Here is a 41,219-nt window from a genome sequence, read left to right on the forward strand (position 1 = left end):
TTAAGCTGATTTTCAGCTATTCGCCAATTAAATTACCCCCATGATGTTTCAGGCTACTTTTTAATTGGAAACTTATCCACACAACATGAAAAATTATTTTATTTTAGCACCTGAGTAGTTACAAATTAGTAAATGAAAATATTGATTCTGAATTAGTTTTAGAATTGATAAGAAGAGGTGATTTTATATTCTTTCTGGATGGATACGATGAGATTTCGGCAGATGACAAAAAATCGGTAACACAAGATGTACAAAGATTTATAAACAATTCAGGTGAGAACACTTTTATTTTGACTTCACGACCAGATGATTCTTTAGCCTCTTTTGGTAATTTTCAATCATTTTCAATTAATGCCCTAAGGGAAGATCAAGTTTATGAATTATTGAGTAAGTATGATGAAAATGGAGAACTATCAAAGTCTTTGATCACAAAACTGCAGGATCATTATTACGATAATCTTAGTGAATTTTTAGCTAATCCTCTTTTAGTATCTCTGCTATATACTGCATATGAATATAAGCATGTGATTCCAGTTAAAAAACATGTGTTTTATAGACAAGTTTACGATGCACTGTTTGAAGCGCATGACCTTAGCAAAGGTGATTATTATCAGAGAGATAAGTTCTCTAAACTTGGTATTGATGACTTTCATACTATATTAAGATACATTTCATTTTTTTGTCTTAAAAAAGATCAAATTGAATTTACAAAAGATGAAATAATTCGGATAATTGAAGACGCCAAAGAAAAATGTGAAACAATTAATTTCAAAAAATCAGAATTTCTTAAAGATTTAATTACAACTGTTCCTTTGTTCGTGAAAGAAGGCCTTTATTACAAATGGGCACACAAATCTTTATATGAATATTTTGTTGCACAATTTATTTATCAAGACACCGGTAATAAGAGAGCTCAGCTCCTCAAAACTTTAACAAAAACTAAGTATATCAATATTATTGATATTTATTCCAACATAGATTATAAATCCTTTAGAAATGAAATAATTGAAGCATGGATTATAGATTTTATAGATTTCTGCAATAAAGAACTCGAAATTTCTAGGGTTAATTCGGATTCTGTTATTCAAAGAAAGGAATTGACATATCAGCAGGATTATTTAATAATCCAATTTGATCCAGTAGAGGTAGAAAATGGTGTAGCTTTATCTCAATATCATACTTTATCTCAAAAATGCTTCGAAATAGTAGAAAAGAAATTCCCCTCTATAAAGAATGATGATGATGATATCCCTATTGAGGGTTATGGTATAGTTATTTCAAACAAAGTTATCAAAGATATTTCCTCTGTAAATTTCACTATATCTATGGATAATATAGGATTTGAACGTTCTATAAATGATTATATTCTTTCCGTTGCACATTCAAAAGGTGAAAAATTTGTACGTAAAACTAAATGGAAGAAAACATTGAATTTCAAGAAGTTTAATATTCCAAAAGAAACCCCATTTAAGGTAACTGATGAATCTGAATCTATACTAAATCAACCTGAAAATTATGATTTTGTAAATGAGATATTATCAGCGTATTATGATGACGATCTAGTATTTGATTACGTTGAATCAAAGCTTTTTATAGAAAGACAAAAAATGTTGAATTTAAATAATGCTGAATCTGACTTTTTATCTATAAAATAATTTAACAAGAATTAAAAATTCATTTAAAACCAACTTTATTGATAAATTTGCTGAAGAAAAAATCATCTTCTTTGGTAGCTAGTAGCAAAAACTATAATGATAGCTAATTAATACAAAAATTAATATTTTAATATGCGAATTCTTATCTTCCTAATTTTAATTTCAACTTTTTCATGTTCTAAAAAGCAGATGGTAACGGAATCATTTGAACACCAATTATTAAGTTTGGAATACCCTAAGAATTGGAAGAAATCTGACGAAGATATGATTTTGGCTATCTCTAAATTTACAAAAATGACAGCTGTGGCAGAAGAAGAAAACCCTAGCTTAGTAATTGTAGCTGATGATTCTACAAGTCTACTAGCATATGGTGTAACTAGCTTTGAGGATTTTTTAATTGGCTTTAAGCAAACACAATTGAGTAAGAGTCATATTGAATTAGTAGAAGATTTTACCACAATTAACATCAATGGATCAGAAATAAATTTAATTAAGTATAAAGTTAAAAATCAAGGTCATTCCCTACTTCAATCACAATACTCCTTCAGAAGTTTAAATCATTATGTATGTTTAATAACGACTCAGAACTTTGGTAAACATAACGATGAATTGCAAACAATTCTGAGCACATTGAAAATACCCAAACAAGAATCTATACAAAAATTATTTGAACAGGAATAAAATGTATTTATTACTTTAAGAATTTAATTGACCTTTAATTATAGTTAAAGAAGTTAAACTATAATTAACAGAGAAATTCAAAGTATATGGATAAAACCTAATGAATGAAATTACTTTAAATAGGTTTCCTTGGAGGCTTTATCCTTCACTTTTCTAAAGTGTTGAAGAAAGATGGCAAATAAATGATAAATCGCAATGAAGCAGAAAACTTTGATGGTGAAGGTTATTCATTGATAGGTCTTGAATCTGAAGAAGTTAAAAAAATTGAGAAAAATAATGACCGTTTCAAAACGACTTCTATAGTCTGCATTTACAACTCATCGAAAAAAACACAGCACCCTCTCAAGTATTGCGGGTTTTCAAAAATAAAACATTTCTATTTAATCAACCAGTTCAAAGGTATTACTCAAATCAGCTACTGATAATTCAATTCTCCGGCTTCAGTGATGGTTTTTCTAGTCCCAAAATATTATTCAGATAAACTTCATACACAGCTCCTTATAAGCATGGTATTTTTCTAATATATGGCATAATAATTGCACACTATTCTAATTTAAACCTTATTTCGGAACCAATGAATAAGCCTTTACAATTATCCCTAATTCTACTCCTTGTTTCTTTCCAAACATTTGCTCAGGTAAAAGTGGAAGGTATTGTCAGTAAAAATATCTCAGGTTATAATAAAGGTGATACAATAGAATTATTAGGGATGAGAACTAATAATCTTGAAACTCAATTGTTGATTGCTACACCCACTGGTACTACGAGGTTTGTAAATTCAAGCAAAATTGAAATACTGGATAATGATTTGGGTTATTGGCAACTTGCATGGTTTAAATATAGAGCTGCAGACATTAATAAAACAGGTTGGAATAATTCAGAAAGGGCGATTTTAAGTGAAGAAGCTGATGAATATTTTCAAAATGCATATCAAAACAATATCATACTCGAGAATGAATTATTGTATGATTACATCTATCAAATCATTTTAGAAATTCATCCTCAAGCTTTAAATAAAGGGTTTGAATCCTATATTAAGCTTGTAATTATAAAATCTATAGAAAAAGAAAGTTTCGTTTTTGACAATGGCATGATCGTGCTCACCACCGGGCTTTTGGCTCAACTGGATTCAAAAGCTGAACTAGTAAAAATCCTGACAAACAAAGTAGCTCATATTGTAATGGAGCATAATCTTGTAAACCTGAAACAAGAAATTAAGGCTGAGAGGAGCGCCAGGGCATGGAGCACTATTGCAGCTGGTGTTACAGCAGTGGCAGGTACATACAACAGCATAGAAAATGACACTTATTTTGATCCCAGCCTTGTGGAAAGTGCAGGTATAGCTGCTTATTTTATTTCTAAATCCATTATGGAATCGGCCGGAGCCAGGTACAATATGCAACAGAATATGGAAGCCATAAAAATTACTGATGAGTTTGTAAGAGAGCACCAGGATATAAGCACAAGAAATGAAGAGCAATTTTTTTCCTATATAGCACCAGTAATCAGTTTAACTTCCTGGCAGGCCTACCACATGAAAAATTATAGACTTAGCCTTGAATTGGCGAAAAAGCTGCAACAAAATCAATTGGCGAGGGAGGACGACTACTTACTGCTTTCTAAACTTTCCAGAGCTACTTCAAATTCGGAAGAAGCCAATATAAATGCATTAAACTACCTTGCAATCGCACAAGAAATGTGTGATGGTCAGTTAATTGATCTTGATAAAGAAGCAGCAATTCTTTACTTAAGGTTAAATGATAAGGAAAACGCGAGGAGAGCCTTAAATAACTATAAAAATGGATTATTGAGGTTAAGTGAAGACGGGGCTAGCATAAGCCAGGAACTTAATGCTATTGACCAAATGCTTAACTATCATAATATGGCTCTTGAAAACGAAGGCGAATAGTATCACATTTCACTTTACAATTTTAAAGATGGTTTGTAGATGAAAATGCTATGTTGGGAATGATTGGTGTATTTTAGATAATATCTTTTATTCTTTTGACTATTATACAACAAGATTTGATTACCTAAGCCGAAGCCATTACTATATTTCGTCAATAACACCCCTGCAGTCCCCTCAAGGGGACATCCACACGGATTGAAGTCATCAGAATGCATTGAGCTACATCAACGTTTTCCAATGTATTTCAATCTACTTATCTGACTTGAGGTTCGGTTGCGAAATTTCGATGATTTCCTTAAAATATCCACTCCTACAAACATTTATAAAAATAAAATCCGCAGCACTCTCTCAAGTACTGCGGTTTAATTATTATACAATATCTATAAAAATAAGTTTACTCTAAATTCTATTAATTTGTTAATGAGATACCGGATAAATTAAGACTTCTTGAAAAGCTAAGTCTTAATTTTCCGGCATGACGACATTACTTATTAATCAAAAATTTCCTATTTAATCAACCAGTTCAAACCTCACAACCAAATCAGCTACAGATAACTCAAATTCTCCGGCTTCTGTGATGGCTTTTCCGGTGGCATCAAAGTATTTTAAGTCGTCAGTTGTTAAATCAAAAGTCACTGTTTTACTTTCTCCCGGTGCAAGGTTGATTTTTTCAAATCTTCTTAGGCGTTTTACGTCCGGAGTAATGCCAGTGGCATATAAATCGCTGCTAAATAAGTGAACTACCTCTTTTCCTGCTCTATCTCCGGTGTTTTGCACGTCCACGCTTACTTTAATCGTCTCCCCTTTTGTGAAAGCCTTTTTAGCCAACTTTAAGTTTTTGTAGTCAAAAGTAGTGTAGCTTAAACCTTCACCAAATATAAATTGTGGGTTGTAATCTGCTTCATAATTGTACACGCCTTCTGCTTTTTTCTGTTCTTCAGAAGGTTTGTGGATATAAGAAATAGTCGCATTAGGGTAGCGAGGGTATGTATAAGGTAATTTACCGCTCGGGTTTACATCTCCAAAAAGGATGTCGGCCAATGCATCGCCTCCAAAGTTACCCGGCAGGTAAGTCTGCACTATGGCATCCATCTCCTGCTCAAATTTGCTGATGATACGCGGTCGGCCTTCATTTAAAATCAACACAACAGGTTTTCCGGTTGCGGCTAATCTCTTGGCTAATTCAGTCTGATTATCAGATAAATACAAATCATTTAAATCGCCCGGCTTTTCAGTATAGGTGTTCTCCCCTACGCACAATAAAATTACATCCGCATTAGCAGCCATCTTTACCGCTTCTTCCAAACCATCCAATTGGTCTTCATAATAATGACCATCCATTTTGTAGCTCACGCCCGGCTGATAGAATACATTCTTCTCTCCTATTTCCTTTTGCACTGCTTCCAAAATGGTATTGTACTGACCTGCAAATTCTTCCGTCTTCTCTCCTTGCCATGAATAAGTCCAGGCACCGTTTAAAGTCCTCATAGAATTAGCATTTGGGCCGGTTACCAATACTTTAGTGTTTTTCGCCAAAGGCAGAATATTCTCTGTATTTTTCAATAGCGTGATAGATTCCGCTGCCATGTCATAAGCAGCTTTTTCAAACTCTTTGCTGCCAAATTTAGGATAGTCTTTATAGTGTGTATTAGGCTTTTCGAAAAGATTCAAAGCCATCTTTACTTTTAAAACTCTTCTCACCGCATCATCAATACGCTCCATCTTCACTTTTCCTTCCTTCACCAATTCCACTAAACCTTCGCAAAATGGCTCATACTGGTAAGGAATCATTGACATATCGATTCCGGCATTGATTGCTAACCGGATTGCTTCTTTATTGCTTGACGCTACTCTATCCCGTCTGTGTAGATTTTCAATATCAGCCCAGTCAGTTACTACTAAACCTTCAAAGCCTAATTCTTCTTTTAAGAGCTTAGTCAGTAATTCATAATTAGCATGCACCGGAATGCCGTTAATGATTCCTGAGTTGATCATAATAGTATGCGCTCCGGCTTCAATAGCTGCCTTAAAAGCAGGCAAATGATATTCTCTCAATGCATCCGGAGAGATATAAGCTGGTGTTCTGTCTTTACCGGAAACTGTGGCATGGTAACCTAAAAAGTGCTTTAAGCTGGAAGCCACATGCGTGGGGTCTCCAATGTTATTGTCTACTCCTTCATAGCCATCAATCATCTCTACCCCTAATTGTGTACTCAGGTAAGGATCTTCCCCAAAAGACTCCCACATCCTTGAAAAGCGTGGGTCAAGGCCTAAATCCAATACAGGAGAGAAATTCCAGGGGATATTGCTGGCACGGGTTTCATAAGCGGTAATTTCAGCACCTTTCCTTACTAAATCGCGGTTGCGGCTGGCAGCCTGACCAATTTGCTGCGGAAACATGGTAGCACCTACTGTATAAGTAGCTCCATGGATTTCATCCACACCATAGATAATAGGTATGCCCAGACGAGTTTCTTTCATTGCCATCGTTTGAATCTGGCTGATGATTTCATACCATTTTTCACGAGACAGTGCCCGGTTGTTCGCGGTGTTCAACACAGAACCGATATTGTATTTCACTAAAGCGCGTCTTAGTGAGTCGGCATCCAGTGCTAAAGGTTCATCACTGGCAAAGCGTGTTTGTCCCTTTCCTACTACATCCAGGGTAATTTGTGCCATTTGGCCCACTTTTTCTTCAAGCGTCATTTGCTTGAGGAGTTTTTCTATTTTCTTGTCCTGCGACTGGCCTTTTACCATGCAAATACTTGCTATAAAAAGGCTTATTATGAGTCCTATTCTAAAGTTCATTTGTTTTAATTGTGTTGTTTGTTTTGTTTGTTGTTAATTGAAATTTGTATTAATATTTTACTACCATGGTCTGTGGCTCACAGATCATGTTTTTAATCTACTTTATTTCAAAATCCCCCTACCCCCTTTTTCTAAGGGGGAGGAATCTCGTACCTCTTAACATTTTTCCTTTACTTTCAAATCTTCTTATAAATAATAAAGGATCGTCTACGCTATTCCCTTCTATTCAATAAAAATCCTGTACCGATTAATCAGTAAGAAAGATGGTCTCTCAGCTGAAGGGGGATCAGGATGAGTTGAGAGTTCAGCTTTGTCTTTTTAGTCGCTACCATGGTCTGTGGCTCACAGACCACGTTTTCATTATTTTAATCTCCTTTAATTTCAAAAATCCCCCTACCCCCTTTTTCTAAGAGGGAGAAACCTCGTACCTCTTACCATTTATCCTTTACTTTCAAATCTTCTTATAAATAATAAATGATCGTCTACACTATTCCCTTCTCTTCAGTAAAAATCCTGTTCTGACTAATCAGTAAGAAAGATGGTCTCTCAGCTGTTGGGTGATCAGGATGAGTTGAGAGTCCAGCTTTGTCTTTTTAGTCACTACCATGGTCTGTGAGTCACAGACCACGTTTTTAATCTACTTTATTTCAAAAATCCCCCTGCCCCCTTTTTCTAAGGGGGAGGAATCTCGTACCTCTTAACATTTTTCCTTTACTTTCAAATCTTCTTATAAATAATAAATGATCGTCTACACTATTCCCTTCTCTTCAAAAAAAAGAGAAAGATGGTCCACCAGCTGGCGGATCGGGCTGTGTGTGCTAAAATACTTTTTATTTTAAGTGTTTCACTTTAATTATTAAAATCCCCCATACCCCCTTTACAAAGGGGGAGAGATTCTGCCCTAATTATCACCTTTCTTTAAATTTCAAGTTTTGAAAGAATGAATAAGTTTCTTCCAAGGTCTGTGAGCCACAGACCTTGGAACCAAATGAAATTCACATCACAAAAGTGGCCACCTCACCTGCTTGCAAGCTACTCTGAATCATTTCTTTAGCTAAAGAGATATTAAATTGTTTACTTTCTTTTCCATCATTTAAGACAATTACTACTATGCTGCCATCGATATTTTGAAAGGCTACGTTAGGCAACTGCTCCGGTAGATTCGAAGCTATTCGCCTGGCTCCCGGTCTCACATATTTAGAAGCCTGTGCAATAATGTAGTAAGCAGGGTTTCTGGTCACCTTGTTGCCTTCAATGGTTATAGCACCCAGGCAACGATCGCAACCGCCTCTGTCAGTATGTGGTTTCTCATTTTCATCTGCTGCCAAATTCCACTCCAACACTGTTTTGCACCAGTTTCTGGTGGCACCAATGATAAGCTCACGCGTGTGCCATTGAAGGTTTTCAGGAAAATCTCCAGGTGCCCCTATCCATTGCTCCGTGAAATACAGGTTTTTATCAGGATGTGCTGCATGCACCTCTGAAAGTGCTTCAATTTCACCACCGTACAAATGAAAGGCTGAGCCATCAATGTATTTGTTGGCTTCAGGGTCATCCAAAATGCTGATTGGATAATCCGGCCTGTCCGCATTATGATCATAAATAATAATTTTGGTGGCTAATCCCTCCTTTTCAAAAGCCGGCCCCAGGTGATTTTTGATGAATTCTGCCTGCGCCTCAGCAGGCATTAACAAACTTGGGTTGTTTCCAGGATGCAAAGGCTCATTTTGTACCGTAAGTGCATCAATGGTAATACCTTCATTATCCATCTCCTGAATATATTTCACTAAATAATTAGCATAAACAGGGTAATTCTCTTCCAATAAACTTCCACCACGTGTATCGTTATTGTCCTTCATCCAAACGGGTGGCGACCAGGGAGATGCCATCAATTTCAGATCAGGATAAATACCCAATATTTCCTTTAATACTGGAATCAGGTATTTTTTATCATAGCCCAGATCGAATTGGTCTAGATTAGGATCTGATTCCCCCTCTTTCAGATCGTGATAAGAAAAAACATGCTCATCCAAATCAGAAGCTCCTAAGCTTAATCGCAAATAACTTACACCAATTCCTTTTTCAGCACTGAATAATTCTTCCAGTATTTGCTTTCTGGACTCCGTATCCATTTGGGCCAGGTGCATAGCACTTCCTCCGGTTAAGGTAAAGCCAAAGCCATCCATTTCCTGAAAAGTGCTATCTGGCTTAATTGTTATTATTGGTAAACTTTCAGAAATTTTATCGCTGAATGGAACTTGCTCTTCATTAATTTTCTTCGTTTCATTAGCTGTTGTGCGCATCACCAATACGTCTCTCTTTTGTTCTTCCTCTTTCTCTGCTTTACCGGGTTGGCAGGCAGAAAAAAAGGAAGCCGCTACTGAAAGACACAGGCAAGCTTTTGATGCTAAATTTCTCATTTATAATATATATGTTACGCTGGGGATTTATTTAACAAGTATTTTCTGAACAGTTCGGTATTGAGAAGTAGTGATAGTTACCAGGTATAAACCAGGATTTAACTGATGGTTTACCACTAATTTATCCTCTCCTTCCTTAGGGTTTAATTTAATCAAACTCTTACCATCCATGGTTTGTATATTGATGCTTTGCGCCCTTTCACTCCCTTTAAATTTAATAGTAAAGGCAGATTTTGATGGATTTGGATAGATAGTCACTAAATCATCAGAAAAAGGTTTTTGATTGGCTGTTGGCTCTGGCTCTGGCTCTTCTGTTTCTTTGGTTAACGAGAACCAGTTAACATTGAAAAGCTGATCTTTTGCCTGCAGTCGGAATTTATGTAACCCTTTTTCCAATACCGCATTGGAACCCAGTTCACTTTTCCAGTTTTGCCAGCCCCCTGTAGCAGAAAACTCTACGGTACTAAGAGATTTTTCATTGCCTGAATCCTCAATTAGTTTCAGCTCCAATGCTCCTCCATTATCCTGGGAAGCCACTCTATACCTAACCGAATAAATGCCGGATTCTTCAACATCGACCATAAAATCCACATAATCTCCATTATCAGTATAAGATAAATTCATACCACCTCCATTATCCTCTGATTCTTCGATTTCAAACCCATTGTTTAAAATAAAACTTTCCGCTTGAATTCTTCCCGGAATAATGTGTGGTACAACTCCGTTTTCCAATTCAACCTTTACTAACTCATCAGAGAAACTTTCCAACACCACACCCGATTGAGTAGTAATTTCTGATCCAGAATAACTAACCATCACTGTGTCATGATAAAATATTTGTTCATCCAAAGTTAGTAGCACCACCCTGGGGTTTTCAGTGGTGTGAGCCACCGAATTTACCGTTGCTTCCACCCCATTGATGGTAACTGAAAAATCAGGATTTTCGGGGAAAGCATTAAAGGCCTGATTAAAGATTAGTTTAACCTCTTTTTTTTTATGAGTCGCTTTCTTTTCTATAGGTTTAGGTTGTTCGGTAGAAGCTTCCGGTCCTTCCAATTGAAAATAATTCAAGTTAAACCCTCCTTTTTCAAAAAACAGCTTAAGCTTTTGCTTTCCTTCCTTTAAATAAACGTCCTTTACTGTAGTGGTTTCAAACAACTGATAATCAGTAGTATTAGGCAATTCTATATTATCTGTAGCTGCCACATCATCAATCAGCACTTTAATTCTTCCACTTGTGCCTGTTGAAGCTGTTCTTAAATGGAGCTGGTAATTCCCTTCTTCTTCTACGTTAATAGTGAAGAGTAACCATTCGCCATCTTCTATCCAGCCAACATTATATCCGTTACCCGGCTCATCTTCAGTGGCTTCAATATCTACTCCATCATTTCTGTAACTGTAACCACTATTCCAGGTTGCACCACCTGCTTCACCAGAAGTATTTGAAGATACATTATCATGATAGGCATATCCTTCTTTTCCAAGATCGTAATTTACTGCAAAGACTATGTTTTCACCTTCAGGCGTAATCCGATTGGAAGTAAAAGGAATAGTCTCATTTGTATGAGGTTGTCTGATTTTAGCATCTACTACATCTTTATGGTAGATGTTATTTTCCAACTTTAAATCCTCAGCCATTTGCATCAAAGCTTCATAAGCTTCAGGTTCTGAAGGTTTTGTACCTCCGTTCCAGTAGTTTAAAATAGCCTCGTAACCATCATTTCTCTTAATTTCGAGAGGATTGTTACCTCCCAGTTTTTTAAGAGGCCACCAGCACCAGCCCATTTTATTCTCTTCAAAAAGTGTGATGGCATTAGTAAACCATGTATTGGAGTTTTCTCCTGTTTCCCCAAGCCAAATAGGCACATTGCGTTGTGAACGCATATCTAACATACCCTGGATAACACCTTGGGTATTAGGATTCCAATATTTGTGATAGCTGATAGCCATATTATCATCCCATAAAGTAGGAAGCCCGCTATAATTATTACCCCAGCAATTGCCTTCAATTATTACCAGGTGATTTTCATCTACTTCCCTGATGGCTTCAGTAATTTTTTTCTGTAATTCCCATAGCGGTGTATTTTCAGATTCAGCACAACCATTTGGGTCTGCATCGTGGTTCTGAAATCCCCAGTTGGGTTCATTTATAATATCATAACCTGCTACCATAGGCTCATCTTTGTACCTATCGGCTAGTTTTCTCCATAGTGCAACCGCTTTCTCTTGGTTAGCTTCACTTTCCCATAAAGAAGGCTTGGAAGAATCATAATCACTGATGTCAGCATTTTCTCCCTGTCCGCCAGGTGCAGCATGTAAATCAAGAATTAGATACATATTATTGGCTTTACACCAATCCAGCAATGCATCTGTCATTTCAAAACCTTTATCAATCCAGGTAATTTGGCCTTCTACAGGTTCTTCTTCAATGGGAGGAGTGAAAAGCTTATAATGCATTGGTAGCCTTACAAGGTTATATCCCCATGCAGCCATTGAATCAATATCAATTTTACGCACATGATTCGCTAACCATGCATCATAAAACTCCTCTTTTTTTTCAGTTCCAATCAGTTCTGTAATTCTTGCTTCAATCTCATGCTGAGGCCCGTAGGTCCCAAGCATATAGCCTTCCTGAAGCATCCAACCGCCCAGTCCGATTCCTCTAAAAATGATTTCATTTCCGTTTTGATCAGTTATTTGAGTCCCTGTTGCTTTAAGGAAATTTTGAGCAGATGATTTGAAAGCATTTCCTGTACATAAGGCCAGGAGTATTATCAATATTTTTAGTTTATTATTCATATCATTTCTTTTTATGTTACTTGTTACATAGAAATGCAAAAGCACTGACAGGAAAATTCCTGCCAGTACTTGTACTAAACTAAACAACAATTAATTCATTTCTACTAATTCTACATTGTCGATAGTAACTCCTTCAGCCGCGAGATTTCCATCCCAGCTACCCACTTTTATTACTACGTAAACAGTTCCTGACTCAGCAAAAGAAATTGTATTACCAACATATATTCTACCAGTTGAATAATCAGTTCCATCTTCAGGTGCTGTTGTAGAAACATAAAACTCTTGCCATGAAGAGGTAGACCCCGGATCATTCACATCAGCTTTCATTTTATAGATTTGTCCGGCTTCTACTTCTACAGCCTGCCAAACACCTATATTAGTCTGCACTGATGTTGTACCATTAGTAAACTTCATCACACCATCCGTAAATTCAAGCGTGGTTAAAGTGGCTCCCATATTAGCAATATTCCATGCAGCAGGAGTTTCCATATCACTTCCTTCCAAAATATTATCGCCTTCTGTTAATCTTTCCTGAGCAACAAACTCAATATTGTCAATGGTAACTCCACCATCTCCCAGGTAACCATCCCAGCTGCCTACTTTTATTACTATGTAATAGGTGCCATCTTCAGCGATATTCACTTTTCCATCGCCCAGACAGGAAATGTCAGATAAAGCACTTTCAAAAGCGGTACTTCCACAACCTGTCCAGGTATGTAAACCGGTAAAGGCAGTACCTGAAGGATCAGAACCTTCCTCAGGGGCTTCATCTAATAAGATGACTTCCACCCAGGAGTTAGTCATTCCTGCACCTTTCATATCAGCATCGAATACATAAGCTCTTCCACCTTTAAGTTCAACAGCTTGCCAAATTGCTACACCTCCCTGAGAAGGGTTTCCATTGGTAATAGTTAAAGCACCATCAATAAATTCATAGTTGGTTTCTGCGGTGCCTGACACCGTAAAAGTCCATGCAGAATCTACCTCCATATTACCGGCATTAATAGCACTTGTACCTGTTACTGCATCATTCTTTACTTCTATATTTTGAGTAGTAGTGGAGTATCCTCCTTCACTCACAACGGTTAAAGTAATGGTATAAGCTCCCTTATTCTCAAAGAAAGCAGTATCAATCTGGGTTCCGGAGAAGGGTTCTTCACCATCTCCCAGGTCCCACTTGTAAATAAATGCAGATTCAGCTGTACTGCGCAATTGGTATGTATTTCTCATACCTTCTATGGCTTCTACCGTAAAAGCAGCTTCAGCTTTTTGACCTAATGATAGATCTTCATCTTCAGGGGTGCAGGCAAATCCAATTAGTAACAGCCCCAGCACTCCTAAACTTTTAATTTTTGATTTTATATCTAAAGTTTTCATATCAATTTAATTAAATAATTAATAAGCAGGATCTTGAACTAAAGAAGTGTTAGTTAATTCCCTGAGAGGAATAGGTAACTTATCATGCTTACCTTCTACATATCCTTTATCTTTTAAAGCTGTTGCAGCTAGTCCTGTCCTAACCAGATCAAACCATCTATGACCTTCTCCGGCAAGCTCCAGTCTTCTTTCATTCATGATATTTTCGAAAGTAGCTGGTACAGGGTCAAGACCTACTCTATCTCTAACAGCATCTAAAAGTTGTTGAGCTCTTGTGGTATTAATCCCACCTCTTACCAATGCTTCAGCTTCTAACAAATAAATATCAGCTAAGCGCATTTCATAATTATTTTGAGGAAAGTTCAATTCTGTTGCTCCACCTCCTGAAGTAACATCTTCTGTACGCCCGATAAACTTCTTAAGAAAATATCCTGTATTTTTATAGCTAGGCTCATAAGTAACCACTCCTGCCTGTTGCAAGCTATCCACATTAGAAATTGTAGTAGAATAACGTGGATCAAACTGTCCTCCTCCTAGCTGAAATGCATCTACTAAACCTTCAGTTACAACAAAACATCCATATCCTGAAACGAAGCTAGGTGCACCAGCCGATGTATTACTAATATTATATCCTCTTGGCCCTGCCATGATATTGATGATATTTCCTTCAGTACATGGCATACAATCCCATACACCATTTGCTAAAGCACTATGAGATACTTCGAAAATAGATTCACTATTGAATTCATTATCAGTCCTAAACAAATCAGCATAGTTTTCAAGTAATGAATAACCGAAAGGACTTGTAGCTCCTGGTGTTCCATTCACTTTTTCAAACTGCTCAGCTGCCAATGTATAGTCTTCAAGCTCCAAATAAACTTTCCCCAGCAAAGAAATTGCTGCTCCCTTTGTAGCTCTTCCTCCTTCAACACTTACATTAACTTGATCAGGTAAATTGGGAATTGCTTCCAAAAGGTCTTCTTCTATTTGTTTGAATACAGCTTCCCGGGTATCTTGCTCTACTTCAAACATTTGATCCGGAATAACAGGCTCTGTTATTAAGGGAATGCTATAAAACAATCGAATAAGATCAAAATAATAAAATGCTCTCAGGAACTTTGCTTCGGCAACATATCTGCTTTTAATAGCTTCACTTACTTCAGCACCTTCAATTTTTACTAATAAAGTATTCACTCTATAGATACCTGAATAACCTTTATTCCATAAAGAACTCTGCGGACCCGTTTCTGCAGTTAAGTTATAGCTTGAAACTGCCTGCAAAGAAGGCACATCTGTGGAACTACCACCCCCTGCATATACATCATCAGAAGCAGCATTAAGTGCTGTTAATTTAGTTACAAAATCACCTGATAACCAGCCAATAGGATCGTATGATGCTACAAGAGCTGCATACATTTCTTCTTCGGTTTGGTAATAATTAGACTCTAAGGTATTTGCAATTGGATCTACTTCCAGAAATTCCTCTGAACAACCACTTATGAATATAAGCGACAAGCTTAAAAGACAATATTTTATATAGTTTTTCATTTTGCTTATTATTTTTCTTTAATTAAATAGTATTAGGGAATTTAAAATGTCAGGCTTAAGCCTCCCATGATAGATCTTGCCTGTGGGTAAATTCCGCGATCGATACTAAATACTCCACCCCCTATTTCAGGATCAAAACCAGTATATTTTGTAAATGTGATGAGATTTTCAGCCATTACATATACTCTAAGCTTATTGATACCTGCAACTGAAATGATTGACTCAGGAAGTGTATATCCTAATTGAATATTCTTAATTCTGAAATAATCACCATCTTCAAGGTAGAATTCCGATGGTCTTCTAAAGTTTCCATTAGGGTCAACATCATCCAATCTTGCATAATCATTTGAAGTTCCTGGTCCTGTCCATCTGCCGAGTGCTGCACGCTGATAATTGCTTCCTGTAATATCCAATCTTCTTAACCCTTGAAAAATCTGATTACCTGCCACACCTTGACCAAATATGGTTAAATCGAAATTTTTGTAAGTAGCTGAAACTGTTAAGCCATAAGACCAATCAGGTACCGGGCTACCAATAAAGTCACGATCATCTACATTTATTTCACCATTATCATCTAAGTCCTCCCAAATAAAATCCCCTGGAACTGCATCAGGCTGAATCACCTTACCTTCTGAGTTTACATGATTGTTAACATCTTCCTGCGTTTGAAAAACTCCCAGAATTTTATAGCCATAAAATGAATTAATAGGCTGTCCAACAGCAGTTCTTGTAATAGGCTGCGTACTAGCCTGGAAATTCTGTCCACCATCTAAAAATTCACGGCCATCACCCAGGAAGGTAACTTTATTTTGAAGATAGGAAACATTACCATTTACAGAGAAAGTAAAATCTCCAATCTCCTGGTTATATCCCAATTCAAGTTCGAATCCTGTATTTTCCATATCACCAATATTTTGAGCAGGGTTATTTACTGCACCCACATAGCCTGGTATATCCGGACTTTGAAGAATTCCATTTGTCACCTTTTTATACCAATCGAAATTCACTTTAAGTCTTTGAAGCATTGTAGCCTCAAATCCTATGTTAGTTTGACTGGTCTCTTCCCATTTTAAGTTGGGATTAGGTAGTGAGTTTGGACTATATCCTAAACCGTAACTATCCGAAGAAGATCCGAATGAATAATTTCTTCCACCACCAATAGTTGAAACAAAGTTGAGTTTACCTATCTGATCGTTACCTACCACACCATAACCACCACGTATTTTTAAGAAATTGACAACTTTATTGGATGGCCAGAAGTCTTCATCTGAAGCAACCCAGCCAATTGAAGCTGATGGAAAATATCCATATCTAAAATTTGAACCAAAATTGCTGGAACCATCTCTTCTCATTACAGCAGTAAGCAAATATTTTTCTTTGAAATTATAGTTCAACCTTGTAAACAGGGAAGAGACTTTATGAGGAACATTTTCATATCCTCCAGGATCAGTATCTTTAGCTGTATAACTCCATCCTAATGAGGCCTCATCAAAGTTATCAGCAGGAATTCCAAATGCAGTAACACTTACTCCAACTGCCGCATCATCCTTGTAAGCACCCTGCCCCACTAAAATACTAAAATCATGCTCCCCTATTTTTTTAGTATAAGAAATAGTGTTTTCCAAGTTCCAATCAGTTTTCCTATTGGTATTTCTGTTAAATGATGTCCTATTATTTTTTGTAGCTGCATTAAGGAAGAAAACTGGTGTATAAGACTCCCCTCCCCAATAAGATTGTTTAATACCTATGGTAGAACGAATTTTCAAACCTTTAATAGGCTCAGCTTCCAAGAAAGCATTTCCAACGATATTATTACTCCATCCATAATTGCCTAATCTGGTTTGAATATAGGCTAGTGGATTACTCATCTCCTGTTGAACATAGGGAGAAATAGCATAATACTGTCCATTAGGAGCCACTACAGCACCTAAAGAATCAACAGTAAATGGAGCCCTGTTTAGTACTTCCGGGTCAGTTTCATAAATAGGTGTAATAGGATCTAAGTTTATAGCTGAACTTAATGGCCCGCCATATTCACTATTAGTATTACCTAACCCGACACTTTTTTCACGGGAATAACCCAGGTTTTGACCAAAAGTAATCCAGTCATTAATTTTATGAGTAGAGTTAAGACGGACATTGTACCTTTCATAATTTGAAATATCACTTGCTACAATTCCTTCCTGACTTAAATAGCCAAAAGAGGTATAGAAAGTAGAGACTTCATTTCCACCACTTATGCTCACCTCATGATTTTGACGTATAGCATTATCATTAAAGATAACATCCTGCCAATCTGTGCCGGCACCAAGTGATGAAGGGTCAGGGAAAATTACTCCATTTCCAGCAGCTATAGAAGACTCATTTCTAAGTGTAGCATATTCAGTAGCATTTAATAGATCAAGCTTTCTGGCGGGGGCTGAGCTTCCATAGTAACCATTGTAATTTACGGTTATTTTGCCGCTCTTACCACTTTTTGTAGTAACTAAAATTACACCGGCAGCAGCACGGGCTCCATAAATAGCTTGCGATGCAGCATCCTTTAATACTTCAATTGATTCGATGTCATTCTGATTCAGATAACCTATTCCGCCATTGTCTACAACTACACCATCTACTATCCAAAGAGGGTCGTTGTTATTTAAAGTAGTAATACCTCTTACTCTAATAGTAGCACCTTCACCAGGTTGACCTGAATTTGAAGCTATGGTCAGGCCTGAGGTTCTTCCCTGTAGTGCCTGGCCTATATTATTAATAGGCAAAGTCTCAAGGTCTTCTGACGATACACTTGAAATAGCTCCAGTCACTACTTTCTTCTTCTGTGTACCGTAACCTACTACCACTACTTCCTGAAGTGTTTCAATATCATACTCTAAAGCTACTTCAATAGAAGTCCGGTTTCCTACCTGAATTTCCTTGTTAAGATAGCCTATAAATGATAGTACCAATACATCTTCAGGGCTCACTTGTAATTTAAATTCCCCATTTAAATCTGTAGTTGTTCCCCTGTCAGTTCCTTTTACCAGTATATTAACACCGGGTAAAATATCTGAGGTTTCTGAGTCTACTACTTTTCCTGATAAGGTGACAGATTGTGCTGAAACCCAATGAGAAAAACATAGCAGACATACAATTAAGTAAAGCTTTGTTCTCATTATTTTAATTTAGGTTTAATTATAATTAGTTTAATTCAACTCAATAGCAATCGTTTGCAATTGAAGTCATAAACCTAGATTAACTAAATATGAACTCAAAAAAGCATCTTACACTTCGATTACACCAACAAACTTAACTATTACTTCATTACTACGTCAAAATTTATACTGATCTCTTAATCAGTTAATTATAAAATGCTTATTTTTGTGATATTAATAATTATATGGGGGCTAGAGATTGATTTAAACCAATATAATCACTAGGTTAACATATTATTTAGAATATTCACTATATGAATAAAGTCTCTTTATTATCATTTTTTATAACAATTGTTTGCATTAGTAGCTCATTAGCTCAACAGCAGCGAAAATCTTTTGAAAGTGCTGACTTAAAAGGCCTGCCACAGGTAGTACATTATACCCGAACGGATTTCAACGCAGATCCACAATTTTGGGCAGTTTGCGAAGACAATGATGGTGTATTGTATTTCGGAAACAATGATGGGGCTATAATATTTGATGGTGAGCAATGGCAAAAGGTCGCGTTACCTAACAATTCATCAATCAGATGCCTTGTTTCTGATTCTGCAGGTAATGTTTATGCAGGTGGTTTTAGTGAGTTTGGGTTAATTAAAAGAAATGCAACGGGTAGGTATTACTATAAATCTTTACTGGACTCATTGAAATTTAGAGACGATAAGGTCGAAAATTTATGGCAGGTAAATGTGGTGAAAGAAAATATTATCTATCGGAGTTTTTCAAAGCTTATCGTAATTAACGGAAATAAAATAGCAAAACTTCCTGCCAATAATAATTTCATACAATCCTTTCAAATAGGAGATCAGTATTTTGTTCAGGATCAAAATCATGGTATTTTCAGGCTTGATCTCGAAAACATGAAGTTCATCCCCTTTTTTAGCGAAAAGCAACTTCAGGGACAATTTATTATTTCTTTTTTACCTACTGATAATAAAAATAAGGTGTTTGGAGTATCTTCCTCAGGTAAAATCTTCAGCCTTGACTTACAAAAAAAAGAAGCTTTATTGCATGAGGTTTTATTTGAACCTTCTGAAGTAAATAAAATTGTTTGTGCTATGGTAGCTAATGAAAACAGCTATTATTTAGGTACAATAAGTAGTGGCATTATTACCTTAAGCAAAAATGGAACAATATTAGAAGATGAGAAGGCTTTTGAAGATCTTCAGGATCAAAGTGTTCTCAATTTATACGAAACAAAACAGGGTAACATATGGGTATTATTAAATAATGGCCTGGACTGTATAACTTTTAACTCTCCTGTTACTACTATCTTTGAAGGGGCTTCTCTTTATGATGTTCATATTGAGGGAAAAGAAGCTTACCTGGCTACTAATCAAGGTATCTTCTATACATCGGCAATAGATAAGCAAAAGCCCATATTCGAGAAACTGAAAGGTCTGGAAGGTCAGGGATGGAGCTTGCAAAAAATAAAAGGTGATATTTTAATAGGTCATGATAAGGGTTTATACCAAATTAATAATAGAGAGAGTCATAAAATTGGAAATGTAAGTGGAATTTGGAAAGTGATTCCTGTCTCGCAATCTGATTCACTTTTTCTGGCGGCCAGCTATGGAGGACTATTTGTACTCAGCAAATCAAATGGAGAATGGCAAATGGAGAGAAAGATTGAAGGTTTTGATGAATCGACCAGGGATATTTTAGAAAGTGATACTCCGGGCTCCTTTTGGGTTTGCCATGGTTATAAAGGAGTGTTTAGAATAAGAATTGATGATGATTTTAAAAAAATCACCTCAGTAGAACATTTTACTACCCAAAATGGATTTGCTTTTCCTTACAGCATTAATGTTTTTGAGTGGAATGATCAGACGGTTTTTACGACTAACCAGGGCATTTATACATATGAGAAAGAAGAAAATAAGTTTATCCCTTTTGAGCCATTGAACCAAATATTAGATACAACTAAGAACACCCGAAAAATATTGCAACATCAGGATAAAACCTGGTTTGTATTGGATGATGAAGTCGGATACTTCACAACATCTGACAGAGAGGTAGAAACAGGTTACTTTCTACAATTTAAGGGAGCATTTAACAGAGGTATGGAATATATTCAGCCATTAGCCAAAGAAAAAGTGCTTTTAGGCACTAAAACAGGTCTGTATCTTTTTGACCTTAATTATACTAATCAAAATAAGAAGGCAAATACCTTAATTACGAGTGCAAAATATATTACAATGGATGAAGAAAGCTGGCTTCCATTAGATCCTGAACACCCAATAGAGTTACCCAATAGTACCTATTCCTTAAGGCTTGATTTTGCTGCACCAAAAATGCAAAACGATGCAGATATTCAGTATGCTTACAAATTAGATAATGTGGACAAAGATTGGTCGGCCTGGCAACTTGCCTCCTACAAGGAATATTCGCATCTACGTCCGGGAAAGTATGAATTTTTAGTTAAAAGCAGGAGTTTGCTTGGCAATAAAGGAGACTTAGCAAGCATTCATTTTGAAATCCTTCCTCTTTGGTATCAAACAAAATGGATGAAATTGCTTTATTTTATTTTGGCAGTACTCATTATCGTACTAACTATTAAGCTTGTAAAACAAAAAATTACCAAAGAAAACCTTAAAGCAAGAAAAGAGCAGGAAAGGGCTACCAAATTGCTTGAACTGGAGTTAACCCAAATGAAACTACAGGCCGAAAAGGATAAAATTAATAAAGACAAATTACTCTTACAGGAGGATGTGATTTATAAAAGTAAAGAACTTGCTAATTACACCATGCTTCTGGTTAAGAAGAAGGATATTTTTGCTGAAATAAGAGAAGATATCATTGAGTTAAGAGGACTGGTTCGAAATGATAGTTCACGTAAAATGATTCAGAAAATGTTCGGAAAGTTAAATCAGCATGTGATTGGGGAAGAATATCTTCATGTGTTTGAAACCAATTTCGAACAGGTTCATAAGGATTTTTTTAAAAATTTAAAGGATAAGTTTCCAGAATTGACTCAACGTGAATTGAGGCTGTGTGCATTTATAAAAATGAATTTAACCAATAAGGAAATATCTCCCCTGCTTAATATATCCGTTCGAGGTGTGGAAACCGCGAGGTATAGAATAAGAAAAAAAATGAATTTGGAGCATGAAAGCAATTTCTCCGAATTCCTGGAATCAATAGTGGCTTCAGAAAGAACTAATGAGGATTTGCATCTAACCAAAGATGCATGAAGAATTCAATATAAGTTAACAGATAGTGCTTTATTTCGTATGATTTATAATGAGCAGAGCATTTGTTAAAGAAGAAGATCAGGAGGAAGCTCCATTTATACCACCCAGAGCACCTTTACCCGCTGGAGTTACAAATTATGTAACCGCGAAAGGAATGGCAGATTTATATGAAGAAAAAGAGGAGCTTGAAAAGTTGAGAGAAAGGGCATCAACAATTGATAATACTAATGAAAAAAGAAGAACAATTACAGAAATAAACGGACGTTTAAGTCTGTTAGAGGAGCGTATTAATTCCGCCAGAATGATTGATATTGATGAGCAGCCCAGGAATGAAGTGCGATTTGGAGCGAAAGTTGAGCTCACCAATGATGGAAATAGTCAGGAGTTTCAACTTGTTGGAGTGGACGAAGCAGATGTTAATAAAACAAAAATAGCATTTACCGCCCCCATTGCCAGGGCCATCACCGGCAAAAAGATCAATGAGGTTGTGGAACTCAAATTAGGAAATAAGCTGAGACAGCTAAAAATTTTAGGCATTTCGTATTAAAAACACTCTCTATTCTTGATGAATAAGCACATTGTATAATTTTAATTTTTTAGAAATAAACAGTGTGCCAATATTTCCAAAAATTAATAGAAAATGATTATTCCTCTAACACTAAAAATATTGAATATTTTTATAATTTTATGGATAGTTTAAGTATTAAATATTGTAGTAATATGCAGCTCAACCATTGCTTTTTATTATATTTGATAGGTAGTACTAACAAACATAAATAATTGCAATTCAGTACGTTCAATGAAGCTTATACTAATCACATTATTTTGTTTCTTTTCCTTAATCGGCTTCAGCCAACCTACACTCGATAGCTTAAAAAATCAATTAAAGAAAAAAACGCTTCCTGATTCGGTAAAAATTAAATTAAACCTTGATATCTCTTTTTATTATAGAAATTTCAACCTTGATTCCATGCGGTTTTATGCGAACAAAGCAAGGTTACTTGGGAAAGAAATATTTGACAAAAATGGTGAGTTACAAGGTACACGTAATATTGCACTATCTTATGTAAATGAAGGGAAATACGATACATCCATCTATATTCTCAATACTGTTATTAAAGAGGCTAAATCTGAAGGTGAATCAGCTTTAAGTAATCTCGCTGATGCTTATAATAGCCTGGGTAAAGCATATTTCTCTCTGGCACTCTACGATAGTGCGGTTTTGGCTTTTCAGCAAACTTCCGAGATTTTTAAAAAGCTTAACAGGCCTGTTGATGTGGCTGGCTCTCTTATTAATTTAGGTTCCATTCTAGAGGATAAAGGAGAAACTGTTAGAGCATTAGATTACTTCAAAGAAGCTTTATTGGTCTTTGAAGCACAGAAGCATGGCTATGGAATTGCCACAGCTTCATTTAATATGGCTAATATATTCACAGACCAGGGAGATTATGATAAAGCGATGCTTTACTATAAAAAAGTAGCTGAGTATGATAGCACAACAGGGCATTCGAGAGACTTTGGAGGATCCTTATCTAGTATTGCAAATTTGTTACTCAATGAGGGAGATACTCTTAATGCTTTAAAAACCTTTAAGCGTGCCATCCATATTTTAGATTCTGTCAACGCTTCCTGTGAAATGATTTTACCCATCAATAATTTAGGTGATTTATACTTATCCCTCAACCGGATGGATTCCTCCCTTATATTATTAAATAAAGCGTTAGCTATTGCTATGGAATGCGAAATGCCTAAGCAAATTGTAGCCATTCGGTTCGATCTTGGTAAATATTTTCTTAAGACGAATGAACTTGCCAAAGCAGAGGAAAATCTATTGGAGGCTTACAAGACATCCACTGATCTAACACTAAAAAACGAAATGGCAAATTCCGCTGATAAATTATACATTTTATACAAAAGAAAGGGACAAACGGAAAAAGCTTTAGAGTATATTGAAATAGCAAGAACTTTAGATAATGAGCTGTTTAATCAGGAAAACACACGTAAAATTGCTCAACTTGAAGCAGAGTATCAACTTGAAAAAGAGAGGGAGACTTTTAGATATGAGCAGGAAAAACGAAATCTTGCCTATCAGGAAAGTTTGTCATCGGAACGAAAAATAATTTATCAGTTCATAGGCGGAACGGTATTACTTACTATTTTACTCTTGCTTATTTTAAGGTTTTACTTTCAAAAAAAGAAAATCAATAACGAGTTGCAGAAAACACTCAAGGCAGTAAATGAACATAATAATCAGATTCAGGAGCAAAATGAGGAAATAAGCTGGCAGGCAGAATTGCTTTCCCAAAAATCTAAAGAACTGGAAAAGCAAAGTATGGAATTGACGGTTTCCAACAATGCCTTAGCCCAATTGAATGAGGAAAAAAACACTATTATAGGTATTGTAGCTCATGATCTTAAAAGCCCGCTCAATCAAATAAAGGGACTACTATCCCTTATTAAAATGGAAATAAATAACAAAGAAGCGATACCTGATTACCTGGATAAAATGGAGCAATCAGCTAATCGATCTATAAACATGATAGATCGAATTCTGGACATCAATGCTTTAGAGCATAATACGGTAAACATAAAAACAGAGCAGATTGAGCTTTCCACATTAATCCAGGAGGTATTGGATGATTATACAGTAAGTACACACAATAAAGAAATTGAGCTTTTATTTGAGCATAAGGAAAAATTTGAAATCTTCTCTGATTCATTACTGCTTAGAGAGATTATAGACAATATTATTTCTAATAGTATTAAATTTTCTCCAAAACAAAGTCGCATAACAGTGGAGCTAAAAGATCTACCTAATTCTTACTGTATTGCAGTTACAGATCAAGGCCCCGGCATCAGCAAAGAAGACCAGCTAAAGATGTTTAACAAATATCAGCAGGTGAGTGCAAATCCAACGGGCAATGAAAAATCTACAGGTTTAGGATTGGCAATTGTTAAGCGCTATGCAAATATTTTGAACTATCAGATTAAGTGTATTAGTGATGGAAAAAACGGAACCTGTTTTATAATAGAAATACCCAAGTAGGTTAATGCTTCAACTATTTTTGTTGTACTCCCTGAGTTTTAGTCTAAAACCTGACCAGAATACATTTTTACTACAATTCCAGTTTTATAAAAAGAGGCGCTTAAAATATCTGTTCACTTGCTAAGTTACTTTTATGACACCTGAATGAGGGGATGTCCAGAACTGCAACCCATTAGGATTGATCCATTTGAAAGAAAGGAAAGAACTTCCATACAAATATTTAAGCTCTGTAACTTTCAGAGACCTCTCCTATTACACCAGTAAACAATATAAATGCCACTAATTAAACACCCCCCCGCTTAAAGTCTAAATGTTTCTTATCTATTCTGGTAAACTCAACTTTGAAAGGCCACATTATAGCTGCTATATGGAGACGCCAAATGAAATTAACAAACAGCGATCAATTGAAATTAACCTATAAAAAGAAAATAACATCTTGAATATTCACGATGTTATTTATTTGTTTGATTATTGTAAAAAACTATAACACTATTTTAGGACTTCACAACTCTTTGAAATGATAGGGTTTTGGCTGATGACATGCAAGTTAAAGCACTTTTATACGTTAAAATTTAGCTTTTCACTTTAAAAAGTTAATTTTGTTCTAAAACAAATTAACTTGTTTGATTCACAACAATTTAATGTGACACTTTAAATCATATCGGTATCAATCCTGTGCTTTTAATAGCCTGTTTTAAACGAATTGAAATTATATACAACAAAACATAGCTTTAGCTGTTATTTATATAAATGAGTCGATTGAAAAAAATTAAAATAGCGCTTTTTTTCTCTCCATTGTTTGCAATTACACTTACCATTGCTTTTTTCGTATTCAACCCGGCTGACCAACAGATACAAACAAATAATTCCATGAATGTAATTTTTAAAGGTGTTGAAGATCAAAGAATTAAGGATAGCTTTTTAAAAGTAATGAAGGAATATGAATCTCTTCATGATTATCAGATCACGCTGACTCAAAGCCGAATAAAAGCTTCAACAATGCAGGCACAGCCTATCATTAACCTCAAAAGTATTTTTACCGGAATAAAAAAATACGAAATTAAATTAGGAGTGTATGTACGCGACAGTGAAACCATAACAGTAGCTGATCTTCCTGAAGATGTTTTGACTGGCTGGTTTGCACATGAATTAGGGCATTTAGTAGATTATGAAGCATTTTCCAACATAAAAATGGTACTTTATGGTTTAAAATATCTGATTTCCGAAAAATTTAAAATAAAAGTAGAGCATGCCGCTGATTACATTGCTATTGAGAATGGTTTCCGTGATGAGATAATAGCTACCAAGAATTTCATTCTAAATCATGAAACACTGGAAGAAGCCTATAAAGAACAAATTAGAAAATATTACCTTTCGGTAGATGATGTAATTATGTGTAGTAAGAAGGAACCTCTTATGAAACCAAAAGTGGGAACCTAAACTTGCTCCTAAAAAAATCAATAGAAATACCTCTTAAAAATTTTATCCATTTGTTTATTGATCACTTTAGGTTCAATAGGAGAAGCATCATCTAAAAAGCTTTTCCTGTAGAAAGCAATTTCATTGTTGTAAGAATCAAGAATGATTACATATAGGTTTGAGCGGGATTTTATGGGAACAGGGTTATAAATCCCCATAGTTAAAATGCCAATTCCTATACTTTTAAAAACCTGTCCGGTGTAATTTCCTTTTCTTCGGGCAAAGCCATTTGCCAAAACTACCAGGGAAAATCGCGTATTATTATCTTCCATTATACTATTAAGTACAGGAGGTATAGTTACTCCCTTTGTATTACCCTGAAATTCTATTTGATCTACTAAATTAACAATGGCATTTTCTGCATTGTATTCATCATCAGAAAAAGGATATTTAATAGAATCAGAAATATGGTAAAGGGCAGCTTTATCTTTCAGCACATAGGTGATAAGCTTACTGGACTGATCGCTTAACTCCTCATTTAAGTCTCCTCTATTGCCCTTCTCAATATAACTTATAAAGCTGACCGGCTTGAAATAATGTAAATTTTCTATCTCTGTAGAAGGAGTTCGTGATGTAGATAATGTACTTGTAGTGCAACCAAAAAAAACCACCAGGGGCAGTATACCAATCACGAATTTAAAGTAAGCATTTTTCATGTAAGCCGATCAAAATAAGAAACCAAAAGTAGAGAATAATTACAATAAAATTAATGATGATAAGCTCAATTATTTTAGTAGGTTCCTACTTTAGAAAGCTTGTTATTTCATGGTAAATATCAGCCTCTTCCCATTTATTGCCTACCCTCACTTTTGGAAACCCGGCTAGAAAATAGCTGCCATGCCTTCCGGAATATTCAAAAGAAGGTTCAGGAAATGAATTATGCCCCTGTGGTAGTTTCCTCTGCGCAGCAGATCCTATTACCCAGTCATGCTGCCATCCCAAAAACAACTTGAGAACAGTATCCAGGCCGGAAGCTAAAGCCCTCTTGAGTGAGGTGTCTATCCACCCTTTCCCGGTTACAACATGTCTGTTCCAGTCTGCCACCATGGCTTTAAATATAACAGGATGCTGAAGAGGGGTAGTATATAAGTTGTTTAGAAAAGGATTTCCGGATTTCAGCGCAGCAAGACCTGAATTTTTCTCCAGATAGTTTAATCCTATGCTTGCGAGTCCAATCAGTAACTTCTGCACAGGTGCAGGGGCTCCTATTTTAACCACTGAAATCCATTTTGAAATACCAGCTATGCTATCCATAAACCCTGATGCACCTCCTGAAAATGTGAGTACCTTCCTTACCCTCAAATGCTGCATACAAACCACATTGGTAGCCATATACATTCCTACCAATGCTCCCCTACTCACTCCTAGAATGTCTAATTTATCAGGTTCAAAATATACATTTTCGAAAAGCCCGTTAATCAGCCATTCAGCATTTTGTTCAGGCGTATCCCAAAAATATGGATGGTCAAAAGCCAAAATTTGATCATAATGTCCCTTTTTAATCAGAAAGTTTAAATAATTATGATCTGTATCGGCATATTTTTTAGTGATAAAATCTTCGTAAGAGCCATATGTATCCTTAAAGGTTCCATGAATGAGTAAAAGGGTTCTGGCAGATGTATCTATTTCAGATCCTACCTGAACCTTCATAAATTGGCCGGAATCATTTCGGATATCTACTTCAGGTTTAAATTTTAATAAGGAATATTTATTTCTGCCTAATTTATCAAGTTGGTTTTTTAAGATGGTCTTTTGAGTTTGCTTTGCCAATGCAGAGCCAAATCCTTTTAATGCCTCTTCTGGTGTTCTGGCACTGCGGATAAATGTCAGGACTTTAACAATAAAGCTGGTAGACTCCAAAGTAACAGGTGTACCACTATCGTCTAATACAGGTTCTGGAGCTTCATCACTCAACTCAAGATAATGTACAGGCACATTATAGCTTGCACCTTCAGTTTCCTGAATTCCATTTGGCCTGAGATTTCTCTGGAACTGAAAAGGTATATGGTAAGTAAGTCTATTGCGTTGATCCAGCCTGTTCAAATCATCTGTTGGCTGAGGAGACAAATATTCTATGAAAGCTTCCTCTTCATCATAATTATCTTTTTCACTATGCTGAAGGTAAACTACAGCACCCTCGTTATTTTCTAAAAAAATATCAAGTCTCAATTCTTTCATTTCCTGTAAGCTAATATTCCTGGGCAGATCGATGTCCAGGTCATCCAGATCAATATATCGCTCTCTTACACGGTGGTTATGTAATGGTATTTCCGGATAAATATCATATAACATCTCTATTTGCTTCAAGGTAGCGCCTTTGGCTTCTGTCAATTGGCCACTTTCCGAGAATTTAACAACGCCTCGCTCATGAAAAGGCTTATCATCTTTCCACCCTAAAGTACCCCATATCTTTTCAATTTTTTCAGTTTTAGAAAATGGTAAATGGGCTTCTATGTCTTGGATTTGTGGCTGATCAAGTCTTTTAAAATTCCCTAAAGGAATAAAATGGGTAGTGCCATTACTTAATTTCGGATCGGTTTGCAGGTTGAAAATCATCTCAATTAAATTCTTTATGATAGAAATGTTATTAATTTAATAATATGTTTAATTCTCTCAAAAGTTTAAAGACACTTTTCCTTTTGAAGATGCAATATTTGAAACAGCAAACAAGTCAGTAATTGATATATAATCTTTAAAAAAGACAATTCTACACTTATTAAACAATCTATTATTAATATAACAGAAGTAAAATAGATATTGAATAAAGAGAAAATGGATGATGAATAATTGTTGTAGAATAAACATGTGCTCTCATGAAATAGAGTACTATTTGTTGATTATTTTTCTCTCTATGACACACAGATGATGTATTAATGATGTAGCTATGAACTTGGTTTTATAAATACTAAAATAGAATTTTGTTTTGCAAACGATTGCAATTTGTTTAACCAAAAACTTAAAATAATTATGTTTACAAACAGACCTAACAATTTTCTTACAATTCGAGGTATAAGTTATCTCTGGTTACTTTGTTTATTTTTCTTTGTTGGTACTTCTTATGGCCAAATAGGACCAGTAATATGGGAAGATAATTTCAACTCCCTCAATAATAATATATGGGTTCCGGATATTGGTGATGGCTGTGACAAGGGCCTTTGCGGATGGGGTAATCAGGAACTACAATCTTACCAATCAGAAAATGTATACATAGCCGATGTGCCAGGAGAAGCAGGCAACAAAGCCCTTGTTTTGGAAGCAAGAAATCAAACAGCCGGATCGAGGGCTTTTACTTCAGGAAAAGTGACTACTGAAGGTAATTTAGCCATTCACTATGGTTTAATAGAGGTGAGAATACGGGTTCCGGATTTGGAACAAGGTTTATGGCCAGCAGCCTGGCTTCTGGGTACCTCCAATTTGGCCTGGCCAGCAAAAGGTGAAATTGATATGATGGAAATGGGTTTTAGCCAGGAAGGACGAAATCAGCAACAAGAGCCTAATTCAACAGTGAATAATTATGTAGGAGCCAATGCATTTTTCCCTGTGCCAGGTGGTGGTGTGGGTAACATAGCCTATGATGTTGATTATAATCAACCTTATGTAGCAAGTACCCCACTAAATGACCGATTTGTTACTTATAGAATTTACTGGGAACCCAGCCAAATCAGGTTTACAGTGGTTGATGGAGGTAACGAATATGATTTATATACTAATCCTTTTCCAATTGATCCTGAAGGTGTTACAGCAGCTTTTTCACGCCCTTTTTATATGTTGTTAAACCTTGCAGTAGGTGGTACATTACCAGGCGTTTTGAATAATGCCGGAGTAACTGCTCCCCTACCGGGTAAGATGTACGTGGATTATGTTCGTGTTTCTGAATGGAATGGCTATGGAAGTGTTGAATTTGATTATAATGACCTGACTCCTGAATCAGGTGATTTCGGTGTGTATACTGATGAAACTCCAACAAACAATGAGTTGGTGTTTGGCTCTGACGCTGAAATTTATGTTTGGGGAGAAACAATGCAAGAAGGAAACACCCCTCCGGTAGAAGGTGATAACGTGATTGCCTGGAATACAGTAAATCCTAATAGCTGGTTTGGAGGTGGAATTGTTGCTATTAATGGCAAGGACATGTCTAATTACCTGGAAAATGGCAGTCTGAAATTTAAGATCAAAATACCGGGGAATGTATCCTTCCGAATAGGAATCACAGATAACTTCACTAACGAAAAATATATTGAATTTCCTGCGGGCCAAACCAAGTATGGCTTAGTAAGAAATGGAGAATGGGGCCAGGTAGAAATACCATTAGCTGATTATGAAGGTTTACTGGCCTTTCAGAACATCGGGTATATGTTTGCTATCACTAGTGTAGATGGAGCATTGCCCACTTCAACTTTCCAATTTGCTATTGATGATATTGTATGGACTGATGGAAACACTAATAATCCGCCTTTAGTAACTAATATTTCAGTTACTCCGGCTAATTCAACTATATCAGTAGGTGGATCACAGCAATTTCAGGCCAGTGCTGTCGATCAATTTGGCAACCCTATTAATACTAATTTCACATGGAGTAGCAGTGGTGGCTCAATTTCTTCTTCAGGTTTGTTCACCTCAAATTCTGCAGGTAATTTTACTGTAACGGCTACAAGTGGTTCAGTATCCGACAATGCAAGCATAACCGTAAATGCGGTAACTTCTGGCACTGAGCTTCCTGGCACCATACAAGCAGAAGATTATAATGAAGGTGGATCAGGAGTTGGATATTATGACACTTCAGCCGGGAATACTGGTGGTGCATATAGAACGGATGATGTTGACATTGAAGCAACAAGCGATAATTCAGGAGATTATAATGTGGGTTGGATAGAAGCAGGTGAATGGCTGGAATATACAATCAATGCGACTGCTGCCTCAAACACCTACGACTTTAGCTTTAGAGTGGCCTCTCCTACTGGAAATGGAAGCTTCTACCTTACTGTTGACGGAGAGCAGGTAACCGATAATTTACAAGCAACTAATACTGGAGACTGGCAAAATTTTACGGATATTACTGCCAATAATATCTCTATTAGCCAGGGGCAGCATGCATTGAGGCTCGTTTTTGTTAGCAGCGGACTGAATATCAATTATTTATCTGCTACAGCTAGTCAAGGGAACAATAATAACGGATGTTCTCAATTAGCTGCTAATGGTGATTTCTCAGCGGTTATCTCCAGCGATAATAACAATCCAAGCCTTACATTTGTACCGGAAAGATCAGGAGTGGGCAATCCTACTACCATCTTGTACTATAGCACCAACCCAAATGCCACTTTCCCGGGCTATGGCGTTACTGCTAATTCAGCATTTACTATAAATGCCAGTGAAGGACAAACTGTTTATTACTATTATACTTATTCAATTCCTGAAGGAGGAGAAAACAATACTGCTGGCAACATTCAAAGCTTTGTAGTAGGAGCTTGTGGTAATTCCAGCGCAAGAACAGCGGTACTGGCAAACAGTCAATTTACAAATAGCCTAGTTAAAGCATATCCTAACCCGACCAAAACCTATATAAATTTAGATATAACTGAAGCTGAGCAATTTGATGAAGTGCGCATAATTTCCTTGCAAGGTAAACTACTAAAAAGAGTTTCTACAGAAGGACAAAGCTCTATCAGAATTGAAACTGCAGACTTGCCAAATGGCATCTATTTAGTTGAGGTAAGTGGAAAGTTGGCCAGTCAAAGGATTAAAATTGTGAAATAAAAATATCTCTATTCACAAAGCAATTAACAGAGGCTGCTTCAAAAGTAAAATTTTATGGCAGCCTCTTTTTTGTTTATCCGTTAAACAAGGCGTGAATTTTAAGATAGCTGTATAAAATTTTGTTTTAGATAGGCCAAAGTAAATAAGGGGGTAGTGCTTTAGGCTGCTATCCTTGTCAGGTTGAATGCCAGAGCTGTCCTATTTCAGCCTTTACTTTTTGAGCTCTGTGTAGGATTGATTGTGGTTTTGCATTTCCTGCTAACCACCTCTACGAGGTTTAGGCCCTCCATATTCCATCTCTATCCATGTTTCGCGTCTAACAAAATATTTTTTTAATCTTTTAAATATCAGCGGGAAAGTAAAAAATAATCTCTGAACCTCAGTATTTCCAGTCCAACCGGAACCAAACTATGATATCAATTAATGTAACAACCCGAGTTCGGTTAATAAAATGGCGTCCCTGCCTCCCCCAATTGGAAGCGCTCTAACAGACTTTGAAATAAATTAAGAATTTAACTCAGGTTTATAGCAAAGGCAATTCTATAAAAAAGACGCTATTTCAACATGCTGTTGGAATGAACAGATTCCCACCTCCCTATAATGATCGGGACAAGTTGCGTGGGAATGACGGTGCTAATTGTAACTTGAGTAAAAAACTATCTTATTGCACAAATGAACAGAAAAACCAAGGTCTGTGGCTCACAGACCTTCCTCTTTTTGCTGAACTGTAAGCCTCAGACCAGTGGAAAAAGAAGACCTAAATAAGCCAGCACTAAATGCTTGTCAACACCACAAAAGCCGGCAATTATCGTCATCCCAGAAATTTTTGGAGAGCAAAGGAAAAAATTATCAGGGATCCTTTCAATGAAATGAAGTTTCATTACCTAAATTTTCTAGAATAATAGAAAAGATGGCTTTGTGCCTGGTAATGACTGTTTAATTGTAGTTTTATAGCAAAGGCAATTCTATAAAAAAGACGCTATTTCAACATGCTGTTGGAATGAACAGATTCCCACCTCCCTATAATGATCGGGACAAGTTGCGTGGGAATGACGGTGCTAATTGTAACTTGAGTAAAAAACTATCTTATTGCACAAATGAACAGAAAAACCAAGGTCTGTGGCTCACAGACCTTCCTCTTTTTGCTGAACTGTAAGCCTCAGACCAGTGGAAAAAGAAGACCTAAATAAGCCAGCACTAAATGCTTGTCAACACCACAAAAGCCGGCAATTATCGTCATCCCAGAAATTTTTGGAGAGCAACGGAAAAAATTATCAGGGATCCTTTCAATGAAGTTTCATTACCTGACTTTTCTAGCATAATAGAAAAGATTGCTTCGTGGACTGACAATGACTATTTAATTGTAGGTTTATAGCAAAGCCAATTCTATAAGAAGACTTTATTTCAACATGCTGTTGGAATGAACAGATTCCCACCTCCCGATAATGATCGGGACAAGTAGCGTGGGAATCCTAGAGCTAATGGTAATTTGAGTAAAAAAACTATCTTATTGCACAGAACACCTGGGACAAAAAGATTGCCACGCTGCGCTCGCAATAACCATTTGATTATAGGTGACACTTAATTACCAAGATTGCTTCGTACCTCGCAATAACCAGTTGATTGGCATTTTTCTTTCCATCAAGATTTAAAACCAAGTTCTGTGGCTCACAGGACTTCCCCTTATTGCTGGACTGTAAGCCTCAGACCAGTGGAAAAAAAGACCTAAATAAGCAAGCACTAAATGCTTGTCAACACCATAAAAGCAGGCAATTATCGTCATCCCAGAAATTTTTGGAGAGCAACGGAAAAAATTATCAGGGATCCTTTCAATGAAATGAAATTTCATTACCTGACTTTTCTAGAATAATAGAAAAGATTGCTTTGTGCCTGGAAATGACTGTTTAATTGTAGGTTTATAGCAAAGGCAATTCTGTAAAAAAGACACTATTTCAACATGCTGTGACCAGTGGAAAAAGAAGACCTAAATAAGCCAGCACTAAATGCTTGTCAACACCACAAAAGCAGGCAATTATCGTCATGCCCGAAATTTTTGGAGAGCAACGGAAAAAATTATCAGGGATCTTTTCATTGAAATGAAATTTCATTACCTGACTTTTCTAGAATAATAGAAAAGATTGCCGCGTTGCACTCGCAATAACCATTTGATTGGAATTTTCTTTCTATCAAGATTTCTTTTCTAAAGGGGATACTATCATTGCTCACTCAATATCTGGTTATTCCGAATTCCATATGCGCAACTTGTTGAGCATTTGAATGAAGGAATCTTCTTGCTATGAAATGCTATTGAGAAGTTGACGGTCTACTAATAGAAAAGATTGCTTCGTACCTCGCAATGATCTAAACCTCTTAAGATTGCTTCAGTCGCACCTCCTTCGCGATGACGAACCTTAAGAGAATTGCAGGGTGGGTTTAATGTTTTTGCTCTAGATAAGATTTTTTCATTTCTGGCAGAGACTATTTAATTGCAGGAGATTACCTGAGTTGTATTAATAAAATGGCAGCCCCTCACCTCCAAATCTGGAAAGCTATGATGGGCTCTGAAATAAATTAAGAATTTAACTTAGGTTAGTAAGTTTTCTCAATACCAGCGAAGGGTAATAAAATCCCTTAGGGATGACATTTGATAAGAACGATACTCAATGAATATTAAGGCGGATAATATAATATTTGGATAAAAAAGAACGGTTCAGCCTTTTGAGACCGTGCCTCTTTTAAGTCTCAATTGACAAATTACCTGATGAAAAATGTTCAGACAAATATCAGTTTTATTTAGTCAAATAGTTAATCAATCTTCAAAAAAGCACCAACTTTAATAGTTAGTGCTTTTATAAAAATGACGTTATTAATTCTTATTTTTCATCATAGATGGTAGATGGCCAGCTATCATTGCTTCCATTTACATCAGGCAAAATTTTGTCGGGGTCAATTGTAATAGATTTCACTTCTTTATTAGTGCTAATCAAATGATTCCAGCTATTTCCTCTTTGCCAGATTTCTCCAGGGAGGTTTATCATTTCCTCACTTCCATCTTCATAAACAACTTTCATTTTAACCGGCATAGGTACTTCTCCTTTATTTGAAAGCACAACTAAATAGCTGCCCTGATAAGGATACACACCATCAATAGCTAAATCTATATTACCATTTCCATAGAACCAGCTTTTCCAAAACCATGATAGGTCTTCTCCGGCTACATTTTCCATAGTATTGAAGAAATCACCAGGAGTTGGATGCTTATAAGCCCATCGCTCAATATAAGCAGTAAAAGCATTATCAAATCTTTCCTGACCTAATATATACTCTCTTAGCATCAATAAACCCATTGCAGGCTTTACATAAGCTATCATTCCTAAATTACGGGTACTTACTACATCCGGATAAGTAGCAATGGATTCCCTTGATTCACTTGTAAGCCAGTTTACATATTGTCTCGTCTGGTCAAGATCGTCCTGGTATTCACCATCATTAAATACTTCTGAGGAATAAAAGTTGATAAAAGTATTAAAACCTTCGTCCATCCATGCATACAATCTTTCATTACTCCCTACTATCATAGGGAACCAGTTATGGCCAAATTCGTGGTCTGTTACACCCCATAATGATTTTTCTGTTGACTTATAACCACAAAATGAAAGACCGGGATATTCCATTCCACCTATGTCAGCAGCCACATTTACCGCTACAGGATATGGATATGGGAACCATTTCTCTGAGTAATGCTCAATTGAATATTTAGTGTATTCTGTAGATCTGCTCCAGGCTGTTTCTCCATCACTTTCTTTAGGATAAGCCGACTGAGCCATTGCAGTTTTCCCATTAGGAAGGTTAATTTTAGCGGCATCCCAAATGAATGCTTTAGAAGTACCAAAAGCAACATCTCTCGAATTTTTAATTTTGAACTTCCAGGTAGAGGTTCCTGATTGCTTCACACTTGTTTTCGCAGGATCCCCAACTTCTTCAGGAGTGATAATATAAACAGTTGTATCACTTTTAGCAGCTTGCTGCATTCTCTTTTGCTGAGTAGCCGTCAACACTTCTCCTGAGTTTACCAACTCCCCGGAACCTACTACTATATAGTCATAAGGTACTGTGATATTATACTCGAAATCACCATATTCCAGGTAAAATTCACCCGCACCCAAATAAGGAGTAGTGTTCCACCCTCTTACATCATCAAATACTGCTAATCTTGGATACCATTGTGCCATAGCGAAGATAGTTCCATCTTCCACATCTAACTGACCCATTCTGTCCATCCCCGTTGTAGGAATAGTATATTCAAAATTCATGCTAACAGTTGCTGTTCCGCCATTTGCTTCGATAGGTTCTTTGAAGAAAACCTGCATTCTCGTATCCTCAATTATATGCTTATCGGAAGCATCTCCCCTTCTGCCACTCTTTGCTACAAGGTTACTTATCTTATAGCCTCCATCCATATCTCCGGTATATCTGTTACCTTGGATAGGAGTTGTTAAAGTTCCTCTTGATTCTTCAGTAAACCTGTTTTGTTCCATTTGCAACCAGATAAACTCTAAAGACTCCGGGCTATTATTAGTGTAGCTAATAGTAATATTTCCCGTTAAAAGGTCTTTCTCCGGATTAAGTGTGGCATTAATTTTATAATCGGCACTATTTTGCCAGTATTTAGGGCCAGGCTTCCCTGAAGCTGAGCGGTAAACTGTGCTCTGCCGGTCACCGAAAAAATCAAATACGCTCTGATTATTAGGTTCTGCCTCCTGTGCTGAAGCCGTCCATACCACGGCCACTATGAAGAGGAATGAAAGTTTGATAATTCTCATAAATCTACTTTTTGGTTATTTATTTTTATTACACGAAAGTAAGAAAGATTTATTTCTATAAAGAAGGAAATTTTATTAGTGGTAGAGGACAGAAAATCTTTCTTTAAGAGTATTTTTTTTACTATAAAACGGTTATATTACATCTAAAAATAATCTATAGCTTTAAATCAAAACCTTATGAAAATGAAAACATTCAAAAATACTCTACTGGCATTACTAATGCTAACTTTTAGCTGCCAGGAAAACTTAAGTGAGCTCGAAACAGCAGTCAAAAATGATTTTATACAGAATAGTGTAGCTGGTTGTAATATTGATATAAATGGAGAAACCGGTATTTCCTGTAAGTATACTTCTACAGGATTATATTCCATTTCGGGCCTGGGTAGCTTTAATAATCCTCAAATATCATGGAGCACGTCTGGTACTGGCATATTGATACCATTTGGAGCCTCAAATTCTACTGTTCAGGTAACCTTCAAGCCGACTTTCAATTCTGGTGAATTAACAGCTACTGTCACTGATGGTAGTTTAACTTGTAGTGAAACCATCACTATTGATTGTAAAGGTAGTAATGGATCAGGTGGCGGGTCTACAAATTGTGGACAAAATGATAATCTAAATATTGTTGAAAACATTGAACCATGTTATCCTTCTCAGCATCCTCATGGAAGATATACTTTAACTGGAGAATCAAGTAGTAATATTTCTTGGAGTGTACAGAATGGAACCATATTTTCTAGTTCAGGGGACTATGTTGTAATGAAACCTACGTCAATAGGTGGCTATACTTTAACCGCAACCATTACTTATCCTGGTGGCTGTAAGAAGACATACTCAAAGAATTTTTATGCTGAAAGTTGCTTATAGCATTTTCCAATTTTAAAAGAGGCTGCATTAAAATTAAGCCAGCCTCTTTTTAATTTTAGAAAACCACTATTAACTTAGGCTAATTAGGATGAGGCTTATTGACATTTACATTATTAAATACTAAAGTGGTGTAAATCCTTTCAACTTACCAGAGGGAGTTCCACCACAAAGTTCGCCCCTTTTGCTTTTTCTCCTCTTTTATACCACACATTGCCTTCCACTAATTCAACATAGCGCTTTACTAATGATAAACCAAGACCCGTGGAGCTTTCACCTGCGGTAGGTCTGGCACTGAGTTTAGAGAATTTTTTAAAAAGCTTGTCCTCTTCTTCCGGACTTATTCCCGGCCCTTCATCTATTACTTCTACAATTATACTTTCATCATTATTTGATAAAAGTATTGTTACAGTTTTATCTCTATCCGAAAATTTGATAGCATTGGAAAGAAGGTTCTCAAATATCAGCAACAGGTAAGTTTTATCCGCCTTAACCAAATATCTATCTGCTTTATTAATGGTTTTCAACTGTATAGACTTTTTATTCGCCAACTCCTGCATCTTCTGACTTAACTGTAATAACAATTCCACTACATTCAGATTATTTACATGAACTATTGTATCATCTTGCTCAGATTTATCCATCTCAAGCACTCTGTTCACTAAATTCTCAGCATTAACAGTGGTTTGCATTATTAATGCCTTACATTCTGCCTTCCCTGTCTCTTCAGTTTCCAAATCCATTAGCTTTAGTAACCCTTTTATATTGTTTAAGGGACTTCTCAGGTCGTGAGCTAAAATTCTAATAATATAATCCTTATCCTCAATAAGGCTGGTTAACTCTTCCTTTTGAGCTTCAATTATTTCTTTTTGTTCATACAAAACATTATTCTGATCTTCTAATTGTGCTAGCGTTCTGGATTGGGAATGTTCAAATACCATAGTTATAAACAAAATAATTAAAAGCAACCCAGGTAAAATAGTAGTAAACCATTCAGCACGTAAATCTGTATTATATTCGACCGGAAATTGGTATCCGTTAATGGTTGCTACTCCCATAAGAATCATCACAAAAAAACTTATAGCTCCCCAAACGTAAGCAGATTTTCTGTTAACAATTAATAATGCCAGAATAGGGATAGAAATAATCCATGGGTAGAGAGCAGATTCAATTCCCCCGGAAAAATAAGCAAGTGCAGTTACCGCATAACCACCAATTAGAACATACAGATTTCCTATAAGGACAACAGGTAGTTTAGTTCTTAACAAAAATGGTAGTAAAAGAAACCCAATAACATTCGTAAGCATCAGGTTAAAACCTTTCTCATATTCAAAATAAATACTCAAAAACAAATAGTTACTGGAAAACAAACTAGTTAATAACGAGCCTCTTACTACTAACCTCGCCTGCTTAATAGACTTCGGATCATGATAGCGGGAAGGATGTACAAAAAAATCTATAACCTTATTGATCATTATCTATTTGTATTTTAATTAATAAGAAATTGAAATAACTACCATAAATTGAAAGATCAGTGCCTAATTGGGAAAATACAACTTTTTATTCGATGAATAAGCTCACTAAGTTCATAAATACTTATAAAAAAAAGCTTACAGCAATATATGCACTTAGCAAGATCCAAAAACCAAGTAATATACCTAAAACAATAGATTTCAATAATTTATGATGTTCTGAATAATTCATAATAGCAGGAAGAGAAAGAGAAATCAATGCTTCGCAAACAATAACATATAATGGCGCATTGAAAATCATTGTAGTGTCAGGATTATAATTCCACCAACCGGCATCATTTGCCAGATGCTCATAAATAGGAATATACATACCTCCTGCAATACATAATATGATAGATGCTTTTAACACTCCCAACCTATTAGTCAATAAAACACCTATGAAGCTCAGCTGCACTAAAACATTAGACCAGGCAAAAGGCATGTAAGCAGGAGATGCCCATAGCATCATTTCATTTTGAGGATAATTCAGGCTATTAATAGTTTCTACAAGGTAAAAATCAGTTACTAATTCGAGAATACCTGCTATAGTAGCTATAATTGTTAACCTTAATAGCAAAGGGTTTTTGAAGTACAAAGCATAGCACCAAAAAAATATGTATAATAGGAATGTAATAAAAAAAGCACTCCACGGACCTGCTGCCGTTATAGCACTGAAGCAAGACCAGCCCATTAATACTATTGCTGAAACAATAATAGTTTTAGTTGTTTTCTTGTTCAGACCATCAATTTGATTTGTTAATGCCATATTTAAAAAATTGATTTATAAGTTCCAGTCTTTAGTAAGTGATGGAGGTATAGAAAATCGAACAGATTTATCATCATTATAATGACTTATAATGCCTCTTAGTAATTTCTTATTGAAAGTTTTGCTAATTTTTTGCACAAGCGAATGATGTTCAAGAGCGCCAGCCTCATGAGAAAAGAAGCGCATAAATTTAAGAACTAACAGATCTTTCAGTTTATGTGATGATTTTACATTAATATAAGAAGCCAAATCGTGCCCGCTTGCCTTTGAAAAATCTTCCAGAAAATAATTCATCAGGTAAGCTGGCAAATCATCGAGGTAGTCTTCTTTTACAACTGATTGTATAAATTTAATACATGAATCTGTTAGGGCTATACCAGCCTGGGAACTTGCCGATTGATGCGCTAATATTTTATTGGCCAGTTGAAATGACTCATCGTAACTTTCAGGTAATAAGGCTTCTTTAATACCCATTAAGTGCCCCACAACCCTCCAGCAGTGCATATAACCTTCAATCTGATCATCACTCAGCTCTATGCCCAGTTTCTTTAAACCATTGAGAATTACAGGACCAAATGACATCAATGTACCCGCTAAATCTTCCTGATTAATAGGTTCTCCTAATTCCTCAACGTCCCAGGTAAATCCGTTTCTCTCAGCTCCATGCTTTAAATAATATCTGATAGCGGCATGAATAAGTCTCACTTTCTGAACTGTAATAATACCTCTCCCCCCAGGAGACAAGCCTCCTGAAGATAATACATTAAAGATCATTTGCCCAGTTTCCATCAGCCTTCTGGCCAACGGATCAATATCATTTTTATGAGATAGTAGTCTGCCTGTATCATACAACACCTGAGCGCCCTTTGCGCAGGTGTAACACATAGGCAGAGAGCTTACATTTAAAAGCATGAAAATTTCAGGTCCGAATTCACTAAAAACTTGCTCTCCTACTTGTACTTTTTCTGCATTATACCATTGGGGTAACTCTGAAGAAACTTGAAAATAGTTTTGTAGCAGTTTATTAATACTAGCAGGAAAACTGCTAAAAGTAGAATCGTTGAAGCTGTCATTCTTCACTAATGTCAGGAATATCTCATTCAGATGATTAAGATCTCGTTGTTCGATTATTTTGGCTATCACCTGATCGGCTAGCTGATCTGTTTCAAATCGGCAACTATTAAGAAAATTAGGAGTAATAGTTGAAATATTAAAAAATTGATTCCTCATGTACTATAAATATTTGGAAAAATATAAATATTTATTGTTTGTAACTACTCAGGTGCTAAAATAAAATAATTTTTCATGTTGTGTGGATAAGTTTCCAATTAAAAAGTAGCCTGAAACATCATGGGGGTAATTTAATTGGCGAATAGCTGAAAATCAGCTTAATG

At 36.1% G+C, this 41,219-nt stretch carries 25 protein-coding genes; 13 read left to right on the forward strand and 12 right to left on the reverse strand.

Annotated features, from left to right (window positions below; translation table 11 throughout):
- Positions 1-164 precede the first annotated feature (164 nt).
- From IEV85_RS23695 to IEV85_RS23710, 4 genes are all read left to right on the forward strand, one after another.
- A complete protein-coding gene (locus IEV85_RS23695; RefSeq protein ID WP_188467756.1) occupies positions 165-1,655 on the forward strand; it encodes an NACHT domain-containing protein in 1,491 nt (496 codons plus the stop codon).
- Between the two features lie 189 nt (positions 1,656-1,844).
- Positions 1,845-2,336, forward strand: a complete 492-nt coding sequence (locus IEV85_RS23700; RefSeq protein ID WP_188467757.1) for a hypothetical protein — start codon at positions 1,845-1,847, stop codon at positions 2,334-2,336.
- A 182-nt stretch (positions 2,337-2,518) separates the two neighbouring features.
- On the forward strand, positions 2,519-2,758 hold the full coding sequence (locus IEV85_RS23705; RefSeq protein WP_188467758.1) for a hypothetical protein: 240 nt from the start codon (positions 2,519-2,521) through the stop codon (positions 2,756-2,758).
- A gap of 152 nt (positions 2,759-2,910) precedes the next feature.
- Positions 2,911-4,245, forward strand: a complete 1,335-nt coding sequence (locus tag IEV85_RS23710; RefSeq protein ID WP_188467759.1) for a M48 family metalloprotease — start codon at positions 2,911-2,913, stop codon at positions 4,243-4,245.
- Between the two features lie 510 nt (positions 4,246-4,755).
- On the opposite strand, the gene IEV85_RS23715 is transcribed toward IEV85_RS23710, so the two are convergent.
- From IEV85_RS23715 to IEV85_RS23740, 6 genes are all read right to left on the reverse strand, one after another.
- Positions 4,756-7,053, reverse strand: a complete 2,298-nt coding sequence (locus IEV85_RS23715; protein ID WP_188467760.1) for a glycoside hydrolase family 3 N-terminal domain-containing protein — start codon at positions 7,051-7,053, stop codon at positions 4,756-4,758.
- A 995-nt stretch (positions 7,054-8,048) separates the two neighbouring features.
- Positions 8,049-9,473, reverse strand: a complete 1,425-nt coding sequence (locus IEV85_RS23720) for a glycoside hydrolase family 30 protein (RefSeq protein WP_188467761.1) — start codon at positions 9,471-9,473, stop codon at positions 8,049-8,051.
- A gap of 27 nt (positions 9,474-9,500) precedes the next feature.
- Positions 9,501-12,272 (reverse strand): carbohydrate-binding protein, encoded by a 2,772-nt coding sequence (locus tag IEV85_RS23725; RefSeq protein ID WP_188467762.1) that lies wholly within the window; start codon positions 12,270-12,272, stop codon positions 9,501-9,503.
- 90 nt (positions 12,273-12,362) lie between these two features.
- On the reverse strand, positions 12,363-13,649 hold the full coding sequence (locus IEV85_RS23730; protein ID WP_188467763.1) for a PKD domain-containing protein: 1,287 nt from the start codon (positions 13,647-13,649) through the stop codon (positions 12,363-12,365).
- Positions 13,650-13,667: 18 nt separating this feature from the next.
- Entirely contained in the window at positions 13,668-15,197 is a 1,530-nt protein-coding gene (locus tag IEV85_RS23735; RefSeq protein ID WP_188467764.1) for a RagB/SusD family nutrient uptake outer membrane protein, read from the reverse strand.
- Between the two features lie 41 nt (positions 15,198-15,238).
- Positions 15,239-18,352, reverse strand: a complete 3,114-nt coding sequence (locus IEV85_RS23740; RefSeq protein WP_188467765.1) for a SusC/RagA family TonB-linked outer membrane protein — start codon at positions 18,350-18,352, stop codon at positions 15,239-15,241.
- A gap of 293 nt (positions 18,353-18,645) precedes the next feature.
- Between IEV85_RS23740 and IEV85_RS23745 the strand changes: the two genes are divergently transcribed.
- The 4 genes from IEV85_RS23745 to IEV85_RS23760 all read left to right on the forward strand — a co-directional run bounded on the left by IEV85_RS23745 (position 18,646) and on the right by IEV85_RS23760 (position 26,068).
- On the forward strand, positions 18,646-21,582 hold the full coding sequence (locus tag IEV85_RS23745; RefSeq protein ID WP_188467766.1) for a triple tyrosine motif-containing protein: 2,937 nt from the start codon (positions 18,646-18,648) through the stop codon (positions 21,580-21,582).
- A gap of 49 nt (positions 21,583-21,631) precedes the next feature.
- A complete protein-coding gene (locus tag IEV85_RS23750; protein WP_188467767.1) occupies positions 21,632-22,129 on the forward strand; it encodes a GreA/GreB family elongation factor in 498 nt (165 codons plus the stop codon).
- Positions 22,130-22,381: 252 nt separating this feature from the next.
- The gene (locus IEV85_RS23755) at positions 22,382-24,628 is read left to right on the forward strand and encodes an ATP-binding protein (protein WP_188467768.1); all 2,247 of its coding nucleotides are present in this window, start codon (positions 22,382-22,384) and stop codon (positions 24,626-24,628) included.
- Positions 24,629-25,387: 759 nt separating this feature from the next.
- Positions 25,388-26,068 (forward strand): hypothetical protein, encoded by a 681-nt coding sequence (locus tag IEV85_RS23760; protein WP_229712721.1) that lies wholly within the window; start codon positions 25,388-25,390, stop codon positions 26,066-26,068.
- A 17-nt stretch (positions 26,069-26,085) separates the two neighbouring features.
- On the opposite strand, the gene IEV85_RS23765 is transcribed toward IEV85_RS23760, so the two are convergent.
- Both IEV85_RS23765 and IEV85_RS23770 read right to left on the reverse strand, forming a co-directional pair.
- A complete protein-coding gene (locus IEV85_RS23765; protein WP_188467769.1) occupies positions 26,086-26,763 on the reverse strand; it encodes a hypothetical protein in 678 nt (225 codons plus the stop codon).
- Positions 26,764-26,848: 85 nt separating this feature from the next.
- The gene (locus IEV85_RS23770) at positions 26,849-28,663 is read right to left on the reverse strand and encodes a DUF7379 domain-containing protein (RefSeq protein ID WP_188467770.1); all 1,815 of its coding nucleotides are present in this window, start codon (positions 28,661-28,663) and stop codon (positions 26,849-26,851) included.
- 411 nt (positions 28,664-29,074) lie between these two features.
- On the opposite strand from IEV85_RS23770, the gene IEV85_RS23775 reads away from it, so the two are divergent.
- The 4 genes from IEV85_RS23775 (at position 29,075) to IEV85_RS23790 (ending at position 33,236) form a co-directional block, all read left to right on the forward strand.
- Positions 29,075-31,861: a carbohydrate-binding protein gene (locus IEV85_RS23775; protein ID WP_188467771.1), complete on the forward strand. Its 2,787-nt coding sequence runs from the start codon at positions 29,075-29,077 to the stop codon at positions 31,859-31,861.
- A gap of 575 nt (positions 31,862-32,436) precedes the next feature.
- Positions 32,437-32,592, forward strand: a complete 156-nt coding sequence (locus IEV85_RS23780; protein ID WP_188467772.1) for a hypothetical protein — start codon at positions 32,437-32,439, stop codon at positions 32,590-32,592.
- A 269-nt stretch (positions 32,593-32,861) separates the two neighbouring features.
- Positions 32,862-33,017 carry a hypothetical protein gene (locus IEV85_RS23785; RefSeq protein ID WP_188467772.1) on the forward strand — a complete coding sequence of 52 codons (156 nt, stop codon included), beginning with the start codon at positions 32,862-32,864 and terminating at the stop codon, positions 33,015-33,017.
- 45 nt (positions 33,018-33,062) lie between these two features.
- Positions 33,063-33,236: a hypothetical protein gene (locus tag IEV85_RS23790; protein WP_188467773.1), complete on the forward strand. Its 174-nt coding sequence runs from the start codon at positions 33,063-33,065 to the stop codon at positions 33,234-33,236.
- Between the two features lie 1,498 nt (positions 33,237-34,734).
- Here the strand turns inward: IEV85_RS23790 and IEV85_RS23800 are convergent.
- Entirely contained in the window at positions 34,735-36,684 is a 1,950-nt protein-coding gene (locus IEV85_RS23800; protein WP_188467775.1) for a M1 family metallopeptidase, read from the reverse strand.
- A 183-nt stretch (positions 36,685-36,867) separates the two neighbouring features.
- On the opposite strand from IEV85_RS23800, the gene IEV85_RS23805 reads away from it, so the two are divergent.
- Entirely contained in the window at positions 36,868-37,551 is a 684-nt protein-coding gene (locus tag IEV85_RS23805; protein WP_188467776.1) for a hypothetical protein, read from the forward strand.
- A gap of 140 nt (positions 37,552-37,691) precedes the next feature.
- Here IEV85_RS23805 and IEV85_RS23810 read toward each other — a convergent pair whose 3' ends face one another.
- The 3 genes from IEV85_RS23810 to IEV85_RS23820 form a co-directional block, all read right to left on the reverse strand.
- Positions 37,692-39,023 carry a sensor histidine kinase gene (locus IEV85_RS23810; RefSeq protein WP_188467777.1) on the reverse strand — a complete coding sequence of 444 codons (1,332 nt, stop codon included), beginning with the start codon at positions 39,021-39,023 and terminating at the stop codon, positions 37,692-37,694.
- 121 nt (positions 39,024-39,144) lie between these two features.
- On the reverse strand, positions 39,145-39,825 hold the full coding sequence (locus tag IEV85_RS23815) for a DUF6989 domain-containing protein (protein WP_188467778.1): 681 nt from the start codon (positions 39,823-39,825) through the stop codon (positions 39,145-39,147).
- A gap of 15 nt (positions 39,826-39,840) precedes the next feature.
- Positions 39,841-41,055, reverse strand: a complete 1,215-nt coding sequence (locus IEV85_RS23820) for an oxygenase MpaB family protein (RefSeq protein WP_188467779.1) — start codon at positions 41,053-41,055, stop codon at positions 39,841-39,843.
- Positions 41,056-41,219: the final 164 nt, after the last annotated feature.

The organism is Marivirga lumbricoides (genome assembly GCF_014636295.1).
GTDB classification, from domain to species: Bacteria; Bacteroidota; Bacteroidia; order Cytophagales; family Cyclobacteriaceae; genus Marivirga; species Marivirga lumbricoides.

Bases quoted from the DNA above. Each gene is read 5' to 3' on its own strand.
- IEV85_RS23700 (WP_188467757.1), top strand. From the start codon at position 1,845: ATGGTAACGGAATCATTTGAACACCAATTATTAAGTTTGGAATACCCT.
- IEV85_RS23705 (WP_188467758.1), top strand. From the start codon at position 2,519: ATGATAAATCGCAATGAAGCAGAAAACTTTGATGGTGAAGGTTATTCA.
- IEV85_RS23710 (WP_188467759.1), top strand. From the start codon at position 2,911: ATGAATAAGCCTTTACAATTATCCCTAATTCTACTCCTTGTTTCTTTC.
- IEV85_RS23715 (WP_188467760.1), bottom strand. From the start codon at position 7,053: ATGAACTTTAGAATAGGACTCATAATAAGCCTTTTTATAGCAAGTATT.
- IEV85_RS23720 (WP_188467761.1), bottom strand. From the start codon at position 9,473: ATGAGAAATTTAGCATCAAAAGCTTGCCTGTGTCTTTCAGTAGCGGCT.
- IEV85_RS23725 (WP_188467762.1), bottom strand. From the start codon at position 12,272: ATGAATAATAAACTAAAAATATTGATAATACTCCTGGCCTTATGTACA.
- IEV85_RS23730 (WP_188467763.1), bottom strand. From the start codon at position 13,649: ATGAAAACTTTAGATATAAAATCAAAAATTAAAAGTTTAGGAGTGCTG.
- IEV85_RS23735 (WP_188467764.1), bottom strand. From the start codon at position 15,197: ATGAAAAACTATATAAAATATTGTCTTTTAAGCTTGTCGCTTATATTC.
- IEV85_RS23740 (WP_188467765.1), bottom strand. From the start codon at position 18,352: ATGAGAACAAAGCTTTACTTAATTGTATGTCTGCTATGTTTTTCTCAT.
- IEV85_RS23745 (WP_188467766.1), top strand. From the start codon at position 18,646: ATGAATAAAGTCTCTTTATTATCATTTTTTATAACAATTGTTTGCATT.
- IEV85_RS23750 (WP_188467767.1), top strand. From the start codon at position 21,632: ATGAGCAGAGCATTTGTTAAAGAAGAAGATCAGGAGGAAGCTCCATTT.
- IEV85_RS23755 (WP_188467768.1), top strand. From the start codon at position 22,382: ATGAAGCTTATACTAATCACATTATTTTGTTTCTTTTCCTTAATCGGC.
- IEV85_RS23765 (WP_188467769.1), bottom strand. From the start codon at position 26,763: ATGAAAAATGCTTACTTTAAATTCGTGATTGGTATACTGCCCCTGGTG.
- IEV85_RS23770 (WP_188467770.1), bottom strand. From the start codon at position 28,663: ATGATTTTCAACCTGCAAACCGATCCGAAATTAAGTAATGGCACTACC.
- IEV85_RS23775 (WP_188467771.1), top strand. From the start codon at position 29,075: ATGTTTACAAACAGACCTAACAATTTTCTTACAATTCGAGGTATAAGT.
- IEV85_RS23780 (WP_188467772.1), top strand. From the start codon at position 32,437: ATGAACAGATTCCCACCTCCCTATAATGATCGGGACAAGTTGCGTGGG.
- IEV85_RS23785 (WP_188467772.1), top strand. From the start codon at position 32,862: ATGAACAGATTCCCACCTCCCTATAATGATCGGGACAAGTTGCGTGGG.
- IEV85_RS23790 (WP_188467773.1), top strand. From the start codon at position 33,063: ATGCTTGTCAACACCACAAAAGCCGGCAATTATCGTCATCCCAGAAAT.
- IEV85_RS23800 (WP_188467775.1), bottom strand. From the start codon at position 36,684: ATGAGAATTATCAAACTTTCATTCCTCTTCATAGTGGCCGTGGTATGG.
- IEV85_RS23805 (WP_188467776.1), top strand. From the start codon at position 36,868: ATGAAAACATTCAAAAATACTCTACTGGCATTACTAATGCTAACTTTT.
- IEV85_RS23810 (WP_188467777.1), bottom strand. From the start codon at position 39,023: ATGATCAATAAGGTTATAGATTTTTTTGTACATCCTTCCCGCTATCAT.
- IEV85_RS23815 (WP_188467778.1), bottom strand. From the start codon at position 39,825: ATGGCATTAACAAATCAAATTGATGGTCTGAACAAGAAAACAACTAAA.
- IEV85_RS23820 (WP_188467779.1), bottom strand. From the start codon at position 41,055: ATGAGGAATCAATTTTTTAATATTTCAACTATTACTCCTAATTTTCTT.